We start from the raw sequence: 55072 nt of genomic DNA, 5'->3' as shown, positions 1-55072 counted from the left end.
GCCCTGGGGTGACGGGGTGTGTGTCCGACTCATGGTCGTGCCTGTTCATTACGTGAGACGTTCGGTGAGCCCCAAGAGTGTGAAGGGGGCACGAACCCGCAGGACGTGAACGCCCGCTATTCGGACGTTTCCGGCACACACCGTGAAGCGCGCGTCACGCAGTGAAGGGGGCGTGGAGCGCCCCGGCGCCCGTGGCGCCGCTCAGCGGCCCGGGGCGGGGGCGTACCGGCTGAGCAGCAGCGCGATGTCGTCCGTCCGGTGCGGGGCGCGCCGGGCATCCCGCAGCAGCCGGTCGGCCAGCTCCTCCAGGGAATCCGCGCGGGCATGGGCCAGTGTCGTGCGCAGCCGGTCGATGCCGCTGGTGATGTCCGACCCGCGCTGCTCCACCAGCCCGTCCGTGTACAGCGCCACGATCGAGCCGGGCGCCACGTGCAGTGCGCACTCCGGGTAGGCGGCCGTCTCCGCCACCCCGAGCAGCGGACCGCACGGCAGGTCCAGCGCCTCGGTGCCCCCACCGGGCCGGCGCAGCAGCGGCGGGCAGTGCCCCGCGAGGACCAGGCGGGCGGCTCCCGAGCCGGCGTCGAGCCGCAGATAGCAGCAGCTGGCGAGGGGGCCCGGGTTCAGGTCGAGCAGCAGCCGGTTGGTCCGGGAGATCACCTCACCCGGCTGCTGGCCCGCGGCGGCGAAGGCCCGTACCGCACTGCGCAGTTGGCCCATGACGGCCGCGGCGGCGACATTGTGCCCCTCGACATCGCCGACGATGAGCGCGACGCCGTCACGGGTGGGGATGACGTCGTACCAGTCGCCGCCGATGTCCATGCCGCGCGTCGCCGGGAGGTAGCGGCCGGCGACCCGGACGTCGGGCAGGGTGGGCAGCCGGTGCGGGAGCAGGGCGTCCTGCAGGCCGTGCGCCACGGCGAATTCGTCGTCGTAGAGCCGGGCGCGGCGCAGCGCGTGGCCGATCACCCCGCCCAGCGCGGTGAGGAGGTCCCGCTCGCCGTCCGGGAACCGGTGGGCCTCGTCGAAGCCGAGGACGCAGGCGCCCACGGGACGGCTGGAGGAGATGAGCGGCAGGAACGCCCAGGCACAGGAGGCGCTCGGCCGGACCCCCGGATAGGCCCGGGCGAACTCCTGCCGTGACTCGATGAACAGCGGGGCCCCGGCGAGCAGCACGTCCGACACGGGCACGCCGGCGCGCAGCGGCGAGCCCTCGAACCGGTCGAGCAGGCCCGTGGGGTAGCCGCGCTGCGAGAGCAGCTGCCAGCGGTGCTCGGACAGGAGGTACAGCGCCATCCGCTGGCCGCCGAAGGCGGGCAGCAGCTGCTCGGCGACGACATCGCACACCTCGTGGGCGGTGGCCGCCTCGGTCAGCGCGCTGCCGAGCTGGAGCACCCGGTAGAGCGTGCCCAGGCGGGGCGCGGGCGGCGACGGCGTGCCGACCGCCGCCTCCTCGGCGACCGCCGCCCCCGGTGCGGCATCGGCCGGGACCGGCCCCGTGACGCGGGCCGCCCAGCCCGTCATGCCGCGCGAGCCCGGGTGCAGGGAGAACACCAGCCACTGGTCGGGCGGCCGGCGGGCGAGGAAGGAGACGGGCTGCTGGGAGATCATGGTGGCCCGGTACCGGTCCTCGTAGGCGGGGTCGGCCAGCCATGGCAGGACCTCCCAGGGGCGCCGGCCGAGCAGGTCGTCGTGCCGGATGCGCAGCAGCCGCTCCAGGCCGTGGTTGGCATAGGTGACGCGCCCGTCGGGGGCGAGGGCGAAGAAGCCGTCCTCCAGCCGCTCGATCGCCTCCACGGCGGCCATGCCGGCTCCGGCGTCGAGGACGGCGCCCACCAGGTGGGCGCGGGCGCGCGGATCGGGGGCCTCCGGCACCCGGCCCCACAGCTCGACGGTCCGGTGGCCGTCGCCGTCCCGGATCCGCAGGGCGTGCGCCAGGACGTGGCCCTCCTCGACCGCGGTGCGGGCGGCGGAGCGCAGTCCGGGCAGCACCGCGTCGTCGATCCTGGCGGCCAGGGTGGCCGCCCGCCCGTCGAACGCGGCGGGGGCGATGCCGAAGATCGCGCAGAGTTCGTCGTCCGCCACGAGGGCTCCGCTGTCGAGGTCCCAGTCGAAGAGCCCCACCCGTACGGCCGGGGCGGGCCGCGTCGGCACCGCCACCGGGCCGGCTGACGCGTCGCTCTCGCCCAGCGCACCGCGGGACCGCAGCTCGGCGAGGGCGGCGCCGAGGCGGTCGGCCGTGGCGCGCAGCCGGCGCCGCTGCGCCTTCGACAGCCCTTGTGTGTCCGGTCCGGCCGCCCACACCACCGCCATCGACCCGAACACCGAATCCCCCGCCCCCACCTGCACGGAAGCGGATCCGAAGGCGTAGGGCAGCGCCATGGCGAGCTGCGGGAACCGCCGCATCGTCTCCTCGGCACCGGACAGATGGACCGTCCGCCCCGACCGGTAGGCCACCGCCACCGGGATGGCGCTGCTCACCGGAATCCGCCGCCAGCCGCCGAGCAGCGAGGGCGGCGTCCCGGACACCGCGCTGAGCACCAGCGAACGCCGGTCGGGCGAGACCAGGAACACGCTCCCCGCATGCGCCCCGGTCACCTCGACAGCCCGGGCGATCGCCCGGATCAGAGCATCGTCGCGCTCCGGGGTACCGCCGGGACGCACCGCCCCCGGCGGCTGCCCACTCGCCTCCGAACCACTGGGTGGCATGGCACCTTCCAGGGTGGCTGGATTCCCTTTCGCTGCTGTTTGTCCAGTTCAATTGTCGGTCGCGGGCGCGAGGGGCGCCGCTTCGCGGGCGGCGGAGCGGGCGTCCGGCACCCTCGGCGCCCTCGACACCCGGGCGAAGAGCACTGAATTATAAGAATTTGTGGCTTGCAGCCGCCAAATAGGGCGAAAGGCCTACACACGAGTAATTGCCCTAATCCATGGCTGATGTCCGAACTCCTCGACCGCATCGCCTCTCTTCCTGTGCACATCCAGATCTCCCGGGGCCCCGGGGGCATCGGTGCGAGGAGGAGCGATGGCAGGGCGGCGACGGCGGGTGCCCGCGAGCACGACCGGGCGGCGACGGCGGGTACCCGCGGGCAGGACCGGGCGGCGGGTCCGGTGGGGACGGCTGATAGCCGTGGTGGTCGCCTGCCTGCTGGTCGCGGGAGCCGCCCTGGGGTACTGGGTCTACGACCAGGCCGTCAACGGGGTGCGGACCTCGGACGCGCTCGGCGACAAGGGCGCCCGCTCGACGGGCGGGACCCAGAACATCCTGCTGATGGGCCTGGACAGCCGCAAGGACCTCAACGGCAATCCGCTGCCGAAGAAGATCCTGGAGCAGCTGCACGCCGGAGCCAGCAGCGAGGTCGGCGGCTACAACACCAACACGCTGATCCTGCTGCACATCCCGGGCGACGGAAGCCGGGCCACGGGCCTGTCGGTGCCGCGTGACGACCTCGTCGACGTCCCGGGGTTCGGCAAGCAGAAGATCAAGGAGGCGTACGGGCTCGCCAAGGCGCGCGAGGAGGACAGGCTCGCGGCGCAGGGGGTCAAGGACCACGCCGAGCTGGAGAGCAAGGGCCGGGAAGCCGGGCGCCGCACCGAGATCCAGACCGTGCGCACCTTCCTGGGCGTGCCCATCGACCACTTCGCGGAAGTCAATCTGGCCGGTTTCTACGATCTGGCCGGAGCGCTGGACGGCGTGGACGTGTGCCTGAAGCATCCGACGAAGGACAAGAACTCCGGAGCCGACTTCCCGGCCGGCCGCCAGACGCTGGACGCCCGGCAGTCCCTGGCCTTCGTACGCCAGCGGATGAACCTGCCCAAGGGCGATCTCGACCGCACCCGCCGGCAGCAGGCCTTCCTGCTGTCCGCCGTCCACAAGCTCGAATCCAGCGGCACGCTCGACAAGATCGGGCGCGCCTACTCCCTGCTCGACGCCGCCAAGCGGGACATCGTGATCGACAAGGGCTGGCCGCTGATGGACGCCGCCGACCAGATGAAGAAGCTGGCCGGCGGCAACGTCTCCTTCCAGACGCTGAAGATCAAGGGCTTCGGTACCTACCGGCAGCAGTCCGTGAACCTCGTCGACCCGCCGGCGGTCCGCCGGCAGGTGCAGGAACTGCTGCGCCCCGCGCCCTCCCCGCGTCCCTCATCCCCGCAGGGCGGAGGGTCGAAGCCCGCCGCCCCCTCACCCCGGCCGGACTCGGGTGACGCGACCTCGCTGGGAGGCGACGGCGCGCCCTGCGTCGACTGACGGGCCCCGCCCGCGCGGCACCACGCGGCCCCAACGGCGCCCGCACACAAGGAGGAAGAGGATGACGCGGCCACAGCGGCACTCGGTCGTCCGGTCGGGACGGGCCACCGGCCGTCGCGTCCCGCTGTGCGCCCTGGACACCACCATGGGCGCGGTCTCCACCGGCCGCGCGTTCTTCTTCCACGAGCGCCTGGACGGCACGGCGATGCGGGCCTCGCTGGCCCGAGTGCTGAGCTCCTATCCGCTGTTGAGCGGCCGGGCGGAGCGCGATGCGCACGGCGTCCTCCAGGTGCGGTGCGATGACTCCGGCGTGCCCTTCGAGGAGGAGGACGCGCCGCCCGTCGCGGGAGTTCGCCCCTCGGCCGCGGGCGGGCATCCGCCGCTGCGCGCCGTCCTGCCGAAGGCCTCGCCCGTCCGGCTCGTGGGGCAGGGCGTGCCCCTGCTCGCGGTGAAGCTCACCCATCCGGCCTCGGGCGGCACGGTGCTGGGCGTGCACATGAAGCACGTACTGGCGGACGGACCGGCCTATACGCAATTCCTGCTGGACTGGGCCGCCGAACACCGCGGCCTTCCGCACCCTGCGCCGTGCCACGACCGCCGGCTGCTCGACGGCCTCGCGGACGGCGCCCCGCTCGGCGCCAGGGACCACAACAGCCGCTTCACCGTGGCCTCGCGGCGGGAGAAGTACGCGCTGCTGAGCCGGATGACGCTGACCGCGCACAAACTCGGCACCGCGACCTTCCGCTTCGATGCCGCGGAACTCCAGGCGATGAAGCAAGCGGCCACCGACCAGCTCCCGCACGGCTGGATCTCCACCAGCGACGCGCTCACCGCGCACCTGTGGCACGCCCTCGGCCGGCTACGGGACCGGTCACCCGGCTGCGTCGAACGTCTCGGCGTCCTCGTCGATTTCAGCGGCTATCTGCGCGACCTCCCCGCCAACTACTGGGGAAACACGATCACCTGCGCCGAACTGCGCATGACGGCCCGCGACATACGGAACTGCCCGCTGGGGACGACGGCACGGCTGATCCGGGAGAGCCTGTCGCAGAACATCGCCGACCAGGCCCGGGACGACCTCGCCTATCTGGTGGAGCAGCGCACGGCCGGCCGGGACCGCAGGGTGCTGCCCCGGATGCTCTACCGCGCCTACACCGACATGCTCCAGGTGAACGACCGGGCCAAACTCCCCTTCTACACAATCGACTTCGGCGGCGGGACGCCCTACCGCTGCGAGCTGCCGCCGGTGCCCATCCCCTGGGCCGCGCAGATCATGCCGACGCCGGAGCGGGACGGGTCCCGCGAGGTGCACCTCAGCCTGCCCCGGGCCGCGGCGGACGCCCTGAGCGGGGAGCGGTTCTGGCAGGCGCAGCTGCACAAGTACGGGTGACGGTCCCGGCGGCATCCCGTGTGCACAGAAGGGCGGTGGCCCGCGGGACGTACCCGCGGGCCACCGCCCTGGTCTCTGCCGTCCGGACCGCCTCTGACCGTGGGACCGGGTGGCATCGTCACCGGAAGAAGGCCTCCTTGGCCTGGGTCGCGGCCTGGCGCAAGTCGCCCGAGCTGCGTGCGGCGCGGCCCTTCGCGGCCATCCGCTCGTTGCCCATGGCACGGCCCAGGGCTTCCTCGGCGGCGCCCTTGGCCTGCTTGGTCCTGGCCGTCATCTTGTCGGTGGCGGTCATGGTCGCACTCCTTCTCGCGTTGGCGTGTTTCCCTGACACAAGATCGCCTGCCCTTGCCTCCTCGGCCCAAACACCCACACGTACAAGGGGATCCACGCGCTCTTCGGCCCCTCGTCCCTCTCGTCTCGGGCTCCGGGTCAGTCCTGGGAGATGTCGGCGCTGACGATGACGCCGTCGGAGACCGTGTAGGTCCCGTGGTACACCCGGACCGAACCGTCGCTCTGGGTCGCGTGGAGCACGGCGTCGACCCTCCCGGCGCTGTCGGCGTTCACCGCGGTGAGCGCGATGTACGAGGTCGAGGCGAAGCCCGAGGACCACGTGGAGAAGGAACTGCCGCCGATGTTCTTGCCGCCGAGGTCCCAGGCCGCCGTGAAATCACGTGCGTTGATGTCCTGGTAGTACTCCCGCACGGTCGCACTCGCGTCCTCGGCGGACGGCGAACTCGCCGGCGCGGTGGGGGTGTCGCCGACGGTCGGCAGCGAGGTGTCGGGCACGGCGGGCGCATAGGTGTCGGTCGGGGGCGCGGAGGGCGAGAACGGCTCCGCGGACGGCGTGCCCGCCGGGACCGGGTCGTCCGCCTGGTAGGACGGTTCGGAGGACGTGCCGGTGAGCAGATAGGCGGTCACCCCGCCCGCCACCAGCAGCCCCGCCACCAGCCACAGCAGCCACAGCGGGAGGGCGGTGGCCCCGATCCGGACGTAGCCGTGGCGGGCGGGGGCCCATGCGGGCGGTGCCGCCGGGGGTGACACGACGCCATCGGGCGGCATGCCGCAGTTCGGGCAGGAGGACGCGGCCGGGTCCTCACGGCGCGCGCCGCAGTAGATGCAGGTGGACACGGTCATCTCCCCCGGAGTACCTCACGTTCGTCGGATCCTGGCCTTCGCGCGGCAACTACAGCCCGCGGACCGCCTCTTCGATCGTCGCCGCCAGGGACGCCAGCGCCGTGAACCCCGGCACCGCGTCGACGAGCCCCTTGGCGAACAGCTTCAGCGTGCCCCGGCGCGGCTTCTCCGAGGTGGCCTCGTCGCGGGCGTCCTCCGCGGCCTCGATCAGGTCGGCGCGGTCGGGGTGCTCCGAGCGGCCGAGTTCGTCGATCAGCCGGGAGAGCAGGGCGCCGAGGTCCTCCGTCGAGGGCTGCTGCCCGCCGTGCTGAGTCAGCCCGCTGTCCCGCACCTCGGCGCGCGCGTTCCGGCCGCTGGCCACGGCGTTGCCGACGACGTTCGAGCCGCCGGTCGCGATGATTCCGTCGTTCCTCTGCATGGTGATTCCCCATCCCTATGCGGTTCTCAGTCCAGGTTGAGCAGCGGGATCTTGCCCAGCACCGTGGAGACGCGGGACCGCTCGCCGGAGGCGACGGCGCTGGATTCCACCCGCCCTCCGCCGGCCGCGATGATGCCGTTGTTGATGATCATTTGCTGGCGCTGCACCAGCTCGCCCACGTCGATGCCGTGCTCCTCGGCGAACTCCACGAGGGCGTCCAGGACCCGCTTCTCGACCGTCTTGACGACCATGCCGCTGTCGGCCTTCTGGAAGTAGCGGCTGTGCTCCGTGGCCGCCGCCTGCCGGCGCACGCTCTGCCTGGCCCCGTAGTCGAAGCGGCGCAGCCGGGTGATCAGCTTGTGCTGCCGGCGCAGGCGCCGGGACAACCCGTAGTCGGGCGCGAACCCGGAGACCGCCCGCGCGGGCGCGGCCAGCAGCACGAACACCGTGCTGACCAGCGTCTCCGACAGCAGCGTGCAGACCTCGCGGAAGGACGGGCTGGGCATCAGGGTGTCGATGACGCGGTAGCGGTCGCGCAGTGGGTACAGCACCGTCGGGACCGCTTCCACGAAGAGGTGCGAGTCCGAGCGGACGAAGCGCAGGAAGAGCGAGGTGACCGCCTCGCCGCCCCAGCCGGTGGAGTGCACGGCCAGGTAGGGGCGGGCGCCCTCCTCGGGGGTGCGCTTGAGCGAGTCCAGCAGCGCGGACGGGATCCGGGCGACCGGCCGGCCGAGCGGATCGGGCAGGAACCGCCGGTCGTCCAGGAGGGATCCGCCGTCGACGAAGACCCGTTCCTCGATCTCCAGGCAGGGCAGGGCGAGGGTGGCGACCCGTTCGGCGATGTGGGTGTAGAGGTCCGCCACGTCGAACTCCCGCGGCCGGCCCTCCGGTCGGCCGGAGGTGGTGACATCGAAGGTCAGGGACCACGAGTCGCGGGGGAAGCCGTAGCCGATGAACGGTGAATAGCCGCTGTAGGCGGTGACGTTCCCGCCGGCGTAGGCGCCGATCTGCCGCAGGCGGGTGGCGATGTCGTCGTTGAGCGGTGCGGGCGCGTCCGCGGGGTCGAAGCGGTCCGGGCGCAGGCTCTGCAGATGGCGGCCGTAGCGGGTCGACAGCTCGAAGGAGAACAGGGTGACCCAGGCGAGGAACAGCGACAGCAGCGTGAGGCCGCCGTCGCCGACCCAGAGGGTGAAGACGAGGGCCAGCAGGAGCAGGACGGTCAGGACGAGGTCCCGGCCGTGGCGGCGGGTGTTGGCGAGGTAGGCGTGCCGCAGTGCCACGGGGACGTCGCATGCCGGGGCGGGCGCCACCCCCAGCCGGGGTTCCGCGGCGACCTGCCTGATGAGCGACCTGGCGTATTCGCGGTCCAGGTAGGCGGCCGCGCAGATGTACCGGGTCACGTCGCGGCCCTTGCCCCACGTCGGCACGGCGGTGCGGTCGCGGCCGGCTTCCGTGGCGAGCGGTGCGGTGGCCGCGGTCAGCGTCTCCGGCGCGGGGCCGGCGGGCATCGGAATCGTCGCGGTCCGGTCGCCGGGCCCCGCCGCCGCACCGCACGTGCCGCACGTCGCTGCCCCCGGATCCAGGCCCCGGCCGCATCCTGCGCACGCTGTCGAATGCGTCATCGCTCCCCCATGAAATGAGACGGCCGCACGTCCGAAAAGTGCACCACAAAGACAGCTGAGGAGACGTCAGAGTCACTCTTCGAGTCACTACCGTTACAGAACACCGGTCTCGCGGCCGCCGCCGTGCCCGGCGCGCGGCGCCCGGCGAGCGGCACCGGGCGGTCCGGAGGCAGGATGGCCTGGGTGGCCGTCGTCGCACGCGGGTGCGGGTGACACGCCCGGGTCCGTGCGGCGCGTGGGCGGACCGGGTCCGGGGCAGGGCTGCGGACAGCCACTCTGAAAACCGATCGGCACGAAGGAAGAGCAGGAAGAGGGAGCCCGATGCGTATCGCGCTGTGCCAGATGACGGCATCGACCGATCCGAAGCAGAACCTCGCGGCGGTGCAGGAGCACGTGCGTCGTGCGGCACGCGAGGGGGCCCATCTGGTGGCCCTTCCCGAGGCGGCCATGGTGCGGTTCGGCGAGCCGCTCGCCGAGGTGGCCGAGCCGCTGGACGGGCCGTGGGCCGAGGGGGTGCGCGCGGTGGCCCGGGAGACCGGGGTGACGGTGGTGGCGGGCATGTTCACCCCGGCCGGCGACGGGCGGGTGGCCAACACCCTGCTGGCCACCGGACCCGGGGTCGAGGCGTCCTACGACAAGATCCATCTGTATGACGCGTTCGGCTTCCGGGAGTCCGACACGGTCGCGCCGGGCGACCGCGTGGTGACCATCGACGTCGAAGGGGTCCGGGTGGGCCTGGCCACGTGCTACGACCTGCGCTTCCCCGAGCTGTTCCGGGCGCACGCGGACGCCGGGGCCACGGTGTCCGTCCTGCCCGCCTCATGGGGCGCCGGGCCGGGCAAGCGGGCGCAGTGGGATCTGCTGGTGCGCGCCCGCGCCCTGGACGCGACGGTGTGGGTGGCGGCCGTCGACCAGTCCGCCCCGGACCCCTCGGTCGATCCGGACGCCCCCGCGAAGCTGCCGCACGGCGTCGGGCACAGCGCGCTGATCGGCCCCGACGGGACGGTGCGCGGCCAACTGGGCGCCGCGCCCGACCTGCTGGTCGGGGAGGTGGACGCCGAGGAGGCGCTCCGCGTGAGGCGGGCCGTGGCGGTGCTGGACAACCGGCAGCTGTAGGGGCCGGCCGCGGCGGTCAGTCGGCCAGGAGGACGCGCCGGGTCGCCTGGAGGTGGCTGTCGATGGCCGCGCAGGCGGCCGCGGCGTCCCCGGCGGCCAACCCGTCGAGGATGCGGCGGTGTTCGGCGAGGATCTCGTCCCGGCGGTGGCCCGAGCCGTGGTGGCCGGGCGCGCCGGCCCGGGTCTGACGGCTGCGCAGCGCGTCGTACTCGCGGCACATCAGCGTGTTGCCGACAGCGGCGACCAGGCTGGCGTGGAAGCGGTGGCCGGCGGCGAGGAACTCGGCGGCACCGGACTCGCCGCGCAGCGCCTCCTGCCGGTCCAGGTGGCCGGCCATCTCCTCGACGGGTGCGGTGCCCCGGCCGGTCGTGCACTGCGCGGCGAAGCGCTCGATCAGGCCGCGCATCTCGATCAGTTCACCGATCTCCCGGCCGGAGAGCGGGGCGATGTGCGCGCCGCGCTTGGGGACCAGCCGCACCAGGTCCTCGGCGGCGAGCAGCAGCAGGGCCTCGCGGATCGGGGTGCGGGACACGCCGATCCGGTCGGCGATCTCCTGCTCGGACAGGAAGCGGTCCCGCATCGCCGGGTCGGTCAGCACACTCTCCTTGAGATAGGCGTAGGCCCGCTCGCGCCCCGACTGCATCGCCCGCACTCCCCACTCGTGACATCCCGCCAGGAATCCCCCATACGGCCTGTATGCGCAGGCTACACGGTGGGCCCGAGGTCAACGCCCGGTGGTCCGCACCTGCCCTGACGGTGCGTCATGGAGGCCGAGCCGCAGATGTTCGACGTGGAAGAGCGCCTGGTCGAGGAGTTCGGCGACATGGTGGTCGTAGAGCGTGTAGACGATCGAGCGGCCGTGGCGTTCGCCGGTGACCAGGCCGAGGTTGCGCAGCAGCCGGAGCTGGTGGGAGCAGGCGGACTGCTCCATCCCGACGGCGGCGGCGAGATCGCCGACCGCGCAGGGGCTCTCCTGGAGGCGGGCGAGGATGCGCAGCCGCGAAGGGGTCGACAGGGCCTGGAGGGTGGCGGCGACCTCCGCGGCTCCCACCGCGTCCAATCGTTCGCGGGTGGTGGTGCGGTGGTCATCCATGCGGTGGCCCATGGTGCCATCTTAACGACGACATATGAAGACTTCTTCACCTATTCCTGGCAGGGTGCCTCCTCCCCCGCCAGGCGGTCGGTGACCCACTGATGGAAGACGCCGATGTGGTGCTCGCTGGGCACCAGCACCCCGCCGGCGCGGTACGCACGGGAGTGCATGGCCGGCTGGGTGCGCTCGCAGGCGTCGAAGTCCTGGGCGTTGACCCGGTGGAAGAGCTCGACGGACTTGGAGACATCGGCGCCGGAGGCGACGACCTCGGGCAGATACAGCCAGTCGCACTCGACCACGGTGCGGTCCGGCGCCATCGGGAACATCCGGTGGACGATGACGTGGTCCGGGACGAGGTTCACGAACACCTGCGGGCGGACGGTGATCGCGTAGTAGCGGCGGTCCTGGGTGTCCTCGATACCGGGGAGCCGGCCGAAGCCCTCGGTGCCGTCCACGGTGAAGCCGGTGGCCTCCTCGGCGAAGGCCGCGCCGTGGCCGACGTAGTACTGGGCGGCGAAACCGTCGGCGAACTCCGGCAGCACCTCGGTGAGTTCGGGGTGGATGGTGGCGCAGTGGTAGCACTCCATGAAGTTCTCGATGATGAGCTTCCAGTTGGCCGCCACGTCATAGGTGCGGCGCGCGCCGAGGGCGAGGCCCTCGGTGCGGTAGCGGTCGAGGGAGGCGGCGTCCCCCAGCCGCTCGACGGCCGCGCCGATCACGGTGTCCTCGAAGGACGGGGGTTCCTCCGCCAGGCACACCCAGGCGTAGCCGAGCCACTCCCGCAGCGGGACGGCGACCAGCGCGCGCTCGCCGCGGTCCACGTCCGGCATCTTCTGGAGGTTGGGGGCGGCGACCAGGCGGCCGTCGAGGTCGTAGGTCCAGGCGTGGTACGGGCATTGGAGATTGCGTCGGACCTCGCCGGACTCCTCGGTGCACAGCTGCGCGCCGCGGTGCCGGCAGACGTTGAGGAAGGCGCGCAGGGCGCCGGTGCGGTTGCGGGTGATCAGTACGCTCTCCCGGCCGACCCGGACCGTGCGGAAGGCGCCGGGCCGCTCCAGGTCGGCGCTGCGGACCGCGCAGAACCACAGCCGCTCGAAGATCTTCTCCTGTTCCTGGCGGAAGATCTCCGGGTCGGTGTAGTGGTGGCCGGCGAGGGTGGCGAGGAGGCTGGGCGTGGCCGCGGCGGCGGGCGCGGCGGCCGCGGACGGGGCGGGTGTGGTCGTCATATCCGGTCTCCTCAGAGAGCCGCGGCGGCGGGCCGGCGGGGGTCGAACAGCTCGATGGGATGTGCGGTGGCACCGGTCAGCGCGAGATCGGCGACGATCTCACCGACCACCGGCACGAACTTGAAGCCGTGGCCGGAGAATCCGCAGGCGACGGTCACCGTCTCCGGGTGCGCGGGGTGCCGGGTGATCACGAAGTGCTCGTCGGGGGTATTGGAGTACATGCAGGTGGCGGCCTTGAGGAAGCGGCCGGGGAGGGCGGGCAGACGCGGGGCGAGTTGCTCGGCCATGGCGCGCACCTCGTCCTCGTGCACGGTGCGTTCGATGGTCTCGGGGGTGCAGACGGTGCCCTTGCGGAAGAAGGCGACCTTGGCGCCGCCGCGGGGGCCGTCGATCGCGGGGAAGCCGTAGATCTGCACGCCCCGGTCGTCCTCCCAGATGTAGATCGGGTGCCGGTCCGGGACGAAGGGCGCGGTGCCGCCGTCGGGGGCGAACCAGTACATGACCTGCCGCTCGATGGTGAACGGCACCCCGAGGTCGGTGAGCAGAGCGGGTGCCCAGGCGCCGGGGCAGATCACCAACTGCCCCGCGGTGTAGGTGTTCTCGGGGGTGTGGACCCGGACCCCGGAGCCGCCGGGCAGCTCTTCCCAGCGGGTGACCGGCTCCTCGAAGTGCAGCTCGGCGCCGTCCTGGACGGCGAGCTGCACATGGGCGGCGACGGTGTACTCCGGCCGGACCAGGCCCGCCCGCGCCTCGTACAGCGCGATCTCGTCGTCGGCCGGGGTGAGCGTCGGGAAGCGGCGGCGGATCTCCCCGGCGTCCAGCACCTCGTGCGGGAGGTCCCACTGCACGGCGGACTCCAGACTGCCGCGCACCGTACGGCTGTCGGGGCGGCCGACCATCACCCCGCCGCAGAGGGTGGCGATCTCCCGGCCGGTGTCCCGCTCCAGCTTCGCGTACAGCTCGTAGGAGCGCAGCAGCAGCGGGACGTAGGCCGGGTCCTCGAAGTAGGACTGCCGGGTGATGCGCGAACCGCCGTGGCTGGAGCCGAGGTTGTGCACCGGGCCGAACTTCTCCAGGCCCAGGACCCGGGCGCCGCGGGCGGCGAGATGGTGGGCGGCGGCGCTGCCCATGCCGCCGAGGCCGAGGACGATGACGTCGTAGGTGGGAGCCATGCGGTTGCTCCTTCTGCGTACGGGGACGGGTGCGGCGTACGGGGAGTGTGGCGATGCCCCCCTAGCGGCGGATGCGCTCCATCTGCGGGTCGAAGAGCGGCTCGTGGGCGACGGTGGCGGGGATCTTCTCACCGAAGTACTCGATGTGGACGGCGGTGCCGGGGACCGACACGGCGGCCGGCAGCCAGGCATAGGCGATGCCGCGGCCGAGGGTGTAGCCGTAGGCGGCGGAGGTGACGTAGCCGACCGGGGCGCCGTCGGCATGGACCGGTTCCTTGCCGAGGACGACGGCCGAGGGGTCGTCGAGCGTGAGGCAGCTGAGCCTGCGCGGCACGGTGTCCTCGCTGATGCCCGCCAGCGCGTCCCGCCCGAGGAAGTCGCCCTTGTCGGGGCGGACGGCGAAGCCGACACCGGCCTCGTACGGGTTGTGCTCGGTGGTCATGTCATGGCCCCAGGCGCGGTACCCCTTCTCCAGGCGGAGGCTGTTGAAGGCGCTGCGCCCGGCCGCGATCACCCCGTGCTCCTGCCCGGCCGCCCAGAGCGTGTCCCACAGGCGCAGTCCGAGGTCGGCGGTGGTGTACAGCTCCCAGCCGAGTTCGCCGACGTAGCTGAGCCGCATCGCGGTGACCGGGACATGGCCGAGGTAGGTGTGCCTGGCGCGGAAGTAGCCGAAGGCCCGGTGGGAGAAGTCGTCACGGGTGAGCGGCTGGACGAGGTCGCGGGCCAGCGGGCCCCAGACGCCGATGCAGCAGGTGCCGGAGGTGATGTCGCGGACCTGGACGCCCTCGTCCGGGGCGTGCCGCAGCAGCCAGTCGAGGTCGGCTCCGCTGTTGGCGCCGACCTGGAAGCGGTCGGGGGCGAGCCGGGCGACGGTGAGGTCGGAGCGGATGCCGCCGGCCTCGTCCAGGAGCAGGGTGTAGGTGACCGCGCCCGGCTTCTTCGCGAGGTTGTTGCTGGTCATGCGCTGGAGGAAGGCGAGGGCGCCGGGCCCGGTGACCTCCAGGCGGCGCAGCGGGGTCATGTCGTACAGGGCGACCCGCTCGCGGGTGGCCTTCGCCTCGGCGGCGGCGATCGGCGACCAGTAGCGGGCCGACCAGGCGTCGCGCGCGGGGAGTTCGAGTCCCTCCGCGAGCGGGGCGTTGGCCTCGTACCAGTGCGGGCGCTCCCAGCCGCCGCCCTCCAGAAAGTACGCGCCGAGTTCCTGCTGCCGGGGGTAGAAGGGGCTGGTGCGCAGCGGGCGCGGCTGCTCGACGGGTTGCAGCGGGTGGATGACGTCGTAGACCTCGACGAAGCTCTGGGCGCCGCGGTCGGCGAGGTAGGCGGGCGAGCGCTGGGCGTCCTCGAAGCGGTAGAGGTCGCACTCGTGGAGGTCGGTCGCGGGCCGCCCGTCGGTCATCCACTCGGCGACGGCCCGGGCGACGCCCGCGGAGTGGGTGACCCAGACCGCCTCGGCGAGCCAGAATCCGCGCAGCTCCCGGGATTCGCCGAGGACCGGCATGCCGTCGGGGGTGAAGGAGAAGACGCCGTTGAAGCCCTCGGCCACCCGGGAGTCCGCCAGCGCGGGCAGCAGGCCGACGCTGTCCTGCCAGCTCGGGGCGAAGTCGTCCGGGGTGAAGGGCAGGGACGAGGGCATGGTGGGGGCGTCGTCGTAGGCGGGGACGGTGAAGGGGTCGACGGGCATCGGGCGGTGGGCATAGGAGCCGATGCCCAGGCGGGTGCCGGCGGCGTCGAGGTGTTCGCGGAAGTAGATGTCGCGGTCCTGGAAGCGCAGGATCGGCAGGCTCTCCTCGGTGCGCGCCTCGTCGGTCCGTGCCTCATCGGTCCGTGCCTCGTCGACGCGGGCGAGCCCGGGCAGCGGTTCCGTGGTGGCGTACTGGTGGGCCAGCGGGAGGAGCGGGACGTCCACCCCGGCCATCGCACCGATCACCGGGCCCCAGAAGCCGGCGGCCGAGACGACGTGGTCGGCGGGGAAGGTGCCGCGGTCGGTGACCACGCCGGTGACCCGGCCGTCCGCCTGCTCGATGCCGGTGACGGTGTGCCGCGCCAGGAAGCGGGCGCCGCGGCTCTCGGCGCGGGCGATCTGCGCGCGGCAGGCGAGCACCGCGCGGGCCAGTCCGTCGCCGGGGGTGTGGAATCCGCCGTACAGCCGGGTCTCGTCCAGCATCGGCCACAGCTCCTTGCACCGCTGCGGGGTGAGCAGCTCACCGGGTACGCCCCAGGAGGCGGCGAGTCCGGCCTTGCGGTGCAGGTCGGCCCAGCGGGCCTCGGTGGTGGCTACCTCCAGCCCGCCCACCGCGTGGAAGCAGGGCTGCCCGTCGACGTCGAGGGAGCCGAACTTCTCGACGGTGTAGGCGGCGAACTCGGTCAGGGTCTTGGACGGGCCGGTCCGGAAGACCAGGCCGGGCGCGTGCGAGGTGGAGCCGCCGGGGGCCGGCAGCGGGCCCTGTTCGAGGACGGTGACCTCGGTCCAGCCGCGGGCGGTCAGCTCGTCGGCGAGGGAGGCGCCGACGATGCCGGCACCGATGACAACCACACGGGAACGGTGGGCGGGCGTGCGGGACATGCCCCTCCTCCTGCTGCTGGTCGGGGTGGTCGGGCGGGTGGTACGGGCGTGGTGGCCCAGGGGCCCTGTAACGCCGTTACAGGACCACGACGGAGCGCAGGACGGTGCCGTCGCGCATCTTGTCGAACGCGGACTCCACCTCGTCCAGGGTGATCGTCTCGGTGACGAAGCCGTCGAGGTCGAGCCGCCCGCTGAGGTAGCGGTCGATGAGGACGGGGAAGTCGCGGCTGGGCAGGCAGTCGCCGTACCAGGACGACTTCAGCGCGCCGCCGCGCGAGAAGAGATCGAGCAGCGGCAGCTCGACGCGCATGCCGGGTTCGGGGACGCCGACCTGGACCAGCGTCCCGGCCAGGTCGCGCATGAAGAAGCCCTGGGTGTAGGTCTCGGGGCGGCCCACCGCGTCGATCACCACATCCGCGCCGTGGCCGCCGGTGAGGCCGCGGACCGCCTCGACGGGGTCCGTGCCGCGGGAGTTGACGGTATGGGTGGCGCCGAAGCGGGTGGCGCCGTCCAGCTTGCGGTCGTCGATGTCGACGGCGATGATCCGGCGCGCGCCGGCGACCGAGGCACCGGCGATCGCCGCGTTGCCGACTCCGCCGCAGCCGATGACGGCGACGGTGTCCCCGCTGCCCACCGCGCCGGTGTGCACGGCGGCGCCGTATCCGGCCATCACCCCGCAGCCGATCAGTCCGGCGGCCTCGGGGCGGGCGTGCGGGTCGACCTTGACCGCCTGTCCGGCGGCGACCAGCGTCTTCTCGGCGAAGGCGCCGATGCCGAGCGCGGGGCTGAGCGGGGTGCCTGCCCCGGACTTCGTCCGGGAGGTTCCGTCGAGCAGGGTCATCGATTGGGCGGCGTTGCGGGAGTCGAAGCAGTACCAGGGCCGACCGCGGCGGCAGGAACGGCAGTTGCCGCAGGGCGCCCGCCAGGCGAGGACGACGAAGTCACCGGGTGCGAGAGCGGTGACCCCGGGGCCGACGTCCTCGATCACCCCGGCCGCCTCGTGGCCGAGCAGGAAGGGGAACGCGTCGCTGATCGCGCCGTCCCGGTAGTGCAGGTCGGTGTGGCAGACCCCGCAGGCCTGCACGGTGACCAGTACCTCTCCCGGGCCGGGGTCCGGGACCAGGATCGTCCGCGACTCGACCGGTGCGCCGTGTTCCGCCGCGACGACGGCCTGGACCTCGTGTGGCATGCGCTACCCCTTCGTGTTGCGTACTGCACGACTCGTTGCGCGATGAGAGACATAGTGAGAACGCCGACCGGCACCGTCAAGGGGGTGCGGGCGCGCTCTTCACGCCATGGCCGGCATTTCCCCGGACCGCTTGACGCGTGGGCCGCGCGACTGGATTCTGTTGCGCATAGCGCTCCGTCGTGCGCACCGCGAAACTCGATGATCCAGGGGGTCCCGTGATTCCTGTCTGCCGTCTCGCCGATCTGCCCGCCGGCGAATCCGTACGCATCGACACCGCACCGCCGATCGCCGTCTTCCACGCCGAGGGTCAGCTCTACGCGATCGACGACACCTGCACCCACCAGGACGCCTCCCTCGCGGACGGCTGGCTGGAGGGCTGCCTGGTCGAATGCCCGCTGCACGCCGCGGCGTTCGACCTGCGCACCGGGGCGGCGACCTGCCTGCCCGCCCGCCGGGCCGTGCGCACCCACCCCGTGACCGTCGAGGACGGCATGATCTACGTCCAGCACGCCGCCGAGGAGGGCACCGCCGCATGAAGTCGGTCGCTGTCATCGGAGCCTCGCTGGCCGGCCTCTACGCCGCCCGGGCCCTGCGCGCCGAGGGGTTCGACGGCCGGCTGGTGATCGTCGGGGACGAGCACCACGGCCCCTACGACCGCCCGCCGCTGTCCAAGGGCCTCCTCACCGGCGCGACGGGCCCGGACCAACTGGCCCTGGCCGACGCCGAGGAGATCGCCGAACTCGACGCCGAATGGCTGCTGGGCACCGAGGCCACCGGGCTCGACACCGGCGGGCGCGCGGTGCTCCTCGACGGCGGCCGCAGGCTGACCACCGACGGCGTGGTGCTCGCCACCGGCGCCGCCCCGCTCCGGCTGCCCGGCCCGGCGCCGGCCGGCGCGCACACCCTGCGCACCCTCGACGACGCGCAGGCCCTGCGCGCGGACCTGACGCGCGGCCCGGTCCGGGTCGTGGTGATCGGCGGCGGCTTCATCGGCGCCGAGGTCGCCTCGTCCTGCGCCGCTCTCGGACATCACGTCACCGTGGTCGAGGCCGCCCCGCTCCCCCTCGTCCCCCAGCTCGGCGACGCGATGGCCGGCGTCTGCGCCGCCCTCCACGCCGACCACGGCGTCACCCTGCGCACCGGAACCGGGGTCGCCCGGCTGCACGGCGAGGGCTCCGGGGGCCGGGTCAGCGGGGTCGAACTGGCCGACGGCCGGCTGCTTCCCGCCGAGGTGGTGGTCACCGGCATCGGCGTCCGGCCCCGCACCGCCTGGCTGGCGGGCTCGGGGCTGCCGCTCGACGACGGGGTCCGCTGCGACGCGGGCTGCGCCACCCCGCTGCCCCAGGTCGTGGCGGTGGGCGATGTCGCCAGGGTGGACGGCACCCGCGCCGAGCACTGGACCAGCGCCACCGAACAGGCCGCCACGGCCGCGCACAACCTGCTGGCCGGACGCACCGCCAGGACCCACCGCGGCGTCCCGTACTTCTGGTCCGACCAGTACGGCGTGCGCATCCAGTTCGCCGGCCGACGGCTGCCCGGCGACACCCCGCGCGTCCTGGAGGGCTCGCCCGACGACCGCAGCTTCCTCGCCTGCTACGAACGCGACGGGCACCCCACCGCGGTCCTCGCCCTCAACCGCCCGCGCCCCTTCATGCGGCTGCGCCGCACCCTGGCCCGCGCCGCGCAGCCGGCCACCACCTGACCGCCCGGGCGCCGCGCACCGGCGGCGCCTCAGCCCTCCGCGCCGTCGCGCGGCGCGATGCGGTAGCGGAACGCGGCACCGCCCGGGTCGCCCGCCGTCGCCCCGCCGTCGACGGTCAGCACCGCGCCGTTGACGAAGGAGGCGGCGGGCGAGAGCAGCCAGCAGATCGCCTCCGCGACCTCCCGCGGCTCCCCGGGGCGGCCCGCCGGCAGCAGCCGGGTGACCTCCTCGTACGCGGCGTCCACCCCGCCCGCCAGCCCGGCCTCCTCGGCGAAGCGCGCCATCCGCCCGTCGGCCAGCCCGGTCCGCACCCAGCTGGGGCAGACGATGTTGGCGCGCAGCCCGTCCCGCCCGTAGTCGACGGCGAGCGAGCGGCAGAGCTGGAGCAGGGCCGCCTTGGACGTGGCATAGGCGGCGTTGCCGTGGCCGTTGCGCAGCGCGGCGACCGAGGCGACGGCGACGACCGCGCCACGGGCCGCCAGCAGGTGCGGGAGCGCGGCGCGTTGCAGCAGGAAGGGGCCGGTGACATTGGTGGCCATGACGGCCTGCCAGTCCTCCATGGACAGCTCACCGACCGGGCCGCCGCGGGCGATCCCGGCGTTCAGCACCAGCCCGTCGAGCCGCCCGTACGCGGACACGGCCGCCTCGACCAGGCCTCGCACCGCGTCGGGGTCGGCGACGTCGGCGGGGTGCGCCAGCGCCCCGGTCTCCTCGGCGAGGCGGTGCAGCGGCTCCGGGCGGCGACCGGAGATCACCACCCGGTGCCCGGCCGCCCGCAGCAGCCGCGCGGTGGCCGCGCCGATGCCCGTGCCGCCGCCCGTCACCAGGACAACTCGTTCATGCGTCATGGTCGTTCACGCCTCCGGTCCCAGGGGTGTCGTCCGTCCGCGCCCGCCCGCGCCCTCATGTGCCTTGCTGGCCGGGCGAGGAGAGGGGCGGAATGGTGGAGGTGGTGGCCTCCCACTGGCTGAGGATGCCGTCCCAGTCGTGCTGGGCGGCGGTGATGGCGTTGGCGTCCCAGGTGCCCTGGGAGGGCTGCTGGTAGTAGTGCTGCTGTGGTTGCTGCTCGTATACCCGGTACTCCTGATACTGCTGGTACTGCTGCTGTTCCGGGTAGTTCTGATACGGGTGTTGCTTCCAGGGTTCCTGTTCATAGTGCTCTCGTGCCTGCGGGGGCCGCTCATGCCAGGCCGCATGGGGAGATTCGGTCTGCGGGGTGGGAGGCGAGACGTTGACGAGGCGGCGGTGCCGGCCGATCCGGTCCGGCGGCGGCGCGGGTCGGCTCTCGGCCGTGAGCTGCTGTGCCCGCGCCACCAGGATCCGTACGTCGAGACCGAGTTCGCAGGCCAGCGCGGTGAGGTCGACCCCGGCCTGCCAACTGCTCATCAGGACCGCGTCCAGGGCCGGCGCCCAGGCCGGTTCGGCGGGCGGGGACATGGCGGGCTGGGGCGCGGGGGCCGGGGCCGGAGCGGGCCCGGCTGCCGGACTCGCGGCCGGTGGACTGGCGCTGGGTTGACCCGCGGGGGACGGGCCCGCGGGGGCTGCGGCGGCCGGCTGCGCGGGGGGTTGCTCGCACGCGGGCTGGGACAGCAGACTCTGGGCGACCGCACGGGCGTCGTCCTTGCCCACCGTGCGCCGGGCCAGGCGCACTTCGCGCTCCTCCAGGCCGAGCAGGTCCGCCACCACGGCGTCGCTGCCCACGGTCACGGCGAAGGCGGCCAGGGTCCGCGAACGACGGGCCTCGGCCTCGTCGAGGAGTCCCTGCGTACGGCGGACCTCGTCATCGCTGCTGCAAAACGCCTGTGCGAGTACCGCGTGGCGCTCCCACAACTCCCTCGGTTCCATGACTGCGACAACGTTCCTTCGTCCGTATTGGACTGCTTCCCAGCTATAGATCACTGCATAAGGTGATATTCGAGAGAGATACGCCCCCGCCTCCACGGGGGATTCCGCGGCAGCTGAAAAAATACGTCGTGACCACATGCCGGAAGAATCGTTTCTACGGCCATGAGCGTCCCCTCTTCCGGCACCGTCGCAGGTCACGGACAGACGTCCCTCCCCCGCCCCGGCTCCGTTCCGCGATGGCTCACCGCGGAGATCGTCCGACAGACCCCCCTGTACGCGGGCATGGCGAAGCTGTGGACGGAGCGTGCGCGCACCGTGCCCGGAGTCGCCGATCCGGAGTGGCAGCGGCTGGTCTCCTACCGCGCGCTGATGGAGGAGACCGAGCGGGCCCTGACGGCCCTGCGGCCGCACCGCGCGCCGGATGTCCTGCCCCAGCGGAAGCAGGTGCCGGCGGCCCGCCCGTCCCGTCCCGCCCGTCTGGACGTCTGAAGCACCCCCGGTCCGGCGGCCGGGCGTCCTGCGCCTGCGGCCTCGGGGCGGGGCCCGGCGCGTCCTGCCGGTGCCCCGCGGGGCCGCGCCGGACACCTTTGGGTGCCCGGCGCGGCCCGCGCGGCCCGGCTCAGGCCGCGGCGGGCGTGGGCGTACGGCGCCAGCGGGTCAGGACGAGGTGCGCGAGGACGCCGAAGAGCAGCCCCCAGAAGGCGGATCCGATGCCGAAGAGGCTGACACCGGAGGCAGTGGCGAGGAAGGTGATCAGTGCCGCCTCGCGGTCCTTCTCCTCCTTGACCGCCCCGGTCAGACCGCCGGCCAGGGCACCGAGCAGCGCCACCCCGGCGACCGCCGCCACGAGTTCCTTGGGGAGCCCGGCGAACAGCACCACCAGCGTGGAGCCGAACGCCCCGATGAGGAGGTAGAACGCGCCGCAGGAGACGCCGGCCACGTAGCGGCGCTTGGGGTCGCGGTGGGACTCGGGGCCGGTGCAGATGGCCGCGGTGATCGCCGCGAGGTTGATGGCGTGCGAGCCGAACGGCGCCAGCACCGTGGAGACCAGGCCCGTGGAGCCGATCAGCAGCCGGTCCTTGGGCCGGTAGCCGGACGCGGTGAGCACCGCCATGCCCGGGGCGTTCTGCGAGGCGAGCGTCGCCAGGATCATCGGTACGGCGATCCCGATGAGCGAGGCGACCGAGAAGTCCGGGGTCGTCAGGACCGGCCTGGCCAGCTCGATCCGGTCCAGGTGGACATCCAGCCGGGAGCCGGCCGCACTGGCCACGACGCCCACCGCCAGGGCCACGAGGACGGCGTAGCGGGGCAGCCAGCGCTTCGCCAGGAGGTAGGCGAGCAGCACCGAACCGGCGAGCAGCGGCGCGGTCTTGAGCGAGGTGAACACCCCGGTGCCGAACGAGAACAGGATGCCGGCGAGCATCGCCGAGACGACGGCGGTGGGCACCTGCCGCATCAGCCAGCCGAACACCCCGGTCAGGCCGACGAGGGTGATCACCAGTCCGGTGACGAGGAAGGCCCCGACGGCCTCCGCGTAGGAGTACGCCCCCAGGCTGGTGACCAGCAGGGCCGCGCCCGGTGTCGACCAGGCGGTGATCACCGGCATCTTGGTGCGCAGGCTCAGCGCGATGCAGGTCAGACCACTGCCGATGGAGATCGCCCACACCCAGGAGCTGGTCTGTGCGGTGTTCAGATGCCCGGCGGAGGCCGCCGCGAGCACGATGACGAGCGGTCCGGAGTAGGACACGACGACGGCGACGAAACCGGCCAGCACCGCGGACAGCGAGAGGTCGTGCAGGAACCCCGGACGGGGCCCGCCGTCCGGGGAGGCGTCCCCCGCGCCCTGCGGACCCGTCGTGTCCGGCGGTGCGGCGTCGGGGTGGGGGGTGGGGATCTTTGCGCTCAACGGTCTTCCTTCACGGCCTTTTCGAGGGCCTGTTCGAGGTCGGCGACGAGGTCTGCGGGGCTCTCCAGCCCTATGGACAGGCGCAGCATGTCCTTCGGTGAGGTGCTGTCCGGCCCCTCGAAGGTATAGCGGTGTTCGATCAGACTCTCCACACTTCCCAACGACGTGGCGCGGATGAAGAGTTCGCAGTGGTTGGCGGCGCGCAGGGACCGCTGCCACGCGCCGTCCACGTGCAGGGAGAGCATGCCGCTGAATCCGCCGGTCATCTGGCGGGCGGCGGTCTCGTGTCCCGGGTCGGTGGGCAGGCCCGGGTAGGCGACCCGCCGGATCAGGGGGTGGGCGGCGAAGTGCTCGGCCACCGTCATCGCCGTGGCGGAGATCTGCCGCATGCGGGGGAAGAGCGTCCGGATGCCCCGCACCAGGAGGTAGGTCTCCAGCGGGCCGAGGATCGGGCCGGTCAGCCGGCGGTGCAGCTGCAGCCGCTCCCAGACGGCGTCCCGGGCCTCGGTGCTCCGCGGCGCCTTGACGAGCAGTCCGGCGACGACGTCGGTGTGACCGTTGAGGTACTTGGTACCGGAGTGCATGACCAGGTCGGCGCCGAGGTCGAACGGCCGGGCGTGCACCGGGGTGGGGACGGTGTTGTCGACGCCGAAGAGCGCGCCGGCCCGGTGGGCGATCTCGGCGCAGCCGGCGAGGTCGGTCACCAGCCAGGTGGGGTTCGCCGGGGATTCCGCCCACACCAGGGCGGTCGGGGCGGCGTCCACGGCGGCGGCCACCGCGTCCAGGTCGTTCATGGGCACCTGGACCACCTCCAGGCCGCGCTGCGGGCCGAACTCCCGCAGCCACTTGGTGAGGCCGAAGTACATGGTCTGCGGGACGACGACCCGCGCGCCGGCCGGCAGCACCTGGAAGACGGCGGTGGCGGCGGCCATCCCGGAGGAGAAGAGCAGCGCGTCCGAGCCGCCCTCCAGGCCCGCCACCACCTGCTCGGCCTGCTCGTACCCGGGGGTGCCCTGGTCGCGCAGGTACGCCAGGCCGGCCGGCGAGCGGTAGTCGCTGTCGCGCGCGTAGGTGGCGCCCAGGCTGATCGGGGGCGGCACGGCGCCGGTGGTCGGGCAGCGCCAGCCGTCGCCCTGTGCGGCGCGGGTCTCGGGGCGGTACTCCTGGGTCCAGGGCGTGTAGGTCTCGCTGGAGTTCATCGGGTCCTCGTGATCAGAGACGGCAGGGCGGTGCGCAGGGCGAGTTCGGCGTCCAGCAGAGCGCGCGAGGGCACGCCGGGCGAGGGGACGTAGTGGTTGTAGTAGCTCGATCCCTCGGTGTGCGGGCCGAGGAAGAACAGCCGGGGCTGCGGTGTGCCGGTGCGGTCGACGCCCTGTCCCTCGCGGGTGACGTCCAGCCCGGGCACGGCCGCTCCGCGGTGGGCGAGGGTGCGGACCCGGCCGGCGGCGACGAGCGTGCCGAGCAGGGAGCCGGCCACCCGGTCCGCGCCGGGCTCGTGCACATGCGCCCGGACGACGTGGTCGACCTCCATCCGCAACGGCTGGGCCAGGCAGGTGGACTCCAGCCGCCACGGGCCCTGTCCGGCCGGTGCGGTGATCTTGGGCCGGGGGCCGGGGCCGAGCCGGACGATCCCGGCGTCGAGCAGCGAGAGCAGCTCCGCCGAGCGGTCCAGCTGCGGGCCGATCACCAGCCGGTTCACCGTCGGGGCGAACTCCCCGAAGAACGCGGCCAGCGAGGCGTCGTCGACGCCGGGCGGGTCGATGACCGCGCGCAGCACGTCGCGGTGGTCGCGCAGCACCTCCAGGGCTTCCTTCAGCGGGGCGGCGCCGAGGCCTTCCCTGGCCTCGGCCAGGTCGGCGGCGACCTCCGCGGTGAACCACTCGCGGTAGGCGTCGTGGCCCGTCCACCGCCGGTCGGCGAGGTCCGCGGACAGCAGGCCGGTCACCGGGCAGGGACCATGTTCCGCGCGCAGTTCGGCGAGCAGCGCCGGGTGGCCGTCGCGTGCGCAGCGCCGGGCCAGCTCCGTGCCGGCGCTCATGGCGTCGCCGTACGTGCGGGCCAGCAGGGTGCGGTAGTAGGCGAGTTCCATCTCGGCCTCGATCAGCGGCAGCACGTCGCGGGCGAAGCCGAGGCGGCCGTCCGGCCTGCCGGCCCGGATCTCGTCGAGGCGCCGGGTGGTCAGCGCCAGCGGTGCGAAGCGGGTCCGCCCCGGGCGCAGGCGGGGGCGGCTGCGCGAGGGCATCCCCGAGCGGTTGGTGAGGACGATCGAGGGCTCCCGCCCGCTGGGCAGGTAGCGCAGCCCCTCCGGGCCCGGGAGGTGCTTGCCGCCGCGGCCCAGTGTCAGCGTGGCGAGGACGTCCATGGCGGTCAGCCCCATGCCGAGGACGGCGACCCGCTCGCCCGGCGCGATGCTGTCCAGCGCGGCGGGCAACGGGTAGGGGCGGGTGACCAGTCGGGGATCGGGCGCCGGCGCCGCGGGCAGATACAGCGAGTGGTGGCCGACGGTGACGAACACGGCGTCCGCCTCGATCCGGCCGCCGTCGGCGAGGACGACCGTCTCGGTCCGCGGCCCGCCGGGGCGGATGTCGACGGCGGTCGTACGGTGCCGGATCAGGGTCAGGCAGGCGGGGGCCGCGTCGGCGATCTCGTCCGCGGCCCAGGCGAGGTATTCGCTCAGCAGCCGCCGCGGCAGGAAGTCGCCCGGCTCGATCTCCCGTCCCTCCCCGGGGCGCACGGTGTAGCCGTCGTCGGCCAGCCGCAGGTCCCGGCTCCGGCACCAGGCGTGGAGCGACGGGCCGCGGACCGGGACGGGGCCGTCCACCATCTGCGGGTCGGCGAAGGCGGAGAGCTGTCCGCAGACGGTGTTGAGCAGCAGGTGGTCGGGCTGGGCGGGCAGATGGAATCCGGCGCCGAAGGGCTGGGGGTCGATGAGGTGGACGGTGAGCGGAGCCGGTCGTTCCAGGCAGTGGGCGACCAGCCGCTCGAAGACGCCCAGCCCCCGCGACCCGGCGCCCACGAGGGCGACGGAGCGGGGTATGTGGCTGTCGGAGTCGGAGGGGGGTATGTGGCTCACCACCGGCGCGTCTCCCCGAAGAAGTGGGGCACCTCGATGGTGCTGCCGTCCTCGCGGGCCGCGCCGAGGACGAAGGCCCCCACGGCCAGGTCCAGCACGCCCAGGCCGAACGGCGAGAAGACCACCGGGCGTTCCGCGGAGGGCTTCACCTCGCCGTTCAGCACTCCGGCCAGGGTTCCGGTCACGAACTCGCGGGCGCCGGAGCGCTGCTCGGCCAGATGCGGTGAGGTGTTGGCCTTGAGGCAGTGTTCGACGTCGTCGAAGATGTTGTCCGCCGCCAGGATCACCTCGGGCGCCAGGTCGCGCAGGGAGATGTTGAGGACGAGCTGCCCGGGCCTGAACGGCGCGGTGACGTAGGGCTCCAGGGCGGTGGTGGCGAAGACGACGGTGTCGGCCGCGAGCGCCGCACCGAGGTCGGCGGTGAAGGTCGCCGGGCGGTCCTGGGTGGTGCGGACATGGCCGGCGAGGGCCTGGCCGGAGGCCTCGTCGAGATCGTGGACGAGGTAGGCGTCCGGGGCGCAGCCGGCGGCGTGCAGGTAGTCGCAGATGTTGCGGGCGATGACGCCGCCGCCCACCACGGCGATCCGGGTCCCCGCGAAGCCGTCCGGGCGCAGCGCGGTCGCCGCGACGGCCGCGGAGGCGGCGGTGCGTGCCGAGCTGATGCTCGCGGCCTCCAGGCAGGCGATCGGGTAGCCGGTCTCGTAGTCGTTGAGGATGAGCACGGCCGAGGCGCGCGGGGCGCCGATCCGGGTGTTGCCCGGGAAGCTCGCGATCCACTTGATGCCGGCGAGCCGGACATCGGAACCAAGGTAGGCGGGCAGCGCGATGATCCGGGAATCCGGCTTTTCCGGGAAGCGGAGGAAATAGCTGTCCGGGTTGACGGAATCCCCGGCCTCGTGCGCCCGATAGGCGTTACTGACGATATCCAGCACTTCGCTGCGTTTTCCGTGCAGGACATTGCGCACCGTTTCACCGGCGACTACTTCGAAATTGAACACGGTCATTCCCCCCTCTCGGGCCGGTGCCCGAGAAAACTAGTGGCCGACCACGTCGGGCCAGCGGTCGGCCACCCATGCGTCGTCGTAGATGGTCTCCAGATACCGGTCCCCGAAGTCCGGTGAAATCGCCACCACCACGCTCCCCTCCGGGATTTTCTTGGCGGCGTCCTGCACGGCGCACAGCACCGTTCCGGTCGAGCCGCCCAGGAGCAGGCCGCGCTCCCGGGCGAGCGTCCGGCACATCTCGACGGAATCCGCCTCGGAAATGAGCACGACCTCGTCGATGTTCTTGGTGTCGAGTATTTCCGGGCGGCGGCTCGTGCCCAGTCCGGGAAGGTGGCGGCGGGCGGCCGGGCCGCCGAAGGTCACCGAGCCGACCGCGTCCACCGCCACGATCCGGGTGGCGGGGCTGTGCCGGCGCAGGTACTCCGCGCAGCCCATCAGCGTGCCCGTGGTGCCGGCGCCGATGAAGGCGTAGTCGAGGCGGCCGATGCCCTCGACGACGGCGCGGCCCGTGCGGTCGCGGTGCGCCTGCGGCCCGGCCGGGTTGGCGTACTGGTTCAGCCAGTGCAGGTCGGGGTCGGCGCGCAGCCGCTCGCCGATGTAGTCGATCCTCGACTGCAGGAAGCCGCCGTGGGCGTCCCTGGTCTCGATGACCACGACCTCGGCGCCGAGGACGGCCATCAGGCGCCGGGTGCGGACGGTGGCGTTGGGGTCGGTGACCAGCGTGAGCGGATAGCCCTTCGCCGCGCACACCATCGCCAGGGCGACGCCGAGGTTTCCCGACGTCGACTCGATCAGGTGGGTCCGTGGAAAACGGAGCCCGGATTCCTCGGCCGCCGTGACCAGCGCGACAGCCGTCTTGAGCTTTACCGATCCGGCCGGATTGAGTCCTTCCAGTTTCAGGAAAACGGAACTACCCGGAACGAGTTGGTCCAGCCGAATGAAGAGATCATCCAACACGAGATCGTACACTTCTTCCGCTATCACCAGAATCCAAACCGTTGAAAGTGGGCAGCGCAAGACAGCTGTGCTCACAGAAGCGAGCGCCCACGGGCTTGTTGGCCGCGCACACGGGTCAGGTGCGCGCTACGCAGAAGGGACACTTCCCCCGTCCCCCATTGACCGCAAATCCCCCATTCGCGATGTGACGGTTTAATCCTGCCATCAAGTAAGGCCAATGACAATGATTGGCCGGAATCGAAACCCCTGGCTCGGGGAAATGGCGGACGCCATTCCGGGTACGGGCCGACGCCTCGTCAACCGGGCGACGGGGCGGGAGACCTGGGGAGAGGGGACAGGGCTCCCGCGGGCCGGGTCGGCGCCCTGGTCGCGCCCGCGCCCGGGGCCCCGGGAGGAGGAGAGGCTCATTCCGGCGCGGCACGGGGCGGGCGGGGGCTGGGCGGGGTCGGCGGAGCAGCCCTGGCGCGCCACCGCACGACACACAGCGGGCCCGGGAGAGGATCCCGGGCCCGCCGCAGGACTGTCCGGCAGAGGTCAGAGGATGCCGAGCAGGCCGAGGCCGAGCAGGCCGTTGCGGTCCCGCCCCAGGCCCTCGCGGCCGAGGCCGTCACGCCCGTAGCCGTCGCGGTCGTATCCGCCGTCACGGCCGTAGCCGTAGTCGTCGCGACGGTCGCCGGCGCTGCCGAAGCCGTCGTAGCCGTCATGGCCGCCGTGACCGAAACGGCCGTGGTGGCGGCCGTGGTGGCGGTCGTCGCGACGGTCGTGACGACGGTCGCGGCGGTCGTGGCGGCACTTGCAGTAGCGGTGCCCGAAGTGGTGGTGGCCCCGGTCGCAGCGAAGGCACATCGTGCTCTGCGAGCTGCTGCTGGGGGGCGCGGTTGCGGCGGTGGCGGCACCGGCCGTCGGCACCACCAGGGCAGCCGCGGTCAGGCCGGCCAATGCTAGGCCGCGAGGAATCAAACGGAGCATGTTTCCACCTTGACTCGACTGTGCAGAAAAAGGTTATTTTCTGCAAACATGACGATAAAGGCGCATTTGTTCACCGACTTGCGACCCGCCGGAGAGTCACTGGAACGCAGCACCGGGCACGGCGGCACACCGTGCCCCGCCCGCTCACCCCGGATTCCCGCCGCTTTCCCCGCCCTCCGCGACTCCGCCGCCCGCCCCGTCTCCCCCGCCCTCCGCGACACGCCGACCGCCGTCCCCCGTGGGCAGTCCCTCCAACAGACCCCCCAGAGCCCCCACCACGAGCGAGCACACCGTGTCCGGGTCGGCGCTCGCCAGCGGCTCCTTGGCGACGACCACTCGCATCAAGCCGATTCCCAGCAGCCACGACAGCGCCAGATCGCCGCGCAGCCCCCCGGTGTCGGACTCCGAGAGCGTGGCGAGGACCTCCGCGTACTCCTCCCCCAGCCCCCGCAGCGCGTCGGCGATCTCGTCGCTGCCACCTATGGAACGCAGGCACACCTCCAGGGAACGGTCCGCGTCCCCACCGCCGCCGGCCAGCATGCCGCGCAGGGCGACCTCGAACAGCCGATCGGCAGGCGTGCTGCGCAGCTGCTCCTGGCCGCCGCGCGCCATGACCTCGCCGAACAGGGCTTTCTTCGAGCCGAAGTACCGGAACAGCAGGGCCTGGTTGGCCCCGGCGCGGTCCGCGATGTCGCGCACCGTTGCCCGTTCGTAGCCGCGCTCGGCGAACAGCTCCGACGCGGCGTCCAGCAGCCGCAGCCGGGTGCCCTGCGCGTCCCGGCGGTGTGCGCCCGCGCCGCGCTGCGGGGACTTGGCCATCGCCACGCTTCCTTTCCGTCGGACCGTCACCAGGACGGCCACAATGCGTCGTTGACCGCCCCGTGGGAGCGGCTTACGTTTGTAAGCAGGTGCTTACACAAGGGAGGTCACCATGACCACGATCGATACAGCACCCCTCTCCTACCCGTTCAATATCCCCGAGAGCCTCGCCCTTGCCGAGGAGTACGAGCAGGCCCGCAACCGTCCCGGGCTGCTGAAGGTACAGATGACCTACGGGGAGCCGGCCTGGCTGGTGACCCGGTATGCCGAGGCCCGGTTCGTCCTCGGTGACCAGCGCTTCAGCCGCGCGCTGGGCGCCTCGCACGACGAGCCCCGGCAGTCCGAAGGGCGCCGCGACAGCGGCATCCTGGGGATGGACCCGCCCGACCACACCCGGCTGCGGACGCTGGTGGCCAAGGCCTTCACCGTGCGCCAGGTCGAGAAACTCCGGCCGCAGGTACGGCAGTTGACCCAGGACCTGCTCGACGAGCTGGAGGCGGCCGGGCCGCCCGCCGACCTGGTGGACCGCTATGCGCTGCCCATCCCCGTCGCCGTGATCTGCCGGATGCTGGGCGTGCCGACCGAGGACCGGCCACGCTTCCGGGTGTGGAGCGACGCCGCGCTGTCGACGAGTTCCCTGACGGCGGAGGAGCTCGACGCCAATCTCGAAGAACTCCGCGCCTACATGGGGCAGTTGATCGAGGAGCATCGACAGGCCCCGCAGGACGACCTGATGACGGCGCTCATCGACGCCCGGGATGTCGGCGACCGGCTGTCCGAGCTCGAACTCGTCGACCTGTGCGTCGGGATCCTGGTCGCCGGGCACGAGACCACCGCCACCCAGATCCCCAACTTCGTCCTGGCGCTGCTGGACCACCCGGGCCAGCTCGCCCTGCTCCGCGAGCAGCCGCAGCTGATCGACAAGGCCGTGGAGGAGCTGCTGCGCTTCGTCCCGCTGGGCAGCGGCGCGGGGCAGCCCCGCTATGCGACGGAGGATGTCGAGGTCGGCGGGACCCTGGTGCGGGCCGGTACCCCGGTCCTGGTCGCGGTGGGTTCGGCCAACCGGGACGCGCTGCGCTTCGAGAAGCCGGGGACGCTGGACATCTCCCGGGCCGCGAACCAGCATCTCGGCTTCGGTCACGGCGTCCACCATTGCCTGGGCGCGCAGCTGGCCCGGCTGGAGCTCCAGGAGGCGCTCGGCGCGCTGGTCACCCGGTTCCCGGGACTGCGGCTGGCCGGCGACGTGGAGTGGAAGAGCGAGATGCTGGTGCGCGGGCCCCGGGTGATGCCGGTGGGGTGGTGAGCCGATGACCTGGAACGTGGAGATCGACCCGCGGCAGTGCATCGCCTCGGGCTCCTGCGCCGCCGTCGCCCCGGACCTCTTCGTCCTCGACGGCAGCCATGCCCGTCCGCGGCAGGAGCGCATCGAGGAGGACGAGCGCGCCCTGGACGCCGCCGAGGTGTGCCCGGCGCTCGCCATCACCGTGCGGAACGGCGCGGAGGTCGTCGGGCCCCGGCCCTGACGGAGGAGAAGCGAGACGGCGGGGCGTGGCCGGGGGCCGCGCCCCGCCGCGTGCGCCGCGACGCGCCGACTCCCGCGACGGCGAACGCGGCCGGCCGGGCCCCTCTCGTCCCGTTCCGGGAGCGGGGTGCGACGATGGGCCTGTCATGGATGCGGGGCAGGTTCTCAGGGGGCTACGCGCCGCGGTGTTCGCGGTCGTGTGTGTGCTGCTCGCCGCGCTGGGCCACGTGGTGATGTCGGATGCCACGATTCCCGCGTGGATGCTGCTCGCGGCCGGGGCGGGTACCGCTGCCGTCGCCTGGTGCTGTGCGGGCCGGGAACGCGGCCCGCTCCTGGTGGGGTTGCTGACCGTCGGCACCCAGGCGGCCCTGCACACCGCGTTCTCGTTCGGCCAGGCGGTCGACGGCCCCGGCTCCGGCGGCGGCGCACCGCGCACGCTGGGCCGGTGGGCGGACACCTGGCTGTGCGGCGCAGGGGGGACGCCGCTCCCGGATGACGACGCCGCGCAGCTGACGCAGCTGATGCAGCGGCAGCTGGCGGACATGCCCGCGATGGACCACTCCGCCGCCATGCCCGGCATGGAGCACATGGGCCGGATGGCCGGGATGCACGACGGCGCCTCGGGCATGGCGGGGATGCACGGCAGTGCGTCCGGCATGCTCGCGGCCCATCTGCTGGTCGCGCTGCTCAGCGCCTGGTGGCTGTGGGGCGGCGAGCGGGCGGCGTTCCGGCTCGTACGGTGCGTGTCGTCCTGGCTGTGCGCGCCGTTGGTGCTGGTCTGGCGGATCGTCCTGCCCGATACGCCGCCCGCCGTGCGCTCCGCCCGGCCGGAGCCGCGGCGTGCGGTGCACCAGCTGCTGCTGGCCCATGCGAGGTCGTTGCGGGGTCCGCCGCGTGAACCGGCTGTCGGCTGACAGCACGGACGAATTCCCGAGCCGGCCCACGGGCGCGGAGGGCTCGCGCCCCTGCCCGGCTCCGACTTCACCGGTCCCCGCCGTTGCGCGGTGACCGGATCACGCGAAGGACTCCAGATGATGAATCCTGTCCGGATGCCGGTGGCGCCGCCGCCCGCGTCCGCTTCGGGCGCACCGGCCGGCGCGGGCGGGCGCCCGTACGCCGGCGCCCCGGCCGGCTCAACCGGCCCGTTTCCCGCCGCTGTCCACCCCGCCGGGAGGTACCGCTCCCGGCCGTACGGAGACCGTCCGCAGCCGGGCGAGCAGTGCGTCGGCGGCCGCCGGGTCGTCCTCGGGCTGCCCCGGGGCGCCGAGCGCACCCGCCGCCAGCGCGCGGATCTGCGCCTCCCAGCGGCGGCAGTCCCGGCAGCCTGCGAGGTGGGTCTCCAGCCGGTGGACGGTGAGACCGGGCGGCAGTTCCTCGCCGTCGAGGCGGGCCGAGAGTGCCGTACGGATGCGCGTGCAGAGCATGCGTCCATCCTCCCCGACGCGCCGACGGGCGACGGGCGGCGGTGCCGGGATGCGCGATGACGAGAGCGTGACGGGCTGGGCGCTGGCCGCGCGCGGCGGTGACGAGCGGGCCGTCGAGCAGTTCGTCCGGGCCACCCAGCTCGATGTGCGGCGCTATGTGACGCATCTCAGCGGTGATCCGCAGGCGACCGACGACCTGGTGCAGGACACCTACGTCCGGGCGCTGCGCAGCCTGCCGGGGTTCGAGGGCCGGTCCTCGGCCCGCACCTGGCTGCTGACCATCGCCCGGCGGGTGGTGGCGGACCGCATAAGGTCCCGTGCGGTGCGGCCCCGGCTGGCCGCGACGGACGACTGGCAGACGGCCGCCGAGCGGGTGCAGCCCCGGGGGGTGCCCGGTTTCGACGAGGGCATCGCGCTGGCCGAGCTGCTGGCGGCGCTGACGCCGGAGCGGCGGGAGGCGTTCGTGCTCACCCAGCTGCTGGGACTGCCGTACGCGGCGACGGCCGGGGTGATCGGCTGCCCGGTGGGGACCGTGCGGTCCCGGGTGGCGCGCGCCCGGGAGGCGCTCGTCGCGCTGCTCACGGACGCCGAGCGGGCCGAGGCGGCCGACCGGCCGCTGGACCTGGCGGGCGCGGTGGCCTGACCGGTCGTGACTGGCGGGGCGGACGGGGCTCACGGGCTGGCGATGGCCGCCCGTGGGCCCCGTCGCGCCGGGTTCACCGGCCGGGCACCACGGCCACCGCCCGTACGGTCCGCGGCGGGCTGTGGCGGAAGTGCAGCGTGAAGGTGAGCCGGTCACCGGGCGCGAGCCTGGGCGGCGGGCTGACCATGACGTCCAGGGTGGTCGCGGTCATCGTCAGCTCGCCGCCGGCCGGGACGGTGGCGTCCTTGACCATCGCCATGCTGCGGGCGTTGTCGCCGATGTCGACGGTGCGGCTGAGCATCGCGCGGTGGCCGGGGGGTCCGGTGACGCCCGTCAGGACGTCGTCGGAGCCGCCGGTGTTGCGGATCGTGAAGAAGGCGGCGGTGGCGTCGGAGCCCGCGGGGATCAGCACCCGGCCCTCGGCGACGCTCAGCCGCGCGGGGGTGCCGGCGTTGCCGGCGGCGGCGTACGCGGTGAGCGTGCCGAGCGTACCCAGGCAGGTGAGCAGCGGGACGGCGACGGCCTGGACGGCGGGCCGCTTCATGAGGTCTCTCCCTGGTTCCGGGCCCGCGGGCCGTGCGGGCGGCGGGTGGTGGTGGCGGCGCCGCGCGGGCGCCAGGCGCGCAGCCGGAGGCTGTTGCCCACGACGAGCAGGGAGCTGGCGGACATCGCGGCGGCCGCCAGCATCGGGTTGAGCAGGCCGACGGCGGCCAGCGGCACGGTGACCAGGTTGTAGCCGAAGGCCCAGCTCAGGTTGGTGCGGATGGTGCCCAGGGTGCGCCGGGCCAGCCGGACCGCGTCGGCGATGGCCTGGAGGTCCTCACGTACCAGGGTGACGTCGGCGGCGCCGATCGCGGCGTCGGTGCCGCTGCCCATGGCGATGCCGAGGTCGGCGAGGGCGAGGGCCGCCGCGTCGTTGACCCCGTCCCCGACGACGGCGACCCGGCGGCTCTGTTCGGTCAGGGTGCGGACCAGGGCGGCCTTGTCCTCGGGGCGGGCCTCGGCGTGGACCTCGGTGATGGCCAGGTGGGCGGCCACCGCCCGGGCGGTGGCGGTCCGGTCCCCGGTCGCCAGCACCGGCCGCAGTCCCAGCCGGCGCAGATGGTCGACGGCGCGGTAGCTGTCGGGGCGCAGCGCGTCGCCGACGGCCAGCACCGCCTGCGGGGCGCCGTCGACGGTGACCAGGACGGCGGTGTGGCCGTCGGCCTCCGCGGAGCGCACCGCCTCGGGGAGCGGCGCCGGGAGCCCGTCGAGGTCGCCGGGCCGGGTGACCGCCACGTGGTGCCCGTCCGCCGTGCCCTCGACGCCGTGTCCGGGGGTCGCCTTGAAGTCCCGTACGGACAGGGAGAGTTGCTCTGACTCCGGGTGCCGTTCGCGGGCGTGGGCGGTGATCGCGCGGGCCAGCGGATGCTCGGAGCCCTGCTCGACGAGGGCGGCCAGCCGCAGTACCGCTCCGGCATCGAGGCCGCCGGAGCGGGCGGTGAGGGCGGTGACGCTCATCCGGCCGGTGGTGAGGGTGCCGGTCTTGTCGAGCACGACGGTGTCGATGTGCCGCAGCCGCTCCAGCGCCTCCGGGCCGCGCACCAGGATGCCCAGCTGGGCGCCCCGCCCGGTGGCGGCCAGCAGCGCGGTCGGCGTGGCCAGGCCCAGCGCGCAGGGGCAGGCGACGACCAGGACGGCGACCGCGGCGGTCACCGCGGCCTGCGGGTCGGCCCCGGCGCCGAGCCAGAAGCCCAGGACGCTGACGGAGACGGTCAGGACGGCGGGCACGAAGACCGCGGCCACCGCGTCGGCCAGCCGCTGGACCCTGGTCTTGCCGGCCTGGGCGTCCTCGACGAGGCGGGTGATCCGGGCGAGTTGCGTGTCGGCGCCGACCGCCTCGGCCCGTACCTCCAGCAGGCCGCCGGAGTTGACCGCACCGCCGACCGCCGCGACGCCCGGTCCGACCTCGACCGGGCGGCTCTCGCCGGTGATCAGGGACAGGTCGAGGGCGGAGCTGCCCTCGACGACGGTGCCGTCGGTGGCGACCCGTTCGCCGGGCCGGACCAGGAAGCGGTCCCCGACCCGCAGCCGGCTCACCGGGATGCGCTTCTCACCGTCGGCGGTCGGCACGGCGACGTCCTTGGCGGCGAGTTCGGCCAGGGCCCGCAGCGCGGCGCCGGTGCCGCGCCGGGCCCTGGCCTCCATGCGGCGCCCGGCCAGCACGAACAGCGGGACACCGACGGCGGCTTCGAGGTAGAGGTGCGCCACGCCGTCACCGGCCGTGGGCAGCAGGCTGAACGGCATGGTCATCCCGGGCGTGCCGGCCCCGCCGAGGAACAGCGCGTAGGTGGACCAGCCGAAGGAGGCGGCGACGCCGAGGGAAACCAGGGTGTCCATGGTCGCGGCGCCGTGCCGCAGGCCGCGCAGCGCACGGGCGTGGAAGGGGGCGGCGCCCCACACGGCGACCGGGGCGGCCAGCACGAAGCACAGCCACTGCCAGTTGCGGAACTGCCATCCGGGCACCATCGACAGCACCAGGACGGGCAACGAGAGCAGCGCGGTCACCAGCAGCCGGCGGCGCTCGGCGCGGGCAGCGTCGTCCGCGGCGTCCCCGTCGGCACCGTCGTCCGGGCCGCCGGCGGCCGCGGGGCCCTCGTCCGCGTCCGGATCCGGGGCGGGCGCGGGGAGTTCGGCGGTGAAGCCGGCGGCCTCGACGGTGGCGACGAGGTCGGCGGCGGACACCGCCGCGGGGTGGCTGACGGTGGCGCGGCCGGTGGCGAGGTTGACCGAGGCGGCGACGCCGTCCAGCCGGCCGAGCTTCTTCTCGACCCGGCCCACACAGGCGGCGCAGGTCATGCCGCCGACCGTGAGGGTGGTGGTGCGCTCGGCGGTCCGCTCCGGTGCGGGGCCGGGTCCCGGCTGCGGGGTCATCGCGCCTCACCCACCGGCAGCGGGCGGGGAGCCGCGGCGCCCATGCCGTGCATCCCGCCCATGCCCCCGCCGCCGTCGGGCGCACCGCCCCCGGAACCGCTCCCGCCGGCCGGACGCAGCCCCGGTGCCACCGGGCCGACCGCGGTGCCGGCGGCGTACGACAGGGTGCCGAGCACCACCAGCAGCGCGAGGAAACCGAGGACCTGCCGGGAGGGCAGAAAGCGGGTGACGGCCTGGCGGAGAGGGGGCCGACTGCGGTCGGCGGAAGAGCTGGACATCGCGTCATGGTGGCAGCTGGGGACCGTGTGGCGGGGGCGATCGGGGGCCCGTCGGCACGTGAGGTTTGTCCCGTTCCGTCGCCGGAACCGAGCGGCTCCCGGGGCCGACTAACTGGGATTGCGGTTGCCCGCGCGAGGGGTGTGTGGCGCACGTTGCACCGCCCGCTCCGGCCGCCCGGCGGAATTTCCCCCCGTCCCGCGGGAACTCGGCGCGCCCGCCGCCCGACCTCTCCAACACCGTGCCGTCCGGGCCCGGTTCACCGTCAGTCCAGGAGGATCCCGTGTCCAGACCGTCCGAACCCGTGGAACTCCACGGGGCGGAGTACAAGCGCGACCCCTATCCGCTCTACGCCGAGCTGCGCGAGCGCGGCCCCGTCCACCGGGTGCGCTTCCCCAGCGGGGTGCACGCCTGGCTGGTCACCGGCTACGAGGCCGCGCACCGGGCGCTGACCGACGCACGGCTGGGCAAGCACCACTCGCGGGGCAACGCGGCCTGGCGGGCCCGCGCCTCGATCATGCCCGAGCCCCAGCACTCCCAGCTCCAGGTGCATCTGCTGCACCAGGATCCGCCCCGGCACACCGAGCTGCGCCGGCTGCTCGGCGACGCCTTCGCCCCGCAGCGCGTCGAGGCACTCCGCCCGCGCTTCCAGGCGATGGCCGACGCGCTGCTCGACGGCCTCCCGGAGAGCGGCCAGGCCGATCTGGTGGAGACCTTCGCGGCCCGCTTCCCCTTCCGGGTGCTGGCGGAGGTCATCGGGCTGCCGGAGGAGTTCGCGGACCGCTTCGACCGGGACTGGGGCAAGGTCGTCCAGCCCGTGGGGCCCACCGACCCGGGCCGCCCGGCGTACGAGGCGCGACTGCGCGGGCTCCAGCAGTACATCGCCGACCTGGTCGACCACCGGCGTGCGTCGGGCGGTACGGATCTGCTCTCCCGGCTGGTGGCCGCCCACGAGGCCGGCGCGCTCGGCCGGGAGGAGCTGGACTCCATGCTCTTCCAGCTGCTGGTGGCGGGGCAGGAGCCGGTCACCAACCAGATCACCACGGCGCTGGTCACCCTGCTGCGGCACCCCGCCCACCTCGCGGAGCTGGCCGCCCGCCCCGAGCTGCTGCCCCGCGCGGTCGAGGAACTCCTGCGGTACGACAGCGCCTTCGAGCTGACGACCTGGCGGTTCCTCGCCGAGGACGCCGAGCTGCACGGCACCCGGATCCCGGCGGGCGACTCGGTCATCGTGTCGCTGTGCGCGGCGAACCGCGACGAGCGGCAGTTCCCCGACGCGGACACCCTCGACTTCGAACGCTCCCCCAACCCCCACCTCGCCTTCGGCCACGGCATCCACTTCTGCCCCGGCGCCGCGCTCGCCCGTATCGAACTCCAGATCGCCCTGGGCACCCTGCTGCGGCGGCTGCCGGGCCTGCGGCCGGCCGTCCCGGACGGCGAACTGCGCTGGATCCCGGCCGTCCTGGCGCGCGGCGTCGACCGGCTGCCGGTGGCCTACGGGGCGGCGGGCGGCTGTCCCGTCATGAACGGGCCGGACGCCGCGTGCTGACCGTACCGGCGCCGCCCGGCGCGCACACCGAGGTGCAGGCCGTCTGCGCGGCGGTGCTCGCCACCCTGCTGCCCCACCGGCGCACGCTGGACACCGGCCACGACGACACCCCCGACGCCTTCCCCGCGCAGCTGCGGCAACTCGCCGCCCCGGTGGCCGCGGACCGGCCGATCGTCTTCACCCTGCCGGGCTTCCCGTGCAAGTCCCCCAACCCGGCCAAGGTGCTCGGCCACCTGCCCGACGAGGGCGAACGACTCGCGCTGCGCTTCCTGGACGGGCTGTGCGCCCGGATCGCCGCGCTCCATCCGCCCGGCGCGCGGATGGTCATCTGCTCGGACGGCCATGTCTTCAGCGATCTCATCCAGGTGCCGGACCGTGACATCGATGCCTACGCCGACGCGCTGCGCACCCTGATCCACGACGAGGGGCTCACCCGGCTGGAGGTCTTCGACCTGCGGGACGTCTACGGGCAGGAGCTGTCACACGACGCCAAGAGGTCGCTGGTCCACGAGCGCTACGCCCCGCCCCTGGACCTGCTGCGGTCCCGGACCCGCGGCGACGAGCCGACCCGGCGGCTGTACCAGGGCATCACCAAGTTCCTCTTCGAGGACTCCGCGCCGGGCGCGGGAACCCGGTCGGCCCGGCAGCGCGGCGCCCGGCGCCGGGCCTACGGTGTGATGCAGCGCAGCCACGCCTGGGGCGAGCTGATCGCGGCGCACCACCCGGGGGCGTTCCGGCTGTCCATTCATCCGCAGCCGCGGGGCTCGGCGAAGTTCGGCATCCGGCTGCTGGACTCGCCCGACGTGTGGATGACGCCCTGGCACTCGTGCGTGCTGGAACACGCCGACGGGCGGCGGGAGTTGCTGCACCGCGCGGACGCCGAGCGGCTCGGCCGCCCCGTGCTGCGCCAGGGGCGGCCGAGCCACTTCGCCGCCGGGTGAGGCGGCGGGGCGGGCCCGTCAACTACCGCCGGCGGCCAGCGGCTCACGGTGGTCGAAGGCGATCAGCGGATCGCCGGTGAGCGGATGGGCGGTGACCGCGGCCCGCACCCCGAACACCTCGGCCAGCAGCTGCGGGGTGAGCACCTCGCGGGGGGTGCCGGACGCCACCACCCGCCCGCCGTGCAGCACGTGCAGCCGGTCGCACAGCGAGGCCGCGGCGTTCAGGTCGTGCAGCGAGATCAGTGTCGTCCGGCGCCGATCCCGCAGCAGCGCGAGCAGCTCCACCTGATGCCGTACGTCGAGGTGGTTGGTGGGCTCGTCCAGCACCAGCACGTCCGGGTCCTGGGCGAACGCGCGGGCCAGCAGCACCCGTTGGCGCTCACCCCCGGACAGGGCGGAGAACCGGCGGGCGCCCTGCCCGGCCATCCCGACGGCGGCCAGGGCGCCGGCCACGCTCTCCCGGTCGGCGCGGTCCTCGCCCGCGAAGGCCCGCTTGTAGGGCGTCCGGCCCATCGCCACCACTTCGCGCACGGTCAGCTCGAAGTCGCTGCCGCGCTCCTGCGGCAGCGCGGCGACCTGCCGTGCGGTCTGCCCCGGTGTCAGGGTGCGCAGGTCGCACCCCGCGAGCAGCACCCGTCCCGCGGTGGGCCGCAGATGGCGGTAGACGGTCCGCAGCACGGTGGACTTGCCGCTGCCGTTCGGCCCGACCAGCCCGGCGATCTCGCCGGCGGCCGCCATCAGGCGCACCCCGGCGACGACATCGCGGCCGGCGTAGCCGACGTGCAGATCCTCGATCTCGACGGTCATGCGCCCGCCTCCATCCGCCGGTCCAGCAGGAAGAGCAGGACGGGCGCCCCGATCATCGCGGTGACGACGCCCACCGGCAGCTCCTGGCTGTCCATGGCCGTGCGGCACACCAGGTCCACGACCACCATCAGCAGCGCGCCGGTCAGCGCGGACAGCGGCAGCAGCCGGCGGTGGTCGCCGCCGACGACCAGCCGGCACAAGTGCGGCACCATCAGGCCCACGAAGCCGATCGCGCCGGAGACCGCGACCAGCACGCCGGTCAGCAACCCGGTCACCGCGAACAGCTCCCTGCGCAGCCGGGTGACGTCCACGCCCACCCCGGCCGCGGTCTCGTCACCCATGATCAGCGCGTTCATGGCACGGGCCCGCGCCTGGAGGGCCAGCAGCCCGGCGGCGACGGCGGCCGCCGGCAGCCACAGGACGCTCCAGGTAGCCCCGCCCAGGCTGCCCATCAGCCAGAACAGCACGCTGCGGGTCTGCTGTTCATCGCCGGCCTGCAACACCAGATAGCTGGTGAAGCCGGAGAGGAACTGCCCGATGCCCACCCCGGCCAGCACCAGCCGCAGCGGCGAGAAGCCGCCGCCCCGCCGGGCGATGCACCACACCAGCGCGAACGAGACCAGCGCACCGGCGAACGCGGCCGCCGAGAGCCCCAGCCCCAGGAGGGAGTCGGCCGAGACGCCCAGCACGATGGCGGCGACCGCGCCGAGCGAGGCACCGTTGGAGATGCCCAGCAGATAGGGGTCCGCCAGCGGATTGCGCACCATCGCCTGGGTCGCCGTCCCCACCAGCCCGAGGCCCGCACCGACCAGCGCCGCCAACAGCGCCCGCGGCACCCGCAGTTGCCACACGATCAGGTCGTCGGTCCCCGCCCGGGCCGCCGCGCCCCCGAGCCGCCGCAGCACCACCGACCAGACGTGGCCGGGCGCGATGTCGGTGGACCCCAGGCAGACCGCCGCGGTCAACGCCGCCACCAGGGCGATGCCGAGCCCGGCGGCGAGCAGTCCGGCGCGCGGGGTGCGGCGCGCGGCGGGATCCTCCTCCGGCGCCGCGGTGGTGCACGGGTCCACGGCCGTCCGCGTCACTGCCGCGCCGCCTTGAAGCGGTCGGCGTGGACGGTGTGCGCGATCTCCTCGACGGTGTCCGCGTTGCCGACCCCGGCGATCGTGGTCCGCTCCGAGCCGATCCGCAGGAACTTGCCGTTGCGCACCGCCGCGAGGTCCTTGGTGGCGGGGAAGGACTTCAGGAACGCGGCGGCCTCGTCGAAGGCCTTGGCGTTGGCCGCCGCACTGCCCCGGTCGCGCACCCCCAGCTGGATCCAGTCCGGGTTCTTGGCGACCAAGTCCTCCCAGGAGACCTGCTTGAAGTCCCCGTCGCAGCCGTCGAAGACGTTGCGCGCCCCGGCCTGGCCGATGACGGCGTTGGCGACCTGCTTGCGGCAGACGGCGACCGGCTGCTTGGTGCCCGCGTCGTAGTCGAAGAAGAAGTACGTGGGCCGCTTGCCGGGGGCGAGGCCGCCGACCGCCTTCTGCACGGCGCCGACCTTCGCCCGCATCCCCGCCACCAGCGCGTCGGCCCGCTTGCCGGTGCCGGTCACCGCGCCCAGCCGCCGCAGGTCGTTCTCCACGCCGGACAGGTCCGTCGTCGCCTTGGCGGCGGTCGGCGCGCAGGCGGTGGAGGTCAGATGGAGGTGCTTGATGCCGGCCGCCGTGTACTCCTCCTCGGTCGGCGCGTCACCGCCGCCGCCCATCATGTCCATCGCGCCGAAGGTGTCGACGTACAGATCGGCGCCCGAACCGAGCAGCTTCTCCTTGGGGATCACGGACTTGCCCAGGACCGGCACCTTCTGGGCCGCCCGGTCCAGCGCGCCCGGCAGCGTCCCCTTGCCGGGCGGGAACCCGGTCCCGATGACCCGGTCGCCGGCGCCCAGCCGCAGCAGCATCTCCAGGGCGGCGGCGTTGCTGGTGACGATCTTGCGCGGTGCGGACGGGAAGGTGACGGAGCCCTTGCAGTCGGCGACCTTCACGGGAAAGCCGGTCCCGGAGGCGGCCTTGTCCGACCCCGCTCCTCCCCCGCCGCTGCCGCCGCACGCGGTGGCGCCCAGCGCGACGACCACCGCGATACCGCACAACTTCCCAGGACGCATGGCTCTTCTCCCTGTGCTCACCGGCCGGCGCACCGGCCTTCTCACCCGCCGCGCAGCGACCGGTGGGCCGCGGACACGACCCGGCACAGATAGTCGGCCCGACGGCGGGGGCGGTTCCGGGGCAGCGGGCGTCTTTTCCGGATTTCCCACCCGGGGCGCCGGGATCCGCGGTCGCCACCGCCCCCGGGGCGGACTAGGGTGACGCCTCACCACGGCACCGGGAGGCGGTCGATGACAGCGGACACGGGCACGGCACTCCCCTCCCCCGCGGCGGACCCGCGGGCGCCGGTCCCCGACGTGTCCGAGGCGGCCCGGTCGCTCGCCGCCCGCTGCGTGCCCCGGGTGAACGAGCTGGCCCGGCTGATGTCCCGGGACGCCTTCGCGCAGCTGCACGGCTATGCCGAACTCCCCGCCGAGGTCAAGGACGTGGAGATCGCGGCGACCGCCCGGCACGGGCTGCGGCTGTTCCTGGAACGGGTGGTGCACGATCCGCGGACCGGCCCCGACGACACCGGATTCTTCCGCGAACGCGCCGCCCAGCGGGCCGAGGAGGGCATGCCGCTGCGGCTGCTGCTGGACACCCACTGCGTGGGAGCGCGGGTGCTGTGGCAGGCGCTGCGGGAGGCCGCCCGGCCCGGCGAGGAGGCCGCGCTGGTCGAGCTGGCCGGCTATCTGCTCGGCGCCGAACAGCGGGTGGTGAGCGCGGTCACCGAGACCTACCTCGACGAGCGGGCGGCCCTGGCGGCCGAACGGCGCGCGGAGCGCCGCGCCCTGGTCCGCGGCCTGCTGGCCGGCACCACGGCCCCGGCGGCCGGCAGCCCGCTCGCGGGACCGTCGCTGGTGCTGGCCGTGCGCCTGCCGGACGGACCGCGGGCCCCGGTCGCCGCACGGCGGGTCGTCCGACGGCTCCAGACGGCGCTGGACGGGGCGTTCGGCCGGGAGGTGTACACCCTGCTCGACGGCGCCGGTGGCCGGGCGGTCGTGCCCGGCCCGGCGCAGCCGCCGGCGGACCTCGCCGGGCGGCTCGCCGAGGCCGCCGGCCCGGGCGTACGGCTCGCCGCCGTCCCCGTCGAACGGGCCGGGCAGCTCCCCGAGGCGGCGCGGACCGCCGCACAGATCGTCCGGGTGGCCCGCGCCTGCGGCCGTCCGGCCGGGCTGCACCGGCTGGAGGACGTCCTGCTCGAATACCAGCTGTCCCGCCCCAGCGCCGGCAGCGACCGGATCGCCGCCCTGCTCGATCCGGTCGCCGACCGGCCCGACCTCCTCGACACCCTCCGCACCCATCTGGAACAGGCACAGGACCGCCGCGCCACGGCCCGGCTGCTGACCCTCCACCCCAACACCGTCGACAACCGCCTCGCCCGCCTCGCCACCCTCACCGGACTCGACCTCACCACACCCCGGGGCACGGCCCTGGCACTGGCGGCGCTGCTGCTGCGGGACGCGGGGGACGAGGACGATCCGGCCTGACCCCGCGCCCGCCCGCGGTCACGGCGTGACGATCGGGAAGTGCCGGTCGGGCTTGTCCAGCAGGGTCCCGAAGGTGAGCAGGGCCTCGGGGTCGCCGTCGAGGGTGACCGTGCCGGCGGTGATCTCGTCGAGGAAGGTGCTGGCGCCGCTGAGCACCGCGTTCAGGGTGCTGCGCGTCAAGTACAGCGTGGCGTGCGGGAGTTCTCCCCGGGGCGCGTCGCCGGGCATGGGGGTGAGCGCCCCGTTGGACAGCAACAGGCTCCAGATCTCCGGGGCCGGGGCCGGTTCGTCGCCGACGGGCGCGGACCCGATCTCCCAGCGCAGGAGGAGGCGCCGGTCGCCGGCCCGGGGCCCGTTGAGGCGGACGGCCATGGACTGGAAGATCTGCTCGGCGGTGAGGGCGGCGAGGACATCGGGCGCGGGGTGCGCGGGGGTGCCGGCGACGGGGCCGCGCAACTCCGCGGCGCCCGTGAGGTAGAAGTTGCGCCAGGGCCCGGACTCGGCGGCCCGGCCCAGCCGTTCGAACGCCTCGGCCTGCAGCGCACGGGCCCCGTCATGCCCCGGTTCGGCGAAGACGACATGGTTGACCACCTCGGCCACCCACCGCAGATCCCCGGCCTCGTACGCCTTCCGGGCCTTGGCCACCACGGCGTCGGCACCGCCCATGAACTCCACGTAGCGCCGGGCCGCGGCCACCGGCGGATGCTGCCACAGATGGGCCGGGTTCCCGTCGAACCAGCCCATGTAACGCTGATACACGGCCTTGGCGTTGTGGCTGAGGGTGCCGTAGTAGCCGCGGGCGTGCCAGGCACGTTCCAGGGCGGGCGGAAAGCGCAGCTCCTCGGCTATCTCGGCACCGGTGAGCCCGGCGTTGATCAGCCGCACAGACTGGTCGTGCAGGTAGGCGTAGGCATCACGCTGCTCCTCCAGGAAGCGGACCGCGCGCTCCTGCCCCCACGTCGGCCAATGGTGGGAGGCGAACACCACCTCGCTGGAATCGCCGAACAGCCGGAGCGTCTCGGTGAGATACCGGGCCCAGGCACTGGGATCCCGCACCAGCGCGCCGCGCAGCGTGAGAACGTTGTGCAGGGTGTGGCAGGCGTTCTCGGCCACGCACAGCGCCCGCAACTCGGGGAAGTGGAAGTTCATCTCGGCCGGCGCCTCGGTCCCGGGCGTCAACTGGAAGACCATCCGCACCCCGTCGATCACCTCCTCCTGACCGGTCTCGGTGACGTCCAGAGTGGGGGCGATCAGACCGACGGACCCGGTCGACGTGGTCTGCCCCAATCCGCAACCGATCTGACCGGCCGGCCCCTTGGGCAGCGCGGTGCCATACATGTAACCGGCCCGGCGCACCATCGCCGGACCGGTGAAGACGTTCTCACTCACCGCGTGCGCGAGAAAGCCCGCCGGAGCGATCACCGGAACCCGCCCGGCGGCCACCTCCGCGTCGTCGACCACCCCGCGCACCCCGCCGAAGTGGTCGAGGTGCGAATGGCTGTAGAGAACCGCGGTCACCGGCCGCGGCCCCCGGTGCGCGCGATACAGCGCCAGCGCGGCCCCCGCCACCTCGCTGCTGATCAGCGGATCGATGACGAGAACACCCCGCTCGCCCTCGACGAACGTGACGTGCGAGATGTCCAGCCCACGCACCTGGTAGATCCCCGGCACCACCTCATAGAGCCCCTGCCGCGCCACCAGCCGACTCTGCCGCCACAGCGAGGGATTGGCCGTCGGTGGGCACTCCTCCTCCAGAAACCCATACGCATCGTTGTCCCAGACGACACGCCCTTCGGCATCCCGGATGACACAGGGTTCGAGACGCCCGATGAACCCACGGTCGACATCGGCAAAGTCCTGCTCATCGTCCCAGTCGAGGTCATTCATGAAGGCGATTGTGACGGCGCCACCGGCTCGGATTCATGGTGCTGAGCCACAGAGTGGGCTGTCATGGGTCACAACCCGGCGGGATGCGGGGCTGCGGCTCGCCCCGGCATTCGACGGGAAGCGCCGAAGCGTCACCGCTACTGCCGAATCAGGCAACATTCGCCCTGTCGACACCTTGCGCACTCGTGCATCAAGAAGCACTCGGACGCGGCCGCACCCACCGTGACACCTGCTCATGCTTCTGCGTGCACCGCACGGGTCGATCCCGCCAGGGCACTGCTGCTGCGGGCCTACCAATCGTGTAGTAGAACTGCTATCAATGACCCTAGAGGCACTAAGAGGCATCATGCTTCACATATAAGGAGAAGCACATGGATGACACGGCCGCGCGGCACCCGGCTGCCTTGGGTGACGCCTGATGCCCGCTGGCAATCAGGGCAAGGACGAAGGGAACGTCTACAACCGGATCCCGATGCTGCGGGCCGAGCGCGGTATCTCGCGCCGCGACTTGGCCGCCGCCCTGGGCGTCCACTACCAGACCATCGGCTATCTCGAGCGCGGTGAGTACAGTCCCAGCCTTCACCTGGCGCTGCGCATCGCCGCACACTTCGAGGTCCCGGTTGAGGTGCTCTTCTCCCTCACACCCTTCCCCCGGATCGGAAGCAAGCCATGACGTATGAAGAGAGGTCGGCGAACGACCGCCACTCCGCCCGTCCCTCCTGGTGGAGCGAGCGCCGGGCGAAGTCGCAACTCAGACGCGCAAAGCGCCTGAGTGCCCTGAACCCGGAACTGGAGCGTATGTCCGCCCGCTACGCCAGCCGACGCCCTCGCCGTGCATTGGCGGTTGCGGGGGGCTCGTGCCTGGGGTTGCTCTGGGTGGACGCCGCCGTTTCATGGATCCTGGCCCCGAGCGACACGGCGATGATCGTCAACTTCGTGATCCTCGGCGTTCTGCTGGTAGCGGGCGTCCCGCTGGCCGGCCGGCTCATCGCGACCACCCGCGGAATGATCTCCAGGCGCGAGCAGGAACTCGACGAACGGGAACTGGCCGGTCGGCTCCGTGCGTTCTCGACCGCGCACCGATGCACGACTGTGGTGATGGTCCTCGTTATGGCCGTGACCATGTCCGCCGACAGGGAAGGCCGGGACTCGCAGATCCCGGGCGCCGCGCTGTTCCTCATCCTCTTCGCCCTGCTGGTGACCCACGTCCTCCTGCCGCTCGTCGTAGCGACCTGGCAGATGCCCGACCCGCCCGCTGATGAAGATGAGTTCGGCGAGGGGGACGGCAAGCCCTCCTGCAATGAGAATGTGTCCTAGCGTCGGCACCTGGGCGGCGGCGAACACGTCGAGATCGCCTACACGCCGACCAACAGTTCCTGGCTCAACCGCATCGAAGCCCAGTTCACGGCCCTGCGCTACTTCACGCTCGACGGCACCGACCACGCCCCACAAAGAACAGGGCAGCATGATCCGCCGCCGCTACATCATCTGGCGAAACCGCCACGCCGACGACCAGCGCCTACGCGCCATCGTCAACAGGGCGAACGTTGCCTGATCCGGCGCTAGCTGGGCAGGAGAGGCGTCACGACGGACGGGCCCGCGAACTCTCCAGCGACGGCGTCCATGATGATTTCGTCGCACGTCTTCCCGAGCCAGTACCCGGCGTCACGGAGCTTGCCGGCAGCACGGAAGCCGGCCTTCTGGTAGGCACGGATGCCTGCCTTGTTCGGGGCGAGGACCTTGAGCCAGACCATGCGCAGGTTGGTGATGTGGAAGGCGTAGTCGAGCGCCAGGCGGGTGGCCTGGGTCCCGAGTCCGCGTCCGCGAGTTTCGGGGGCGAGCATGACGACGTACTCGGCGGTGCGGACGGCGTAATCAGGCAGGAGGGTGGCGACTCCGACGGGTACGGGTTCGCCGGAGGCGCGGTCGTAGATGGTGAACCGGAGGTTCTCGCCGCGGAGTTGGTGGGCCATACCTTCGGTGCGTGCTTCGAGAGACTCAGGTGTCTGACGGCCGTAGCCGACCAGGAGCGTGGGGTCCTGTTCCCAGCGCCAGTACGTTTCGACGAGGTCGGCGCGGTAGGGACCGAGTGCGCAGGTGTCGGTGCCGATCCACAAGATCGGGTCAGAGCTGGTGCTGATGGCGGGCTCCAATGGTGAGGGCGACGGTGTAGCCGACTGTCGAGGGTGGCTCGGCGGCCGGGACTCCGTCGTCAGTCTGCACCCAGGCATGGAGCCGAACGGGATCTGGCGCGACGCCGTGGCACCAGGTGGCGGACAGACGCCTGGTCGCGAGCAGGAACACCGCGGCGGCGGACTCCTCCAGGCAGGCCGTTCTCACTGGTGAGAACCAGCCAACGCGGCGGACAGCGAGGATGGCGGCTTGTGTCTGGTCGTGGGTGGCGGCGGAGTGCACGCCATTCTCGGCATCGCCCGGCTGCACAACCTCGCCCTCACGGGATAACTCCCACCCCATACGGGACCAGAGAGGTTTAAGGAGGCGGCTCCCGCCCCTACGGATCGGAGAATGCTCAGTCGATACAGAACTCATTGCCCTCGATGTCCAACATCGGGATGCACGAATCCTCGCCGTCATACAGCGTGCGCAGGTGTACCGCGCCGAGCGGGACCAGTCGTGCGCACTCGGCCTCCAGTGCGGCGAGGCGCTTTTCCCCCACGAGCCCGGTGCCGACCCGCACATCGAGATGCACCCGGTTCTTGGCCGCCTTCCCCTCGGGAACGCGCTGGAAGTACAGCCGCGGTCCCACACCCGAGGGATCACTACAGGCAAACCACGAATCCCGCTGCTCAGGTGGCTGCGCACCCGTGAATTCGTCCCACGTGGCAAACCCCTCCGGAGGCGGCGGTACGACGTACCCCAACACCTCACACCAGAACCGAGCGAGCCGCTCAGGTTCCGCACAGTCAAAGGTGACTTGGAACTTCTTGATCGCTGACATCGCCGCAACGTACCAGGGGGACTCCGGCTTCCACCGGTGGTCCCTGGGATCCAGCCCTGACCAACCATTTTCATTCCAGGGTCAGTTACGGGGCACCCCTGAGCACGCTCCGAGCCGCGTACCACCTGCCACGGGGCGACACCCTCGCCCGTGGGCACCGACGATCCGGGCCACTTGAGGGAACTCGTCGGCGTTCTGGAGGGGGAGGTCGACGACCCGACGGTCCAGGAGTACAGGCGTCTCCTCAAGGAACGCTCGCGTGGTCAGCCTGCCTGAAGTCCCTCGACGACCTGATCCGCCATACGCCGCGCGGGCTCCCGGCGAGGGTCCTGAGGGTGGGCGTGCAGTCCTAGGATCTTCGAGCACACGAACAGCGTCATCAGTTTGCCGTCCCTGCTCTCGAAATCGTGGCGACGCTCCTGCCGCACGCGGTCGGCGAGGGCGGGGACGGCAAGCGATGCCGCCCACAGGGAGGCGGAATCCAGTCCCTGCGGGGCACTGCCCCAGTCCTCCCAGTCGAAGAGGCTGAACACCGGTGCCGTCATGTTTGCCCAGTTCAGGTCGGCGTGGGCGGGCGTCCAGCGGCGGACGGTCGTATCGAAGCCGTCGGAGAACACGTCTCGGATCGACGTGGTGACCAGATCCTGCGTGATGGCTTCGGTGTCGGGGGTGGCGACTCTCCCGGTCTGATGCCCGGTCAGCGCGTCCAGGGATGCGTTCAGCCCGCTCCACCACTCCTCCGGGAGGTCAGGAGCATCGCTCAGGACGGCACTTCCCACAGGCGCGCCTGGCAGGAGGCTCGTCTCGTCGGCCCGCCACATCACTGGACCGTCCTCGTCCTGCCAGACCACACACTGCCGCCACGTCGGCATGGCGACGCCCTTCAGACGGGCGGCGCGTTCCGTGCCGTTCCACCCTTGATCGGTGATCTTGTCAAGCGAGCGCCGCTCGATCCGCACCCAGGTGTCACGATCCGTATGGGCCCCCACGGACCGCCGCTTGCGAACCACCGTGCCTTCGTGGAAACGCGTTTGGAGAGAGCGTGCGACACGGTCCAGCACCTCGTCGACCGGCTGCACTCGTAGATCAACGTCCTGAACGGTGGAGAACGAGGGGGCCATGGACGCGACCGTAGCAGCGGGTTGGATGATGTAGCCCGAATTTCCTGCGCCATCGAAACTTTCCCGCATGCTGCGCGGGCTCTTCGGTAGGGGCAGGGCGGCGACCGCCGGTCGTACTTGCTTCGACTCGCAGCCGCGGAGCTCCGGTCGATGGCGTCAGCAGCACCCCCCGGCGGCCGCTCGCTGATCTCCTTCAGGTCAGCCAGTTTTCCCGTACCGCCACCGGGCCGGGTCGCCTCTCTGCTCCCGGCAGGATCCGAACCCCCGACGCCCCCTCCAGAAACCCCCCGCTCACAGATCCTGATCCTCTCCCCCGCTCCCCTGAGGCCCGTACAAAGCCAGCAAACGGGTCCGTGTCCCGTGGAGGCGGTCGGCGACCGTTTCGGCGACGTAGTGGTACATCGCGCGGCCGAGGACGGGGTCGGATTCGCAGAGGTCGCGGATGATCGGGGCGTCGAACTCGACGGCGTCCACCGGGCCGACGGTCTCGGCGCCCAGGTGCCAGAGGTAGGGCGGGAAGAGCCAGGACCAGCCGAGGAGTTCGTCGCGGCCGAGGGTTTCGACGACTGCGGGGCGGCGGCCGGGGACGTGCTGGTCGAGGGCGACCTGGCCGCTGCGGATGATCCAGAAGCGGTCGGCGCGCCCGCCCTCCTCGAAGAGGCGGGTGGCGCGTGGGAGCGACACCGGGCGGGCGAGGTCCCGCAGCCGCCGGCGCCGGTCCGGTGGCATGGCGTCGAACAGGTCTTTCGCCGTGGTCATCTCATTCTCCGTCCGCTGACTGCTTTGCAAGATAAGCGGTGGTTCGCGGGGATACGGGGAATGGCCCGGCGGGCGGGGCGGCGGCCGCGGGGGTCAGGTCAGCTGGCGGCGCACCAGGTCGTGCAGCGCCCCGCCGGTGTCGGCGAGCAGCTCGGCCGGCGGGCCCTGCTCGACGATCCGGCCGTCCGCCATCACGATCACGCGGTCGGCGTCCATGACCGTGGTCAGCCGGTGGGCGATCACCAGCCGGCTGGCGCTGAGCTTGCGGGTGCTGTCGCTGACGATGCGCTGGGTCTCGTTGTCCAGGGCGCTGGTGGCCTCGTCGAAGAACAGCATCCGGGGGCGGCGGACCAGCGCCTGAGCGATCATCAGGCGCTGGCGCTGGCCGCCGGAGATCGCGGCGCCGCCGGAGATCATGGTGTGCAGGCCCATCGGCATCCGCTTGATGTCCTCGGCCAGACCCGCCATCTCGGCGGCCGCCCAGGCCTCCTCCTGGGTGAAGGCCTCCGCGCCGCAGATGCAGTCCAGGATCGAGCCGGTCAGCGGCTGGGCGTTCTGCAGGACGACGCCGCACTGGCGGCGCACCGCCGCCTGGTCCAGGGCCGACAGGTCCTGGCCGTCGTAGAGCACGCTGCCGGAGGTCGGCTTGTCGAAGCCGATCAGGAGCCGCAGCAGGGTCGACTTGCCGCAGCCGCTCGGGCCGACGACGGCCACGAACTCACCCGGCCGGACCCGCAGCGAGACGTCGTCGAGGACCAGCGGGCCGTCGTCGGTGTAGCGGAAGGAGAGCTTCTTGGCCTCGATGGCGCCGGTGAGGGCGCCGGGCTGGGCACTGGCGCCGCGTACCTCAGGCTTCTCGTCCAGCACCGGCTTGACCTGCTCGAACATCGGCAGCGCGGCGGCGGTCTGGACGAAGGCGCCGGTGATCTGGGTGACCGAGGTCAGCAGCATGGTCACCGAGGTGTTGAAGGTGAGGAACGAGCCGGCCGACATGCTGCCGCGGGCCGGTCCGGCCAGCAGCATGAACATGATGAGCGAGCAGAGCGGCAGATAGACCGCGTTGAGGACGGTGGTCAGATTCTTGATCCGGCCGACCCGCTGCTGGAGTTCGCGGGTGTGGGCGAACTCCCGGGCCCAGGCCGCGTAGGCGAAGCTCTCGGCCGCGGCGACCCGCAGCTTGGGCAGCCCCCGCAGGGTCTGGAACGCCTGGTTGTTGAGCTTGTTGCCGAGCTTGACCAGCCGTCGCTGCCAGCGCAGCTCCCACAGCCCCATGGCGAGGAAGACCGCGCCGATCACGAGCAGCATGGCGAGCGCCGCGAGGGCCAGCGGCACGCTGAAGCAGAGCAGCATGACGAGATTCATCGCGCCGATGGTCACCGACTGCACGGCGACCGGGCCGACCCCGGACAGCACCCGCCGGATGCTGCTGATGCCCATCGCGGCGCTGGCCAGCTCGCCGGTGGAGCGTTCGGTGAAGAACTTCGTCGGCAGCCGCAGCAGCCGGTCCCACACGGCCGGCTGGAGCGCGCTCTCGATCCGGCCCTCCATCCGCAGGACGGTGAGGTTCTGCAGCAGCATGAAGGCGGCCGAGACGATGCTGGTGACGATGACGGCCAGCGCGACCTGGACGATCAGACTCCGCTGGGCGCTGGGGACGTACACCCCGAGCACCCGGCCGGTCGCCAGCGGGACCAGCGCACCGAGGGCGACCGTCACCAGCCCGCCGAGGGCCAGGTTGCGGACGTCCGCCCGGGTGCCGCGCAGGCTGAAGCGCATCAGCCGCCACAGGGTGATGGGCCGTTCCGGCAGCGGGCGGTAGAACATCACCGCGCGTGCCTCGAACTCCTCGGCGTTGTCCTTGCCGATCCGCATCCGCATCCCGGAGGCCGGGTTGACCGCTTCGTAGCCGCCGCGCCGCCACAGCAGCGCGACCGGGGCCCCGGATTTGGCGCGGTGGCCCACCAGCGGTCCGGTGTCGGTGCGCCACCAGCGGCCCTGGAGGCGGACCGCGCGGGTGCGGACCCGTGAGCTGACCGCGATCCGTTCGACCGGGCTGATGCGGTCGTTGACGGCCCCGCCCTTCGGCGGTTCGGTGAGGGTCATCCCGGCCGCCTCGGCGACCGTGCGGCAGACCGCGAAGGTGGCGTCGTCGCCGGCCCGGCCGCCGTCGCCGCCCCGCCCGGACCGGTCCGAGCGGCCGATGGAGGCCAGCAGCGCCTGGTCGGCCCGCTCGCGGACGGCCTCGCCGGCCTTGATGCCGGCCGCCGTGCGGTCCTCGTGGGCGCGCTCCAGCTGCTCGATCCACCGGTCGACGGCGGACAGCAGCCGGTATTGCTGATTGACCATCTGCTGCCACAGCCCGGGGTCGACGAGCAGGTCGCCGGCCGCCTCCGCGCTGTAGGAGGCGCCGTACTGCACGCTGCCGGGCGGCACCGGCATCCACAGGATGTCGTCGTCGGCCACCGCCTCGTCGGCGGGCCGGCCGTCGAGCGGGGCCTCGAAGAGCACGCCCAGGCTGCGGGCGGTGCCCAGGGCGAAGGCGTGCTCCAGCGGGGAGGGGGCGGGCTCGTCGCCGGTGTACTCGTGGCCGTAGGGGTCCTGCGCGCCGTAGGGGGTCTGCGCGTACTGCCCGGTGTCCCACTCGGGGCGGGGCAGTTCGCGCAGCGGTATCCGGCGCAGCAGGGCGTCCTGCGTCGGCCGGCCGAGCAGGGTGTGCTGCGGGCCCTGGACCGGGCCGAGCAGCAGGGCGCCCGCTTCGAGGCGGCCGAGGAAGTGCCAGTGGCCCTCCTGGGCGGCGTCGACCGCGAAGAGGTCCAGCGCGCCGCCCGTGACGAGCCACAGCACGTGCGGGCCCTCCAGAGGGACGCTGCGCAGGCCGGTGCAGTCGACGGGGGTGCCGAGCGTGCCCAGGGCCTGGGTGACCGCGTCGGTGTCGCCCGGTCCCACGACGGCGGACGGGGGCATGGATGACACGTCAGTGCTCCTTGACCAGCTCGGCGTACGGGCCTCCGGCGGCGACGAGGTCCTCGTGCCGCCCGCGTTCGACGACCACGCCGTGGTCGAGGACCACGATCTCGTCGCTGTCGCGGACGGTGCTCAGCCGGTGGGCGATGATGACGCACGCGCAGCCGCGGCGCCGCAGGTTGTCCATGATGAGCTGCTCGGTGCGGGCGTCCAGCGCGCTGGTGACCTCGTCGAGGACCAGGACGCTGGGGCGCCGGACCAGGGCCCGGGCGATCTCCAGCCGCTGCCGCTGCCCGCCGGAGAAGTTGCGGCCGTCCTGCTCGACGCGGCTGTGGATGCCGTCGGGGCGGCGGGCGATGACGTCGTCGTAGAGGGCGGCGTCCTTGAGGGCGGTGATGACCGCGTCGTCGGGGATCGAGGGGTCCCACAGGGCCACGTTGTCGCGGACCGTGCCCTCGAACAGGAAGATGTCCTGGTCGACGAAGGACACGGAGGCGGCGAGCGCGCTGCGGGAGAGGTCCTCCAGGCGCTGGCCGTCGATGCGGATGGCGCCTTCCCAGGGGCTGTAGAGGCCGGAGATCAGCCGCGAGACGGTGGACTTGCCGCTGCCGGAGCCGCCGACGAGGGCGACCTGCCGGCCGGGGCCGACGGCCAGCGAGAAGCCGGTGAGCAGCGGTTTGTCCAGCGGGCTGTAGCCGAAGGTGATGTCGTCGAGCGTCACATGGCCCTTGAGCCGCCGGGTGTCGGCGTCGGAGCCGGGGCGCGAGTAGAGGCTGTCGGCGGGGAAGCTCTCGACGTCCTTGAGGCGGGCGACGTCAGCGGCGAAGTCCTGGATGCGGCCGGCCACCCCGTTGAGCCGGGTGATCGGTGCGGTGAAGCGGGTCACCAGCGCCTGGAAGGCGACCAGCAGACCGATGGAGATGTGGCCCTCGACCGCCCGCAGGCCGCCGATCCACAGGATCAGCGCGCTGTTGAGGGTGGCGAGGGTGGGGGCGACGACGGCCAGCCAGGCGCTCGGCACCCCGAGGCGCTGCTGCTCCTCCAGGGTGGTGGCGTGCTGGCCGGCCCAGCGGCGGAAGTAGCCGTTCTCGCCGCCGGTGGCCTTCATCGTCTCGATGAGCTGGAGGCCGGTGTAGGAGGTGTTGGTCAGCCGGGCGGTGTCGGCGCGGAGTTTTTGGGTGTGGGTGGCCCGCAGCCGGACCACGATCCGCATGGCGACGACGTTGAGCAGCGCGATGCCCACGCCGATGACGGTGAGTTGGGGGTCGTAGGTCCACAGCAGGACGGCGTAGAGGACGACGACGACCCCGTCCACCGCGGCGGCGGCCAGGTCGCGGGCCAGGGTCTCGGCCACCGCGTCGTTCGACTGCAGCCGCTGGACCAGGTCGGCGGGGCTGCGCTGGGCGAAGAAGGTGACCGGCAGTCTGAGCAGATGGCGCAGGAAGCGGGCGCTGGTGAGGGTGGAGGAGATGATCCGGCCGCGCAGCAGGTTCGCCTGCTGCAGCCCGGTCAGCACGGCGGTCAGCGCCACCATCGCGGCCATCGACGCGAAGAGCGGGCCCAGCAGCGAGGTCTGGTTGCCGATCAGGAACATGTCGATGTACGTGCGGCTCAGCGCGGGCACCGCGGCGCCGACCGCGACCAGCAGCAGGCTGGCGAGGAGGGCGGCCAGCAGGGTGCCGGTCGTCCCGCGCATCCGGGCGGGCACCGCACTCAGGACGCCGGGCTTGCGGCCGCCCTTGCGGAAGTCCTCGCCGGGCTCGAAGACCAGGGCGACACCGGTGAAGCTGGTGTCGAAGTCCTCGGTCGCCACGAAGCGGCGGCCCTTGTCGGGGTCGTTGATGTGGACGCCGCGGCGACCCAGGCGGCGGCCCGTGCCGTCGTAGACGACGTAGTGGTTGAACTCCCAGAACAGGATGGCCGGTGCCTGCACTTCGGCGAGCGCGGCCGGCTCCATCTGCATGCCCTTGGCCTGCAGACCGTAGCTGCGGGCGGCCTTGAGCAGGTTGCTGGCGCGCGAGCCGTCGCGGGAGACCCCGCAGGCGATCCGCAGCTCCTCCAGCGGCACGTGCCGTCCGAAGTGGGCCAGCACCATGGCCAGGGACGCGGCGCCGCACTCCACGGCCTCCATCTGGAGGACGGTGGGCGTGCGGACGGTCCGGGTCTTCGCGGGCTTCGGGGCGGGCGGCGCGGGGCGGCGGGAGCGGCGGGGGCCGGGGGCGGCATCGGGGCGGTGGCGGCCGCGGCCGC

51 protein-coding genes and 1 pseudogene (1 of these 52 cut by a window edge) are annotated in these 55072 nt (G+C 72.9%); 16 read left to right on the top strand and 36 right to left on the bottom strand.

Annotation, left to right across the window (positions count from 1 at the left end):
* Positions 1–33: the 5' end (the start) of an amino acid permease gene (locus IEY78_RS00255; protein ID WP_189095231.1), read on the bottom strand. The gene continues 1380 nt to the left of window position 1, outside the view; only the first 33 of its 1413 coding nucleotides appear in the window; its start codon is at positions 31–33; its stop codon lies beyond the left edge, outside the window.
* Positions 34–201: 168 nt separating this feature from the next.
* Entirely contained in the window at positions 202–2706 is a 2505-nt protein-coding gene (locus tag IEY78_RS00250) for a SpoIIE family protein phosphatase (RefSeq protein WP_189095229.1), read from the bottom strand.
* A 313-nt stretch (positions 2707–3019) separates the two neighbouring features.
* Here IEY78_RS00250 and IEY78_RS00245 point away from each other — a divergent pair, with 313 nt between their 5' ends.
* Together IEY78_RS00245 and IEY78_RS00240 are read left to right on the top strand one after the other, a co-directional pair.
* The gene (locus IEY78_RS00245) at positions 3020–4243 is read left to right on the top strand and encodes an LCP family protein (protein ID WP_229699597.1); all 1224 of its coding nucleotides are present in this window, start codon (positions 3020–3022) and stop codon (positions 4241–4243) included.
* 61 nt (positions 4244–4304) lie between these two features.
* A complete protein-coding gene (locus IEY78_RS00240; protein ID WP_189095227.1) occupies positions 4305–5633 on the top strand; it encodes an acyltransferase in 1329 nt (442 codons plus the stop codon).
* 118 nt (positions 5634–5751) lie between these two features.
* Here IEY78_RS00240 and IEY78_RS00235 read toward each other — a convergent pair whose 3' ends face one another.
* The 4 genes from IEY78_RS00235 to IEY78_RS00220 all read right to left on the bottom strand — a co-directional run bounded on the left by IEY78_RS00235 (position 5752) and on the right by IEY78_RS00220 (position 8693).
* Positions 5752–5925: a CsbD family protein gene (locus IEY78_RS00235; protein ID WP_189095226.1), complete on the bottom strand. Its 174-nt coding sequence runs from the start codon at positions 5923–5925 to the stop codon at positions 5752–5754.
* Positions 5926–6062: 137 nt separating this feature from the next.
* On the bottom strand, positions 6063–6761 hold the full coding sequence (locus IEY78_RS00230; protein WP_229699596.1) for a hypothetical protein: 699 nt from the start codon (positions 6759–6761) through the stop codon (positions 6063–6065).
* A 55-nt stretch (positions 6762–6816) separates the two neighbouring features.
* Positions 6817–7185, bottom strand: a complete 369-nt coding sequence (locus IEY78_RS00225; protein WP_189095224.1) for a hypothetical protein — start codon at positions 7183–7185, stop codon at positions 6817–6819.
* A gap of 26 nt (positions 7186–7211) precedes the next feature.
* Complete coding sequence (locus tag IEY78_RS00220) at positions 7212–8693, bottom strand: AbeC-like domain-containing protein (protein ID WP_189095223.1); 1482 nt, start codon at positions 8691–8693, stop codon at positions 7212–7214.
* Between the two features lie 435 nt (positions 8694–9128).
* Here IEY78_RS00220 and IEY78_RS00215 point away from each other — a divergent pair, with 435 nt between their 5' ends.
* Positions 9129–9923 (top strand): carbon-nitrogen hydrolase family protein, encoded by a 795-nt coding sequence (locus tag IEY78_RS00215; protein WP_189095222.1) that lies wholly within the window; start codon positions 9129–9131, stop codon positions 9921–9923.
* 16 nt (positions 9924–9939) lie between these two features.
* On the opposite strand, the gene IEY78_RS00210 is transcribed toward IEY78_RS00215, so the two are convergent.
* The 6 genes from IEY78_RS00210 to IEY78_RS00185 form a co-directional block, all read right to left on the bottom strand.
* Complete coding sequence (locus tag IEY78_RS00210; protein ID WP_189095221.1) at positions 9940–10566, bottom strand: GntR family transcriptional regulator; 627 nt, start codon at positions 10564–10566, stop codon at positions 9940–9942.
* Between the two features lie 81 nt (positions 10567–10647).
* Complete coding sequence (locus tag IEY78_RS00205; RefSeq protein ID WP_189095220.1) at positions 10648–11028, bottom strand: ArsR/SmtB family transcription factor; 381 nt, start codon at positions 11026–11028, stop codon at positions 10648–10650.
* Between the two features lie 38 nt (positions 11029–11066).
* Positions 11067–12242 carry an aromatic ring-hydroxylating oxygenase subunit alpha gene (locus tag IEY78_RS00200; protein WP_189095219.1) on the bottom strand — a complete coding sequence of 392 codons (1176 nt, stop codon included), beginning with the start codon at positions 12240–12242 and terminating at the stop codon, positions 11067–11069.
* 11 nt (positions 12243–12253) lie between these two features.
* The gene (solA, locus tag IEY78_RS00195; RefSeq protein ID WP_189095218.1) at positions 12254–13414 is read right to left on the bottom strand and encodes an N-methyl-L-tryptophan oxidase; all 1161 of its coding nucleotides are present in this window, start codon (positions 13412–13414) and stop codon (positions 12254–12256) included.
* A gap of 61 nt (positions 13415–13475) precedes the next feature.
* Entirely contained in the window at positions 13476–15977 is a 2502-nt protein-coding gene (locus IEY78_RS00190; RefSeq protein ID WP_189095217.1) for a GcvT family protein, read from the bottom strand.
* Between the two features lie 76 nt (positions 15978–16053).
* Positions 16054–17166: an S-(hydroxymethyl)mycothiol dehydrogenase gene (locus IEY78_RS00185; RefSeq protein ID WP_189095216.1), complete on the bottom strand. Its 1113-nt coding sequence runs from the start codon at positions 17164–17166 to the stop codon at positions 16054–16056.
* A 215-nt stretch (positions 17167–17381) separates the two neighbouring features.
* Here IEY78_RS00185 and IEY78_RS00180 point away from each other — a divergent pair, with 215 nt between their 5' ends.
* Positions 17382–17702: a bifunctional 3-phenylpropionate/cinnamic acid dioxygenase ferredoxin subunit gene (locus tag IEY78_RS00180; protein WP_189095214.1), complete on the top strand. Its 321-nt coding sequence runs from the start codon at positions 17382–17384 to the stop codon at positions 17700–17702.
* Positions 17699–18868, top strand: coding sequence for an NAD(P)/FAD-dependent oxidoreductase (locus IEY78_RS00175; RefSeq protein ID WP_189095213.1), 1170 nt, complete (start codon positions 17699–17701; stop codon positions 18866–18868). The genes IEY78_RS00180 and IEY78_RS00175 overlap by 4 nt, the downstream gene beginning before the upstream one ends.
* A gap of 29 nt (positions 18869–18897) precedes the next feature.
* On the opposite strand, the gene IEY78_RS00170 is transcribed toward IEY78_RS00175, so the two are convergent.
* Positions 18898–19716 carry an SDR family NAD(P)-dependent oxidoreductase gene (locus IEY78_RS00170; protein ID WP_189095211.1) on the bottom strand — a complete coding sequence of 273 codons (819 nt, stop codon included), beginning with the start codon at positions 19714–19716 and terminating at the stop codon, positions 18898–18900.
* Between the two features lie 55 nt (positions 19717–19771).
* Complete coding sequence (locus IEY78_RS00165) at positions 19772–20713, bottom strand: hypothetical protein (RefSeq protein ID WP_189095209.1); 942 nt, start codon at positions 20711–20713, stop codon at positions 19772–19774.
* A gap of 162 nt (positions 20714–20875) precedes the next feature.
* On the opposite strand from IEY78_RS00165, the gene IEY78_RS00160 reads away from it, so the two are divergent.
* Complete coding sequence (locus IEY78_RS00160) at positions 20876–21202, top strand: hypothetical protein (RefSeq protein ID WP_189095207.1); 327 nt, start codon at positions 20876–20878, stop codon at positions 21200–21202.
* A 130-nt stretch (positions 21203–21332) separates the two neighbouring features.
* Here IEY78_RS00160 and IEY78_RS00155 read toward each other — a convergent pair whose 3' ends face one another.
* From IEY78_RS00155 to IEY78_RS00125, 7 genes are all read right to left on the bottom strand, one after another.
* Positions 21333–22619 (bottom strand): benzoate/H(+) symporter BenE family transporter, encoded by a 1287-nt coding sequence (locus IEY78_RS00155; protein WP_189095206.1) that lies wholly within the window; start codon positions 22617–22619, stop codon positions 21333–21335.
* Positions 22616–23818, bottom strand: a complete 1203-nt coding sequence (locus tag IEY78_RS00150; protein WP_189095204.1) for a trans-sulfuration enzyme family protein — start codon at positions 23816–23818, stop codon at positions 22616–22618. Before IEY78_RS00150 ends, IEY78_RS00155 begins: the two co-directional genes overlap by 4 nt.
* A complete protein-coding gene (locus IEY78_RS00145) occupies positions 23815–25692 on the bottom strand; it encodes an FAD/NAD(P)-binding protein (protein ID WP_229699595.1) in 1878 nt (625 codons plus the stop codon). The genes IEY78_RS00150 and IEY78_RS00145 overlap by 4 nt, the downstream gene beginning before the upstream one ends.
* A complete protein-coding gene (gene sbnB, locus IEY78_RS00140; protein ID WP_189095707.1) occupies positions 25689–26690 on the bottom strand; it encodes a 2,3-diaminopropionate biosynthesis protein SbnB in 1002 nt (333 codons plus the stop codon). Before sbnB ends, IEY78_RS00145 begins: the two co-directional genes overlap by 4 nt.
* A 36-nt stretch (positions 26691–26726) precedes the next feature.
* The gene (gene sbnA / locus IEY78_RS00135) at positions 26727–27653 is read right to left on the bottom strand and encodes a 2,3-diaminopropionate biosynthesis protein SbnA (protein WP_229699594.1); all 927 of its coding nucleotides are present in this window, start codon (positions 27651–27653) and stop codon (positions 26727–26729) included.
* A gap of 534 nt (positions 27654–28187) precedes the next feature.
* Entirely contained in the window at positions 28188–28622 is a 435-nt protein-coding gene (locus IEY78_RS00130) for a hypothetical protein (protein ID WP_189095200.1), read from the bottom strand.
* A 144-nt stretch (positions 28623–28766) separates the two neighbouring features.
* Entirely contained in the window at positions 28767–29441 is a 675-nt protein-coding gene (locus tag IEY78_RS00125) for a TetR/AcrR family transcriptional regulator (protein WP_229699593.1), read from the bottom strand.
* A 112-nt stretch (positions 29442–29553) separates the two neighbouring features.
* On the opposite strand from IEY78_RS00125, the gene IEY78_RS00120 reads away from it, so the two are divergent.
* From IEY78_RS00120 to IEY78_RS00110, 3 genes are all read left to right on the top strand, one after another.
* Positions 29554–30744 carry a cytochrome P450 gene (locus tag IEY78_RS00120; RefSeq protein WP_189095198.1) on the top strand — a complete coding sequence of 397 codons (1191 nt, stop codon included), beginning with the start codon at positions 29554–29556 and terminating at the stop codon, positions 30742–30744.
* 4 nt (positions 30745–30748) lie between these two features.
* Positions 30749–30964, top strand: a complete 216-nt coding sequence (locus tag IEY78_RS00115; protein ID WP_189095197.1) for a ferredoxin — start codon at positions 30749–30751, stop codon at positions 30962–30964.
* A gap of 145 nt (positions 30965–31109) precedes the next feature.
* On the top strand, positions 31110–31877 hold the full coding sequence (locus tag IEY78_RS00110) for a PE-PGRS family protein (RefSeq protein WP_189095195.1): 768 nt from the start codon (positions 31110–31112) through the stop codon (positions 31875–31877).
* A gap of 219 nt (positions 31878–32096) precedes the next feature.
* Here the strand turns inward: IEY78_RS00110 and IEY78_RS00105 are convergent, their stop codons facing one another.
* Entirely contained in the window at positions 32097–32387 is a 291-nt protein-coding gene (locus IEY78_RS00105; protein ID WP_189095194.1) for a zf-HC2 domain-containing protein, read from the bottom strand.
* Positions 32388–32436: 49 nt separating this feature from the next.
* On the opposite strand from IEY78_RS00105, the gene IEY78_RS00100 reads away from it, so the two are divergent.
* On the top strand, positions 32437–33030 hold the full coding sequence (locus IEY78_RS00100; protein WP_189095193.1) for a sigma-70 family RNA polymerase sigma factor: 594 nt from the start codon (positions 32437–32439) through the stop codon (positions 33028–33030).
* 73 nt (positions 33031–33103) lie between these two features.
* On the opposite strand, the gene IEY78_RS00095 is transcribed toward IEY78_RS00100, so the two are convergent.
* The 3 genes from IEY78_RS00095 to IEY78_RS00085 are packed head-to-tail and all read right to left on the bottom strand — an operon-like array spanning position 33104 to position 36221.
* Positions 33104–33574, bottom strand: a complete 471-nt coding sequence (locus IEY78_RS00095) for a copper chaperone PCu(A)C (protein WP_189095192.1) — start codon at positions 33572–33574, stop codon at positions 33104–33106.
* On the bottom strand, positions 33571–35943 hold the full coding sequence (locus IEY78_RS00090) for a heavy metal translocating P-type ATPase (protein WP_189095191.1): 2373 nt from the start codon (positions 35941–35943) through the stop codon (positions 33571–33573). The genes IEY78_RS00095 and IEY78_RS00090 overlap by 4 nt, the downstream gene beginning before the upstream one ends.
* Entirely contained in the window at positions 35940–36221 is a 282-nt protein-coding gene (locus IEY78_RS00085) for a hypothetical protein (protein WP_229699592.1), read from the bottom strand. Before IEY78_RS00085 ends, IEY78_RS00090 begins: the two co-directional genes overlap by 4 nt.
* Before the next feature lie 281 nt (positions 36222–36502).
* Between IEY78_RS00085 and IEY78_RS00080 the strand changes: the two genes are divergently transcribed.
* Entirely contained in the window at positions 36503–37768 is a 1266-nt protein-coding gene (locus IEY78_RS00080; protein ID WP_189095190.1) for a cytochrome P450 family protein, read from the top strand.
* Positions 37765–38709: an L-tyrosine/L-tryptophan isonitrile synthase family protein gene (locus IEY78_RS00075; protein WP_189095705.1), complete on the top strand. Its 945-nt coding sequence runs from the start codon at positions 37765–37767 to the stop codon at positions 38707–38709. Before IEY78_RS00080 ends, IEY78_RS00075 begins: the two co-directional genes overlap by 4 nt.
* 18 nt (positions 38710–38727) lie before the next feature.
* Here the strand turns inward: IEY78_RS00075 and IEY78_RS00070 are convergent, their stop codons facing one another.
* From IEY78_RS00070 to IEY78_RS00060, 3 genes are read right to left on the bottom strand one after another with little or no spacing between them, the layout of a single operon-like run.
* Complete coding sequence (locus IEY78_RS00070; protein ID WP_189095189.1) at positions 38728–39516, bottom strand: ABC transporter ATP-binding protein; 789 nt, start codon at positions 39514–39516, stop codon at positions 38728–38730.
* Positions 39513–40601: a FecCD family ABC transporter permease gene (locus IEY78_RS00065; protein WP_373294022.1), complete on the bottom strand. Its 1089-nt coding sequence runs from the start codon at positions 40599–40601 to the stop codon at positions 39513–39515. The genes IEY78_RS00070 and IEY78_RS00065 overlap by 4 nt, the downstream gene beginning before the upstream one ends.
* A complete protein-coding gene (locus tag IEY78_RS00060; protein ID WP_229699590.1) occupies positions 40598–41662 on the bottom strand; it encodes an ABC transporter substrate-binding protein in 1065 nt (354 codons plus the stop codon). The genes IEY78_RS00065 and IEY78_RS00060 overlap by 4 nt, the downstream gene beginning before the upstream one ends.
* A gap of 231 nt (positions 41663–41893) precedes the next feature.
* Here IEY78_RS00060 and IEY78_RS34755 point away from each other — a divergent pair, with 231 nt between their 5' ends.
* On the top strand, positions 41894–43132 hold the full coding sequence (locus IEY78_RS34755; RefSeq protein WP_189095187.1) for a PucR family transcriptional regulator: 1239 nt from the start codon (positions 41894–41896) through the stop codon (positions 43130–43132).
* A gap of 18 nt (positions 43133–43150) precedes the next feature.
* On the opposite strand, the gene IEY78_RS00050 is transcribed toward IEY78_RS34755, so the two are convergent.
* A complete protein-coding gene (locus IEY78_RS00050) occupies positions 43151–45019 on the bottom strand; it encodes an alkyl/aryl-sulfatase (RefSeq protein WP_189095185.1) in 1869 nt (622 codons plus the stop codon).
* Positions 45020–45437: 418 nt separating this feature from the next.
* Between IEY78_RS00050 and IEY78_RS00045 the strand changes: the two genes are divergently transcribed.
* The 3 genes and pseudogenes from IEY78_RS00045 to IEY78_RS34940 all read left to right on the top strand — a co-directional run.
* A complete protein-coding gene (locus tag IEY78_RS00045; protein WP_189095183.1) occupies positions 45438–45692 on the top strand; it encodes a helix-turn-helix transcriptional regulator in 255 nt (84 codons plus the stop codon).
* On the top strand, positions 45689–46336 hold the full coding sequence (locus IEY78_RS00040) for a hypothetical protein (RefSeq protein WP_189095181.1): 648 nt from the start codon (positions 45689–45691) through the stop codon (positions 46334–46336). The genes IEY78_RS00045 and IEY78_RS00040 overlap by 4 nt, the downstream gene beginning before the upstream one ends.
* Positions 46323–46574: pseudogene (locus tag IEY78_RS34940) on the top strand (IS630 family transposase); the annotation flags it as partial. The gene IEY78_RS00040 and the pseudogene IEY78_RS34940, both read left to right, overlap by 14 nt.
* A gap of 7 nt (positions 46575–46581) precedes the next feature.
* Here IEY78_RS34940 and IEY78_RS00035 read toward each other — a convergent pair.
* The 7 genes from IEY78_RS00035 to IEY78_RS00005 form a co-directional block, all read right to left on the bottom strand.
* Positions 46582–47136 (bottom strand): GNAT family N-acetyltransferase, encoded by a 555-nt coding sequence (locus IEY78_RS00035; protein WP_229699589.1) that lies wholly within the window; start codon positions 47134–47136, stop codon positions 46582–46584.
* A gap of 7 nt (positions 47137–47143) precedes the next feature.
* Positions 47144–47494, bottom strand: a complete 351-nt coding sequence (locus IEY78_RS00030) for a lasso peptide biosynthesis B2 protein (RefSeq protein ID WP_229699588.1) — start codon at positions 47492–47494, stop codon at positions 47144–47146.
* A gap of 55 nt (positions 47495–47549) precedes the next feature.
* A complete protein-coding gene (locus tag IEY78_RS00025) occupies positions 47550–47978 on the bottom strand; it encodes a VOC family protein (RefSeq protein ID WP_189095176.1) in 429 nt (142 codons plus the stop codon).
* A 263-nt stretch (positions 47979–48241) separates the two neighbouring features.
* Positions 48242–49099, bottom strand: coding sequence for a hypothetical protein (locus tag IEY78_RS00020; protein ID WP_189095174.1), 858 nt, complete (start codon positions 49097–49099; stop codon positions 48242–48244).
* Positions 49100–49390: 291 nt separating this feature from the next.
* Entirely contained in the window at positions 49391–49858 is a 468-nt protein-coding gene (locus IEY78_RS00015) for a cyclic nucleotide-binding domain-containing protein (protein WP_189095172.1), read from the bottom strand.
* A 93-nt stretch (positions 49859–49951) separates the two neighbouring features.
* Positions 49952–52822, bottom strand: a complete 2871-nt coding sequence (locus IEY78_RS00010; RefSeq protein ID WP_189095702.1) for an NHLP bacteriocin export ABC transporter permease/ATPase subunit — start codon at positions 52820–52822, stop codon at positions 49952–49954.
* 10 nt (positions 52823–52832) lie between these two features.
* Positions 52833–55072, bottom strand: a 2240-nt coding sequence (locus tag IEY78_RS00005; protein ID WP_229699587.1) for an NHLP family bacteriocin export ABC transporter peptidase/permease/ATPase subunit, incomplete at its 5' end; no start/stop codon positions are given.

It is taken from the genome of Streptomyces kronopolitis, assembly GCF_014646275.1.
Classification (GTDB): domain Bacteria; phylum Actinomycetota; class Actinomycetes; order Streptomycetales; family Streptomycetaceae; genus Streptomyces; species Streptomyces kronopolitis.
The sequence above is the reverse complement of the archived record's forward strand: the minus strand, read 5'-3'. Positions and strand labels throughout refer to the sequence as shown.

What these genes read in the sequence shown, in the direction of transcription:
- IEY78_RS00250 (WP_189095229.1), bottom strand. Translation starts at nt 2,706, where the DNA reads ATGCCACCCAGTGGTTCGGAGGCGAGTGGGCAGCCGCCGGGGGCGGTG.
- IEY78_RS00245 (WP_229699597.1), top strand. Translation starts at nt 3,020, where the DNA reads ATGGCAGGGCGGCGACGGCGGGTGCCCGCGAGCACGACCGGGCGGCGA.
- IEY78_RS00240 (WP_189095227.1), top strand. Translation starts at nt 4,305, where the DNA reads ATGACGCGGCCACAGCGGCACTCGGTCGTCCGGTCGGGACGGGCCACC.
- IEY78_RS00235 (WP_189095226.1), bottom strand. Translation starts at nt 5,925, where the DNA reads ATGACCGCCACCGACAAGATGACGGCCAGGACCAAGCAGGCCAAGGGC.
- IEY78_RS00225 (WP_189095224.1), bottom strand. Translation starts at nt 7,185, where the DNA reads ATGCAGAGGAACGACGGAATCATCGCGACCGGCGGCTCGAACGTCGTC.
- IEY78_RS00220 (WP_189095223.1), bottom strand. Translation starts at nt 8,693, where the DNA reads ATGCCCGCCGGCCCCGCGCCGGAGACGCTGACCGCGGCCACCGCACCG.
- IEY78_RS00215 (WP_189095222.1), top strand. Translation starts at nt 9,129, where the DNA reads ATGCGTATCGCGCTGTGCCAGATGACGGCATCGACCGATCCGAAGCAG.
- IEY78_RS00210 (WP_189095221.1), bottom strand. Translation starts at nt 10,566, where the DNA reads ATGCAGTCGGGGCGCGAGCGGGCCTACGCCTATCTCAAGGAGAGTGTG.
- IEY78_RS00205 (WP_189095220.1), bottom strand. Translation starts at nt 11,028, where the DNA reads ATGGGCCACCGCATGGATGACCACCGCACCACCACCCGCGAACGATTG.
- IEY78_RS00200 (WP_189095219.1), bottom strand. Translation starts at nt 12,242, where the DNA reads ATGACGACCACACCCGCCCCGTCCGCGGCCGCCGCGCCCGCCGCCGCG.
- solA (WP_189095218.1), bottom strand. Translation starts at nt 13,414, where the DNA reads ATGGCTCCCACCTACGACGTCATCGTCCTCGGCCTCGGCGGCATGGGC.
- IEY78_RS00190 (WP_189095217.1), bottom strand. Translation starts at nt 15,977, where the DNA reads ATGTCCCGCACGCCCGCCCACCGTTCCCGTGTGGTTGTCATCGGTGCC.
- IEY78_RS00185 (WP_189095216.1), bottom strand. Translation starts at nt 17,166, where the DNA reads ATGCCACACGAGGTCCAGGCCGTCGTCGCGGCGGAACACGGCGCACCG.
- IEY78_RS00175 (WP_189095213.1), top strand. Translation starts at nt 17,699, where the DNA reads ATGAAGTCGGTCGCTGTCATCGGAGCCTCGCTGGCCGGCCTCTACGCC.
- IEY78_RS00170 (WP_189095211.1), bottom strand. Translation starts at nt 19,716, where the DNA reads ATGACGCATGAACGAGTTGTCCTGGTGACGGGCGGCGGCACGGGCATC.
- IEY78_RS00165 (WP_189095209.1), bottom strand. Translation starts at nt 20,713, where the DNA reads ATGGAACCGAGGGAGTTGTGGGAGCGCCACGCGGTACTCGCACAGGCG.
- IEY78_RS00160 (WP_189095207.1), top strand. Translation starts at nt 20,876, where the DNA reads ATGAGCGTCCCCTCTTCCGGCACCGTCGCAGGTCACGGACAGACGTCC.
- IEY78_RS00150 (WP_189095204.1), bottom strand. Translation starts at nt 23,818, where the DNA reads ATGAACTCCAGCGAGACCTACACGCCCTGGACCCAGGAGTACCGCCCC.
- IEY78_RS00130 (WP_189095200.1), bottom strand. Translation starts at nt 28,622, where the DNA reads ATGCTCCGTTTGATTCCTCGCGGCCTAGCATTGGCCGGCCTGACCGCG.
- IEY78_RS00125 (WP_229699593.1), bottom strand. Translation starts at nt 29,441, where the DNA reads ATGGCCAAGTCCCCGCAGCGCGGCGCGGGCGCACACCGCCGGGACGCG.
- IEY78_RS00120 (WP_189095198.1), top strand. Translation starts at nt 29,554, where the DNA reads ATGACCACGATCGATACAGCACCCCTCTCCTACCCGTTCAATATCCCC.
- IEY78_RS00115 (WP_189095197.1), top strand. Translation starts at nt 30,749, where the DNA reads ATGACCTGGAACGTGGAGATCGACCCGCGGCAGTGCATCGCCTCGGGC.
- IEY78_RS00110 (WP_189095195.1), top strand. Translation starts at nt 31,110, where the DNA reads ATGGATGCGGGGCAGGTTCTCAGGGGGCTACGCGCCGCGGTGTTCGCG.
- IEY78_RS00105 (WP_189095194.1), bottom strand. Translation starts at nt 32,387, where the DNA reads ATGCTCTGCACGCGCATCCGTACGGCACTCTCGGCCCGCCTCGACGGC.
- IEY78_RS00100 (WP_189095193.1), top strand. Translation starts at nt 32,437, where the DNA reads ATGCGCGATGACGAGAGCGTGACGGGCTGGGCGCTGGCCGCGCGCGGC.
- IEY78_RS00095 (WP_189095192.1), bottom strand. Translation starts at nt 33,574, where the DNA reads ATGAAGCGGCCCGCCGTCCAGGCCGTCGCCGTCCCGCTGCTCACCTGC.
- IEY78_RS00090 (WP_189095191.1), bottom strand. Translation starts at nt 35,943, where the DNA reads ATGACCCCGCAGCCGGGACCCGGCCCCGCACCGGAGCGGACCGCCGAG.
- IEY78_RS00085 (WP_229699592.1), bottom strand. Translation starts at nt 36,221, where the DNA reads ATGTCCAGCTCTTCCGCCGACCGCAGTCGGCCCCCTCTCCGCCAGGCC.
- IEY78_RS00070 (WP_189095189.1), bottom strand. Translation starts at nt 39,516, where the DNA reads ATGACCGTCGAGATCGAGGATCTGCACGTCGGCTACGCCGGCCGCGAT.
- IEY78_RS00060 (WP_229699590.1), bottom strand. Translation starts at nt 41,662, where the DNA reads ATGCGTCCTGGGAAGTTGTGCGGTATCGCGGTGGTCGTCGCGCTGGGC.
- IEY78_RS34755 (WP_189095187.1), top strand. Translation starts at nt 41,894, where the DNA reads ATGACAGCGGACACGGGCACGGCACTCCCCTCCCCCGCGGCGGACCCG.
- IEY78_RS00050 (WP_189095185.1), bottom strand. Translation starts at nt 45,019, where the DNA reads ATGAATGACCTCGACTGGGACGATGAGCAGGACTTTGCCGATGTCGAC.
- IEY78_RS00045 (WP_189095183.1), top strand. Translation starts at nt 45,438, where the DNA reads ATGCCCGCTGGCAATCAGGGCAAGGACGAAGGGAACGTCTACAACCGG.
- IEY78_RS00040 (WP_189095181.1), top strand. Translation starts at nt 45,689, where the DNA reads ATGACGTATGAAGAGAGGTCGGCGAACGACCGCCACTCCGCCCGTCCC.
- IEY78_RS00030 (WP_229699588.1), bottom strand. Translation starts at nt 47,494, where the DNA reads ATGGGGTGGGAGTTATCCCGTGAGGGCGAGGTTGTGCAGCCGGGCGAT.
- IEY78_RS00025 (WP_189095176.1), bottom strand. Translation starts at nt 47,978, where the DNA reads ATGTCAGCGATCAAGAAGTTCCAAGTCACCTTTGACTGTGCGGAACCT.
- IEY78_RS00020 (WP_189095174.1), bottom strand. Translation starts at nt 49,099, where the DNA reads ATGGCCCCCTCGTTCTCCACCGTTCAGGACGTTGATCTACGAGTGCAG.
- IEY78_RS00015 (WP_189095172.1), bottom strand. Translation starts at nt 49,858, where the DNA reads ATGACCACGGCGAAAGACCTGTTCGACGCCATGCCACCGGACCGGCGC.
- IEY78_RS00010 (WP_189095702.1), bottom strand. Translation starts at nt 52,822, where the DNA reads ATGCCCCCGTCCGCCGTCGTGGGACCGGGCGACACCGACGCGGTCACC.